Source organism: Pedobacter sp. AK013 (assembly GCF_014205835.1).
Classification (GTDB): Bacteria; Bacteroidota; Bacteroidia; order Sphingobacteriales; family Sphingobacteriaceae; genus Pedobacter.
The window spans coordinates 57,672-103,670 of sequence record NZ_JACHCQ010000026.1 but is presented as its reverse complement, the minus strand read 5'-3'; the positions used below and the strand labels follow the sequence as shown (position 1 = coordinate 103,670).

Sequence of the window (45,999 nt, the reverse complement as noted above, 5' to 3'; positions counted from 1 at the left end):
AAATATAACACTACAAAGGGTAGACTTAAAGCTACCCTTTTTTATAAACAAAAAAATATTTCTCCGGACAACAGTGAATTTATTTCAGCATCTTTCCAGCTATAAAAAGGCATTTATTTCGAAAACATTAATTAAGCAAGCATTGTTTTTTCCGCTCTATGCCGCGGTGGCATGGTACTTTGGAGCGCCAAAGTACCCAAAGCGCTCTGTCAATCCAGCAATGGGCCTTTTACACAATCCTATACACATCAAAAAAACAGCGGCACTTCGTTTAATCAGTTTTTGTTGTGTTTTCTGTGGGCTGATTGAGCCCTTCGGGGTTTGTGTTCAATACTTCTTTAAAACTTTAAATTAGCGTTTATGAACACAAAACCACTGCGTTTTAGGTTTGGCAATACTATTTGTTCTATTCTGCACCTGTTTTTTTGATTTCTCCGGCCCTTGGGATTGACGGCGTTCTTCGGTTAAAACAATGTGTTATTTAAGGAAGCTAGCAAAACGCCTAAAAAATTAAACTCAAAAAGATGTGTCCACACGATGGGCCTGCGCGGGATCCGATAGCTATCGGATGACAACCGTATTAAAGTACAAAGATCTCTCCGCTACGGTCGAGATGACGATACTGCGCACCCTCCTCATAGTTTCAGAGTGATCAATTTACGGATGCCTGTCTCTGCACCATGCTATCGGCCTGGCAGATTTTCGCAGGAAAAAGCAGGGAAATCTGTGCACTTCCTATCATTACCCCACAGCCCAAGGCAGGATCAAGCGGGCGTGCAGGGGATAAGCCATGGTAAGAGCCTCGATACTCTCGCAATTAAGATTTCCGTAGGTTTTTACAAGAATTGCGCAGCAATCTTTTATACCTACAAAAACAATATTATCACATAAAAAACGGTGCAAGCCTTTCAGTTATGCCTTTGCGTTTGTTGTTTTTAACGGCTGGCGTGCTTTCGCTGCGCTCAGGTTTGTTACTTTTGGGCCAAGCCAACCTGCGAAGCAAGCTTGAAGGCCAATAAAATATATACATAACTGAAAAAAGTAAGAGCCCTTCGGCGGCGGCGAGCCGAGGCAAGACAGTGGCATGGACAAAGATTTCTCCTCCAAAGGAGTTCCTTTGGAACGCTACGGTCGATGACGAATTGATCGAGGTAGAACGACTTAATCGTAAAAACACTATTAATGAGATTGCTTCGGCTCGCCCAATTCCGGCTTGTATCCAATGGCTATCGGATTATTGCCATTAAGATTCCCGCCTGCGCGAGAATGACGCACGGTGTTAATGGTCCTACTCATAGCCAAAATCAGCATGTTGGAAGCGAAGTGCCTATAACCTGGCATCCACTAAATTTCTGTCGATAAAAGATTTGGTATCAAAAATGAGTGTCCCTTTTTCTTTCATACTGCGATAATCAATGTCTAAAAACTGCTGGTGCGCCACGGCAAGGATAACAGCATCGTAATATTTAAACTGACCATCATCAATCATTTCGATGCCATACTCCGTTTTCACTTCATCCCTATTAGCCCATGGATCATATACATCAACATCCATACTAAAAGCTTTCAGTTCTTTATAAATGTCAATTACCCTGGTATTACGTGTATCGGGACAATTTTCTTTAAAGGCAAAACCTAGAATCAAAGCTTTAGCGCCATTGATCACTTTATCTTTGGCCACCAGCATTTTGATTACCTTATTGGCTACAAACATTCCCATATTATCATTCACCCGCCTGCCTGATAAAATAACTTCTGGTTTATAACCCAAAGCCTCCGATTTATGGGCTAAATAATAAGGATCTACCCCAATACAATGTCCACCTACTAAACCCGGTTTATAATTCAAGAAATTCCATTTGGTTGCGGCAGCGGCTAATACATCTGCAGTATCAATCTCCATCCGGTCGAAAATTAGGGCCAATTCGTTTACAAAAGAAATATTCACATCACGTTGCGCATTCTCAATGGCTTTTGAGGCTTCAGCAACTTTAATACTCGGGGCCAGATGGGTACCAGCGGTGATAATAGAAGCGTAAAGTTGGTCTATCTCCAGGGCTACCGCAGAGTTAGAACCGGAGGTAACTTTTTTAATTTTGGTAAGCGTATTCACTTTATCGCCAGGATTGATCCGCTCAGGTGAATAACCACAGAAAAAATCGATATTATATTTTAAACCTGATATTTTCTCCAAAACAGGTACACAATCTTCTTCGGTACAACCAGGATAAACGGTCGACTCGTAAATTACGATGTCGCCCTTTTTAAGCACAATGCCCAACATTTTACTGGCAGAAAGCAGAGGTTGCAGATCTGGTCTTTTAAGATGGTCTATAGGTGTCGGTACAGTAACGATATAAATGGTGCAGGTAGCCAAGTCAGCTAAATTGGCACTCAGGGTTAATCCCAACTCCGATGCAGCAATTACAGTTTTTAGATCTTCCAGATTGGCTTCATTTGTTCGGTCTTGTAGTTGATTTAATTCTACTACCCGCTCCTCATTCGTATCAAAACCAATTACTTTATATTTCTTAGCAAATTCGATAGCCAGGGGTAGCCCAACATAACCTAAACCAATAATGGCAATCTGCTTTTTTTTATTCATTTTTTCTTTTGGTAATTGGGCAAATATAAGATAAATGTAGAAAGCTTAATTTTTTTAACCACAAAGAACATAAAGAGAAAGCGCGAAGTACGCAACGTTGGATGGAGCGTAATGTTTAAATGAACTTATATCTCTTATGTGGTTAAAGTTGTACATATGTCCGCAGACATCATTTGCTTCACCATTAATGACAGATCTCAATAAAAGTATTGCCATCTCTACTAGACGTATTGGAATTGAGAAATCTATCTCGCTTAAAGGACCCTGAAACAAGTTCAGGGTGACGATATTCTGAATAGATTTATCTTCGCCGAACCTTCGCCTTCCCAACAATGTTGCACTCCGCTTGAGGTGACGATACTTCGATGAGAATTAAATTACCCCTAAGAACCGGTGATGCACTTAAAAAAGATCACCATTCAAAACAAGCGGCAGTGAATGGTGATTTATTATTAAATTAAAATCGAACTTATTATTTAATCTGCTTCAGCAAATAACTACCATAGCCACTTTTAACTAAAGGTGTAGCAATAGCCCTAAGCTGCTCTGCATTGATAAAGCCCATGCGGTAGGCAATCTCTTCGATACAGCCAATTTTTAAACCTTGCCTTTCTTCAATAATTTGTACAAACTGCCCCGCCTGCATTAACGAGGTAAAAGTTCCCGTATCTAACCAGGCGGTTCCACGGCTTAATACGCCAACCTTCAATTTACCACGCTCCAGATAAACACGGTTTACATCCGTAATTTCGTACTCACCGCGAGGAGAAGGTTTAATATTTTTAGCAATTTCAACAACCTCATTATCATAAAAATATAATCCTGGCACTGCGTAGTCTGATTTTGGCTGAACAGGTTTTTCTTCTATTGAAATGGCTTTTTTATCAGCGTCAAACTCAACCACGCCATAACGTTCAGGATCTGACACCTGGTAAGCGAACACTACACCGCCATCTGGATCAGCGCTGGCCTGTAGTAATTTGGCCATCCCATCACCATGAAAAATGTTATCACCCAATACTAAAGCTACCTTATCTTGACCGATAAATTCTTCACCAATCACGAAAGCCTGTGCTAGGCCATTGGGTTCGGCTTGTACCGCATAGCTAAATTTGCACCCTAATGAAGAACCATCACCTAACAGTTTTTCGAAATTTGGCAGATCATGTGGGGTAGAAATAATCAGAATTTCTTTTATCCCAGCCAACATCAGTGTAGACAACGGATAATAGATCATCGGTTTATCGTAAACCGGCATCATCTGTTTACTGCAAGCAAGCGTTAAGGGGTGCAAACGGGTTCCGCTGCCACCAGCTAAGATTATACCTTTCATATTTTAGTCATTGGTTCATTGGTCATTGGTTCATTGGTCATGATAGTCCTAAATGAAATATGACGGCTATTTATTGTATTTTAATTTGTTTTATACATTCCACCAAACTATCTCTCCAATACGGAATTTGGACATTAAAAGTATTCTTGATTTTGCTTTTATCCATTACTGAAAATGCCGGTCTTGTAGCTTTTGTTGGATAGGCCGAACCTGGAATCGGATTCGCTTTTACCTGTGTATTGCTAATATCGAAAATCGCTTTGGCAAAGTCGAACCAGCTGGTTACACCTTCGTTGCTATAATGATATACACCATAAGCGGTAGATGAAGAACTTACAATATCAAAAATGGCATTTGCCAGATCGATCGCATAAGTGGGTGTGCCCACCTGATCGGCAATGATATTCAGTTCATCACGCTCGGAACCAAGTTTAAGCATGGTTTTTACAAAGTTGTTAGCGTACTCAGAATACAACCAACTGGTGCGGATAATGAAATGAGCAGGCAGTGTTGAAACAACTACTTTTTCTCCATCCAGTTTGGTTACACCATAAACATTAATTGGTTTTGCTTCATCATCTTCTTTTAGCAATTTAACCTCATTTCCTTCGAAAACAAAATCGGTAGATACATGTATAAGTGTTGCCCCATTTGCCAAACAAGCCGAAGCCAGATAGGCTGCACCTGTCTCATTAATGGCTTTTGCCAGGTCAACCTCATCTTCTGCTTTATCAACAGCCGTATAGGCAGCACAGTTGATCACATAAGCAGGTTTTTCTTTCGCTAAGAGTTCATTTAAACCACTTTGGTTCAAAATGTTGGCATCTTGCTCGGCTGGAAAAATTATTTCAGTAATTCCTCTTTGCTCCGCAACCACCTTCAAACACTGGCCTAACTGTCCGCCAGCACCAATTACTAATATTTTACTCATATATGCTTTAGTTCGGCAAATGGTTTTAAAAGCAGGTCTTTATCAGAAACAGCCTGATCTTTTTCCGGGATCAACCAATCGATATTCAGATCTTTATCATTATAGATCACACCTGTTTCTGAGGCTTTATTGAAAAAATTATCGCATTTGTATAAGAATTCTGCGGTTTCACTCAATACAGAAAAGCCATGAACAAAACCTCTAGGGATATATAATTGCAGTTTATTCTCTGCACTTAAACGTACAGCGATGTGTTTGCCATAAGTTGGTGAACTTGGTCGAACATCTACCGCAACATCCAATACTTCACCTTTCGTTACACGAACCAATTTAGCCTGTGCAAATTCTCCGGTCTGGGCATGTAGACCACGGATTACACCATATGAAGAATAAGACTGATTATCCTGAACAAATCTGCCAGATAAACCCGTTTTCTCTTCAAAGGTATTCTGATTAAAACTTTCAAAAAAATAACCCCTTGGATCTTCAAATACCCTTGGTTTAATAATCAGACAGTCTTTTAATCCCGTTTGTTCAATTTCCATTATTTACTGCTGTACTGTTGTTCGTAATAAGATTGATAATTGCCTGAGGTTACATTGTTTAACCAGTCTTCATTTTGTAAATACCAGTCTACCGTTTTGGCTAAACCTTCTTCAAACTGCAAACTTGGTACCCAGTCCAGTTGGTTCTGCAGCTTGCTTGAATCAATAGCATAACGCAAATCATGCCCTGCGCGGTCGGTTACATAGGTGATCAGTTTAGCTGATTCTCCAGCTTCACGACCTAACTTTTGATCCATAATGGTGCAAAGCAAATTGATCAGATCAATATTTTTCCACTCGTTATGCCCGCCAATGTTGTAAGTATCTCCTGTTTTCGAATTGTGGAAAATCACGTCAATTGCTCTGGCATGGTCTTCTACCCATAACCAGTCGCGTACATTTTCACCCTTACCATACACGGGTACAGGTTTGTTATTTTTGATATTATTAATGGCCAATGGAATCAATTTCTCAGGAAAATGATGAGAGCCATAATTATTAGAACAATTAGAAATGACACAGTCCATACCATAGGTATCGTGATAAGCACGTACAAAGTGATCTGAACTCGCTTTTGATGCCGAATAAGGGCTATGCGGATCGTAAGCAGTGGTTTCTGTAAACATTCCTGTTTCACCTAAAGCGCCATAAACCTCATCGGTACTTACATGATAGAAACGTTTTTTATCGTAATCACCTTTCCAATATTCGCGAGCCGCATTCAATAAATTTACAGTACCAATTACATTGGTAAAGACGAAAGCTGTCGGATCCGAAATAGAACGGTCTACATGGCTTTCTGCTGCCAGGTGAATAACCGCATCGAAGTTTTCGGTTTTAAACAAATCGAACATCGCAGTCGCATCTGTGATGTCTTCCTTTACAAATCTATAATTTGGTTTATTTTCAATATCGGTTAAGTTAGCCAGATTACCTGCATAGGTCAATTTATCTAAGTTGACGATCTCGTATTGAGGATAGTTGTTAACAAAACGGCGAACTACATGAGAGCCAATAAAGCCCGCACCACCAGTGATTAAGATTTTTTTCACAGTTATTAAATGATTTTCAATTTTGCTAAAGTAAGCTAGATTTAAGCAAAAAACAACTTAATTTTGACATTCTTAATATCTGAATTGCTACACATCAAATTTAACAGGGCGAATTCATAATGATATTGCTCGGGGGGTTATTTATTTTCTAAGTTTTAGTCGATCATCTCATTCGATCAGTAGATATTACTGGTTTTAATCGCTTTTGATCTCTTCATCAACATTAATAGTTTACAATTATGCTTTTTAACTTCTTACCTGAATAAAATGATGAGATTATCTTATTTATAAAGCTTTAAACTGTAATGAACTTATCCTGGGCAATTTGGTGCCGCGGATCTTTTTAATATTACTCTTATTGCCTTGAAATAAAACCCTGGTTTAGCACCCAAGACAACAACTTGTACATCTCAGTTGCTTTCATACCATTTTATACAGGCGATGTGTTTATAAAATTATAAATGGCAGTTGTAACCACTCAAAAAAATAAACTATTTAATTAGTTTTCAACAATAAAACAAATTATGTTAGTAATTAACATAAAATAAATACATCATCATATACAATTTAAGATAACTTAACGTTATAATTACACTAACCAAATAACTATTAGTATGAGCACATTCCTTTTAATTATCGCAGCATTTTATATTATTTCCTTTGGATTAATGTTGTACTGCTATTTCTCCGCTGAGCAGATTCCCAGCGATGACGAAAAATTTTAACCAGTTTTTTACTTCATCAAAATTAACGTCTCTCCATAAGGTGGTAATGCATTGAACTTTTCACGGAAAGCCAATGATCGATATTGCCAAAATCAGTCTTTTTATTTTTTGTACAATCTTTATTTGTTGGCAATCCACTTAATTAAGTAGGGTGTAGCCCCTGTATACCATAAAATTGCAGAAATTAAAAATATGACGATTAAGATCCACAAAATAGGCCATCCTTCGAATTTGTGTTTTGAAACAGGCGTGTAAGACTCTTCCAATTTATTATGGTCACTGCCCATCCTTTTACCCTTTTTCACCGGTTTCGGATCAGAGATATTGCTCATAAAATATTCAGTTAGAAATACAAAGGTAAACTATAAACCTATAAATTGAAAATTAGTTTCAAGAGATTCTTATTGCCTAAGTTTAATAGTAAAATACTACTTCAAAAGAAGGATTCAGTAAAAAATCCAATGAAGTATTTGCTCAAATTGAATAGATCGTCAACAAAAGAAATACCGCATTCCAGTATACGCTGGCATATGCGATATATATTCCTAGTATAAGTATAGATCAAGCATTACTTTACTATCGCAATGCTTACTAACATTTTGCAAGAAATATTACATCGCCACTACCGAACTTTCCAGCTCCTTATACCACCCTTCTCCATACTTACGGATGAGTGGTCCTTTTAAAAAGCTGTATACTGGAACCTTAAGTTCGCGACCAAAGGTACAGGCATCGTGGCAGATATGCCAGCGATCGTAATTTAGCACTTCAAATTCCGGATATTTGGTTATCCGAATAGGGTACAAATGGCAGGAAATCGGTTTCTGCCAATCTACGATACCCTGCTCATATGCTTTTTCAATGGCACACTTGGTAATACCGCCTTCGAACAACACATAAGCACATTCTTTATTTTTATCGACACATGGCGTAGTTAAATCGCCATCTTCATCAACAACATAAACCCCTTGCTCTTCAATGGCTTTAATACCTTTTTCATTTAACAGGTGTTTAATTTTGGGATAAATATCCTCCAAAACTGCTTTTTCGTCATTATCCAATGGTGCCCCCGAATCGCCTTCCACACAGCAAATGCCTTTACATTTGCTTAAATTACAAACAAAGTTTTCTTTCAATACATCTTCGTGCACCAGCACCTGTTCAACTTCTATCATCATTATTCTTTTGCTAAAGCATATTTCAGCCCATCGGCCGATTTTAATTCCATGGTTACCGCGCCAACCAATATCTCTACCTGAGCCTTTACCGGTACACGGTTTCCATCATCAGTTACCCAAAGGTATAAGCGACTATCTTTTTTAAATATCCTGCCCGGTTTTATCGATGGGCTAAATTTTAAACAACGGATATTCCCTAATTTACTTTTTATTGTTTCTTTTCCAATATATTCAACTTCTAAGGCTGAGATTTCATCACCCAGAAAATAGTTCAGTTTAAACTTATCGCCAATTTTGATTTTACTGATATCAAGACTTCTGGCAAAATAATAGGCCGATACCAGATCAAATGTTTGATTGGTTGGCGCTGTAAAAGTCCCCCTGTTTGATACCACTTTCTTTGCATCCTGCGTAAAACGTGCTTTATCCTGTCGCCTGTAACTGGCCTCACGGATATTCTCCTGATAGAAATAAGGCAAAAGATCTGTTTTATCAATATACGAATCGTAATGGTCTCTTATTTTATAAAATATATCAAAAGTACCCGAAGTCTGTGCATCAACCGTAAGTTTATAGGTAGGTTTGTTATCAAATTTTAAGTCAGAATTAGTGACCTTAATAGTAGCTTCTGCCGCCGTAATAAATCCATATCTTAATTTATACTGTAAAACTTCACCTTCCTGAAATACAGGTTCTTTTTTCAGGGGAAGTTCTTGAGCCATTGTGAAAAGACTGCATAGGCCAGCCGTGACGGTTATAAATAATTTCTTCATTGCTTTTGTACTCATTTGTGTGTTGTTGATAATCAGCATAATGGATCCTGAAATAAATTCAGGATGACGGACTGAATAAGGAAAAGATTTTCTTTCATAAGAAATTAAACCGTTCCTCCCATGAAGATATACAAAAAGCAAACCAAAATTTAATCTTTTCTTTTATATACAGGAACAGTAGAGCAGGGTTCGCCAAACATAATGCTTTTAACTACAGGGGTAAGTAAGTTGGTTACCTCCACATAAGCTGAAACCGGGACATCGATATCTCCACATCCTTTTACCACCACACGCTCGTTGGCATAATCTTGCGGATTAATTTTAGCCAGCGCCTTAGTAAATAAAACAGCTTCTAATGTGTTTAGGTCTCCAAATACCACTTCATTAGCATAGGGTTTTAACCTATTGGCCAATAACATATATGCCCAGGTAGGTACAATTGCATCAGCTGAACAGATAATGGCTACATTCTTATCTTGGTATTGTGTCCAATCGTGATTTTTAATAAACTCCCTAAAATCTTTTTCCCTTAGCATTAAACCATGAAATAGATTATCTACAATATCATAAACCACTCTTTCGCCTTTATGATAAAAATCTTCGAGGTTTAAAGTAATTAAGCCACTGTTGGCTACTTTATTAACGATGTTTTCTTGAATTTCCATGGCCTTAAATAAAAAAACCGTTCCGACTAATGATCGGAACGGTTACAAAATTACGGAATTTCTAATTAATAGAATTTCACACGATTGTCTTTTATCTTCGCATTTTCCTGTAAAGCCTGGAAAGCCGATCCCAATGAACGCTGTCCTAAACTTAACATCATGCTTTCTTTTTGTTTGAACATATTGGCAATGGGTGCAGGGTTTGTAAATCCATCAACTGAAAATACATAAACACCGCGTTCGCCCTGAACAGGGGGCGACACTTTACCTGGCTGTGAACCGAAAACGCTTCCTACCAAAGCATTTTCCTGCGCCACCCCTGGGATTACCGGATTAGCAAATACAACATTCTGTACTGGATTAACCGGACGTGCAACTTTAGCTGCAACCTGATCAATACTTCCCTTACCGGCATTAGCCAATTTTTCTTTCAATTGTTTTGCTTTAACGGCATTAATTACCATTGGCTCAATTTCTTTCTTCACATCAGCTAATGATAAAATACCTTTCGGGCTGATGGTAGTTAAACGGGCCACAACATAAGCATTGCTCATGGTGTAAATTTCTGGCAATACATCACCTTTATCGGCGGCATAAGCATCCTGGATTAATTTACGTGGATTATCCAATCCAGCTGCAAATCCTTGGGTTGATGCAACCTTATCAGCAACAGCCACTTTTAATCCTTTTTGTGCAGCAAATTTGTTAAAATCGTTACCTTTTACTTCTGTTAAGAAATTACTTGCAGCTTTATAAGCAGCTGCCTGAGTTTTGCTACTGGCTGCCAATGCTTTTTCTACATAAGCCAATTTAGCTACTTTAGAAGAACCGATCTGTTTTTCGATTTTAAGAATATGGTAGCCAAACTGAGATTTTACTACTTTGATATCGCCCGCTTTACCATCAAAAGCGGCATTTTCAAATTCAGGAACCATTGCACCACGTGCAAAAGTACCCAATTCGCCACCTTTATCTTTTGAACCATCTACACTGTAGTTTTTAGCCAGTTCGGCAAAATTGCCACCTTTTAAAATTAATCCTTTTAATGAATCTGCTAATTTAACAGCCTTATCATCGCCGCCCACTTTAGCAGGATCGATTAAAATATGGCTTGCTTTTACTGAATCAGGTGAAATACGGGTAGATACTACTTTTACGATTTTGTACGAGTTACCGCTTAATTTAGGGCCATAAAAGCTGCCTGCAGGTAAAGCAAATACTGCTGAATCAACAGCCGGATCCAATTTACCTTTTGTGATATAAGTAAAGGGAACTTTTACGTCTGAATTGATGGCTGCAAAAAGTGAATCGTTTTTAGCTACCTGGAAATCAGCGGCAATTTTATCTACCTGTGTTTTGATTGCCAATGAATCTGCTTTGGTTGGGCTGATACTGAAAGTAACGTATTCGAAAGCACGTGTTTCTTGTGGATTGTTGAAACGTGCTTTGTTCTGATCATAATATTCCGAATAATCAGCATCGGTTAATTTAACTGACTTATCTGGAATTGAAGCATAATCCAAACTTACATATTTAAAGTTGGCCAGTTTGTTACGGTTATTATACTCATCTGTAGCTTCTAAAGAGGTTACATAAACCGAGTTACGGATTAAGTTAGAATATTTGGTTTGTAATGCCTGGTTTTTAATTTCTTCCTGTAACATATTAGATTGCTGCAAAGCCTGAGGTTCTTTCGATTTTAGAAAGTTCATTAAAGTAGCACGGTCTAGCTGTCCTGTTTGCGGGTTAGAGAAATATTGTTTAATAAGGGGACTAGGATTTTGACCTTGTAATAAATCTACCAATTCGTCTTCCGAAACGGTTAAACCTAAACGATCATATTCTTTAGTTAACAAAACTTTTGCTAACTCTGCATTCCATGCCTGATCAACAGCCATAGCAGTCATCTGTGCATTTGCACTACCGCCATATTGCTGCTTCATTTGATTTACACCTTGATCAACCTTTGGTCCGAATTCGTCAATACTGATATCCTTACCATCAATAGATCCTACAACTTTTTGATTTGCTGACCAAAAAGGTTTACCCACGTTAATTGCATCACCTACTAAAAATGCAACAATTGCAAAACCGATAGCAAAAACTAAAATATAGCCTGCACGGTTACGCAAAAATGTCATTAATCCCATATTGTAATTATAAATTTATTTAGTTCTTTTTTAAGAGGGCGCAAGATACAAATTTGCCTCAAAAAAGAAAACACAAAATTTTATTTATCAAGTGTTTAATTTTTAAGGTAATAGAAGCCCATTTTTAGTGATTGATGACAGAATTTTGAGTGATTGAAGGACAACAAAAATTTAGTCAGCTCAACATACGCGCATTCAAAATTCCATTATTCACTCATTTCGCCTACGGCGCCACACCTTCCTTCATATTCAATTCACCGTTTCCGCTATCCATTTCATAAGTGCTAAAATCTTGCGGGGCTTTAAAGTTAATACCTTCGCCAATACTACCATCTACACCTTTCACATATACCCGCTGATTGGAATAAAAAATCTTCTTCGATTCGTCCCAAATTAATTCTTGTGATGAAAAGGTATCGCCCTTACTATTTTTCACTACCACATTTTTCCTGAATTCGGTTTTAAGCTCATTGTCTCTCCTAATGGCGTAATCGCACACTAAGTTTCCATCTACAGTTCCGTTCGGATTATAAAAGTCTATGCTCACCCCTTTAATCATTTCTTGATAGGAACTTCCGTTGCTAGGTGTAACTTTATCCAATATCGGCGCGTAGCCTTTAGCCTTAATCCTGGCCGAATCGCTATAGGTAATATCGACACCGATGGTCCGGTCTCTGCTTAGAATAACTTTATTTGGTGAAACTGAATTGGCATTTTTTAGATCATCGTCTCCACAGGAAGCCAGAAAAAAAGGCAACACCAGAAACAGACCATATAAAAATGTCCTTAAATTCATTAGTCTACGCGATACTTACGGAACCAGGTATCATTCAAGGTAAAGCCTAAGTGGAAGTTGATATATTTCTCTTTAACAAGATTATTGTTTAAAGTTCCTCTTTGTCCGAGTTCTGTTGTAAAATTGATTTTATAAAATGCAGTACCGCCATTAGCAGTAGGTAGCGGGAAGCCAAAACCCAGCGATGCCCCCATTTGTTTGATATCCTGATTACCGATCTTGATATAGGTTTTATCGTAGTTAAAACCTACACGGTAATCTACACGTTTCATGTAACTGTTGTAAGAAAATGCATCTGGTGTCCACTGGCCACCTAACGAGGCTCCCCAGCTATCTTGCAAACCTTGGTTTACATTATTGATACTGGTTGCAGACCATTTACTCATTCTAAAATCAGCACCGATCATCCACTTATCATTTTGCTGGATAGAGATACCAAAATTGTGGTTTAATGGTAAAGTAAGATTCGATTTTCCACCATTCACAATATTTAAAGTATCAGCGGCAGTATTTTCGTTACCGCTCTGATCTCTTGTGTATAAGGTAGCAAAAGAAGTTTGTGTTGAATTTATTTTGCCAGAGGTACTTCCCGAATAGCCCAAGGTCATAATTGTTTTCTTACCGATATTAAAATCGTACTGGATACCATAAGAATAGTTGATACCAGCAACGCTGTTTTTATTTTGAAGTTTAGCATTATAGGCGCCTACGGATTGAAATTCGGTAGCCCTTGTAGTTTGGAGGTTACCAAAAATATATTCTAGGTTACCGCCAATTCTTAAATGATCGCCAAAACGATAGCCATAACCCAAGTAAGCTTTTGACAAGCCGCCTTCACCTTCATAAAGCTGATCAACGGTAGTCGTATCAACTTTAGCTGTGTTTCTGTAAGAATAACCTAGATCTGAGTAAGGTAAAATACCAAAACTCAAAGCTGATCTCCTGGTAACGGGAGCAGCAAATGCCAAATGACTAAAAGTAGCGTTAAAACTCGTTTCGCTTAAATTGCTTCTCGTAAGATTAGTTAAACCTGCACTCATGCCCACATCAATGGTGGTCAAATTTATTCCAGCATAAGAAGCTGGGTTTTGCATATTAATATAATTGAACCCTGTTACTTTTCCTACTGCGGTAGAAATTCCACCCATTGCTCTCAGCTGAGGCAACAAAGATCCTTTTATATTTCCAAGTCCATATCTTGAGTATGGCGATGAAGTGGTAACCTGTGCCTGAGCACTTAAACCACAAACTAGAACGAATATGGCTGCAATATAATTTATTCCTTTGTACATTTTAATCTGCAATAGCTTCATTTAATCCTTTTAATACTAAGTAAGGATCTTTTATAATTTGAGGCGCAAAGATGCTGTTTTGTAATTGTTTATACAAAAAATTAGCATCCCCTCCTGTTATAATTACCTTCAGAGCACTTTCTTTTTTATTATTTAGGGCAATAAAGCCTTCAATTTCGTTTATTATTCCTTGTAAAATACCGTTCTTAATTGCCGATTGTGTATCAGTACCTTCCACAATATCTTCGTTTGCATCCCACTCCACCAATGGCAAACGGCCGGTAAATTCATGTACAGCCTTAAAACGCATTTTAATACCCGGACTTATACTTCCACCAAAATATTCCTTCGAGCTACTTAAAACATCGTAGGTAATACAGGTACCCGCATCAACCACTAAACTTGCATTTGCCGGATGCAGGCCATTTGCCCCCAGAATAGCAGCCCACCTGTCTAATCCCAAAGTAACCGGCGTTTTATATCTATTTTGTACTCCATTCGTTAACATGGTTGAAAAACGGATATATTCGGTATGCTTTTTTAAAAATACTTCTAGTGGCCCAATTTCCTGGTTAACACTACTGATGATAGATTTTGCAGGCGAAAACTTCTCAATCAATTGAGCCAGATCAAGTATCCCAATTTTATTGAAACGCTGATGATGAACAATTTCTCTATTTGCAAAAACAGCAACCTTAACAGCAGAATTTCCAATATCAATGCTTAACCTACGCATTTAAAATCTCCCGCTGCAAATAATATGTTCTTAGAAATTCCAGTGACTCCATTTTTATCCATCTTGATTAAAACTAAAAAAGCTTTAATTCTAAAATCATGCACAAAGCTATTAATCTTTGTCAAGTTTCGTTCTAGTTATTTGTTAAAAAAGGTTAAACAAACAGAAAATACTGTATCGAAAGCACAAATAAAACGAACAATGTTTCGTAAAACCAACGTTTTTTGGCATTACTAAAATAGTACGCCAACAGTACCGATCCTGGTGGTACACAGAGCAAAAAATGCCAGGTCCTGAAATCGGGTTTAAGGTAAAAACTAGCTGCAGAAATAATAAACATGAAAAACAACAGCTGAAAACTCTTCCTTGTACTGATAAAACTCCTGAAGAAATTTTCGCGGAGCTGTAGTGATGCCAATATGATAATTACCGTTACCGGGATGAGCACCAGGTAATCGTTATAGTTGATTTTAAACACTGAAGGAAACTTATTGCTCAATGGCTTCCATATCTGATAAAATGAGCTTAAATTATCTTTCCAATAATAAAATACAGCCAAAAAAAAGAAAACTGTTATAAAGCCAATTAAACCTGCTACCCATTCGCGCCAATTAAACGATCTAAAAAGCAATAGCGCTAAAAAGATCATGAGCAACATGGCCATAAACGGAAAGTAGATCAATGTTCCAACCCCTATAATCATCCCGATATCGAAAACAGTGGTAATGGAGTTAGCACTTTTACCCAGTTTTAAAAACTTATCTATAATCCAGATCAGCAGAAAGTTGCATAATAATGCCGGACTTAGGATCATAAAAGGCATAAACAGGCTTGTTCCTGTTATAAACATCAGCCCAGGTAGGAAACTGGGTTTGGCCAATAAATTATGGTTGTTTACTATCCGGTTAAAAATTAAAGCCTGTACATAAACCAGAAGTGTGGCGATAAAAATATTAGTGTATGGCGTAAAGGCGTCGTCTAAATTGATATTGATCAGCAGTCGGGCAAATGGCTCCAAAAAATCAAAGTTCAGCTTATCGTGCGTTTCATGAAAGATAGCAATACGCAGAAAGAACGTGTACGCCAGCAAGAATACGAGGTTAATTGGATTTAGCTTTCTAAACTGATTAATCATGCCTTTTTAAAGAGTAGGCAAAGTAAAGAAAATAATTTAACAGTAAAGCTAAAATCCAATGATGAAAAACCGCTCCACTTTAGTAATAGTCAAATTATAATAACGGTCTATTACTTTTTCTTTACCGAATCCTATTTTACCATAAACTGAAAAGTTCCAGAATCTGACGAATTACCATTAGAATCCTTTGTAATTACTTTCCAGTAATAGGTGTTTTTCGATTTCACATCTAAATCTTTCAATGTGGTTTCTTTGAGGTTACTTTTGATCAGACTAAGCGTCGAGTTAGACGAAAAATAGACATCGTAGCCCAAAATGTCATTATCCACATCTTCTCCTTTCCATTCGAGAGATATTTTATTATTAATCGCCTCCATAGTTGAGGCCATTAAAGGGCTAATAATTTCAGCTGGGAAAGGAGCATATGAAACAGTCCCTGGACCGGCGTTATAAAATTTCCAAACATCACTTTGTGTTAAATCTGTAATCGTTTGAGATTTAGACACCACGTACCAGGAGTAAGGAGTATTTCGATCAAGGATCATCTCTTGTTCTAAGCCGGAGGTGCTTTTTTTGGCAATCTGATTAGTTAAAAGATTTTTAACAAAAAGTTCATAACTATCAGCATTAGCTGCTTTCTGCCACTTAAATACAATGGCACTTTGGGCAATGGAAACAATTGTACCCGACGTGCAGGCCTCGTTTTGCGCAGGAAACGATAACACAGGTTTTTCAATTATTATTGGGTTGTCTTCTCCATCAGGATTTTTTTTACAATTGGCCAAAAACATTGCCAAAGCCAAAAAACAGACTAATTTTCTCATTTTTTAATAACTTTATAAATCGATTTGTCACCGTTGTCTGTCACTACTTTCAACAGATAAATCCCAGATGTTAATTTGTCTACATTCATTGATATAAATCCACCGTCGGAGACGTATTTCCCCTTTAATACAATTTGACCAATTATATCCGAAATCTCAATATCTGCCGTTTTAATCTTCAGGTTTGGAAGTTTCATCGTCAGCAGATTGATAAATGGATTGGGATAAACAACATTATTATCGGCCGCTTGAGAAATCGTTTTGCTGTAAAGTCCCTGGCAGAGCTTATCAGTTGTAACCTGAAGATGATTTTCTCCCGACTTTAACTGCAGCTCAATCTGGCTACTACTGGTTTGATAAGATTTTCCATTGAGTAAAATGGAATAGTTTGTGCCTCCAGCAAGCTGAAGCAGTAACTTCCCATCATTTCCTACAGTACTGTAAACCGCTAAATCTTTTGGTTCCGTAATCACTAAATCATAACACTGATTAAATGTGGGTTCGCTAGCCAAAGTAATACATAAATTATAGGTTCCGGCTACAAGGTTTCTAATATCTAATTTATTATTAAAGGTATAAGTATTGTTTACGGGTCCCCTAAGCGTAACTGTATAATTTAATTCTTTTGCTGACGCAATGCTGATTGCCCCATCATTACTTATTCTGCAGCTTTCGCCTGTAATTTTCAAAGAGAAGTTATTGGCGGGAAGAGAAAATATTACATTTACCGCAATACTTCCCGAACTAATATTTACCGATTTATAGGTAGCCACTACCGCATATAGTCCAGTTTCTTTTGCCTCAAAACTGGTATTAATTGCGCCAGATATTGCAATTCCATTCTTCGTCCACTGATAACTATATTCGGCCATTGGTGTTATCCTAAGCTCTACCTTCCCACCTGCTGCAAAAGTTGTGGTACCTACTGCATTAATAATTGGCTTGGCAATGTGCACAAAACCTTGATAAATAGCAGTTCCTCCTTCGGTAGTTAATGATATATCTCCACTCTGACCTGCGCTAACAGTTGCTACTACTTTAGTATCGGAATACCTTACAACAGATGCGGCGGGTACACCACCAAAGCTTACCGAAGGAACATAAAACCCAAAATTCTTTCCCGTTATGGTAATAGGTGTGCCTGTTATTGCTGTATTTTGACTTAATGAGATAATGGTTGGAGGGGGAGCATAGGTAAATGTCCCTAAAGTACTATTTCCATTTGGGCTTTGAACCACAACATCGCCACCACTCATGTTTGAACTCAGTACTGCTGTAATGGTTGTGGGGGAAACTATTTTAAACGAACTAACCGGTTGATTTCCAAAAGTTATTCTGGTTACTCCATCCAGGTTTTTACCTGTAATGGTGACTATGCTTCCTGCGTATCCGAATTTTGGGAAGAACGAACTTATTTTAGGAAGCGGTATAATATTAAACCCTTCTAAGCTGACAGCTCCTCCAGTTGCCTTAATGAACACTAATCCCGAGCCGGCGTCTGAACCTACTACTGCCTCGATATAATCACTATTATTAACCTTAAAAGAGCTTACCGGAACATTACCAATACTGACCTCCTTGACCAGATAGAAATTTGAGCCTCTTATTACTACAGTAGTTCCAGGTTTGGCAGTTGATGGCGTAAATGACGTAATGGTAGGTGGACCTATAACGGTAAAATACGGATACCATGATGCCTGTCCTTTAGCGGTAGACACCACCACTGGGCCACTGGTTCCTTTTCCAACAACAAAATTAATTACTGTTGAAGAGACTACCGTATATGAAGCTACATTTTGACCGGCAACAGTAACAGCAGTTACATTTGTAAAACCACTACCATTTATTGTTATCACCTCGCCCTCACCTCCATACATTGGAGAAAAACTGTACATTTCAGGGGCTGCTTCGTTATAAGTAAAGCCAGGTAAACTTGCTGAGCCCAAAGGACTCACAACCTTTACTTCTCCCGTTGCACCCAAGCCAACACTTGCCTTAATAGATTGAGGAGATACTACCGTAAATTTTTCTGCTTCTACGCCTCCAAAGCTTACACTTGTGGTTCCAGTAAAATCTAATCCCTGTATAAAAACTTCTGTATTGGCAGAAGCTGTTTTTGGTGAAAATGAAGCAATGCCAACTGGATCGACCTTTGTATTTTTATAAACTGAAATAGAATTTACTTTATAATTTATATGGGCAATATCGGCTCTACCATCTCCATCAAAATCTGCAGTAACTATTCCTCTTGGTCCCCCGTTAGTTTTATAATCAACATTGCCCGCAATCCTGAATTTATCAGGTGTTGAAAAATTCCTATGGATACTAAACATATCGCTTTCATCAATGCTAGCCATATAATCTACTTTGCCGTCACCATCCAAATCGCCAACAGCGTGGCTTATGGCCGGGTTATATAGGGAATAACCACCATCATTCTCAAATTTAATATTCCCTTCTGTGCTTTTATTTAATAAGAGCCGAAAATATCTGCCTTGGGTGATTACCAAATCCATTTTTTCGTCACCATTAATATCTACAATTGATACTACATCAGGTATCACTGTCGTACCAGGATAGTTAGGCAGGTTGGTCGGTATTTTAAAGGTAATTCCTCCACTATTGGTCGTATTTAGAAATACGTAATAACTTGGATAACCTGCATTATTGCCGATGGCAATATCAACTTTGCCATCGCCATCCAAATCTCCAACGGCAAGCCCCTTGGCAATATTGGGAATTGGTAGTGCTTGTTCTACTTTTAAAGCCAATTCTGTATCATTCCCTATATTTTTTAGTATTGTAACTGACTTATCATCTTTATTACTAAGGGCAAGATCTGGTTTTCCGTCATGATCAAAATCTCCAAATGCAAGGCTTAGCGGCACATGTGGAGTAGCAATATCTAATCTGTTTAGAAAAGATATATTTCCCATTGTGCTGTTGTTCCTTAAAACAGAGATGGAATTGTTACTATTTGCTATTACGATATCCTGTTTCCCATCACCATCAAGATCAACATCCATAAAGTGATTGGCTCCGCTTAAAATTGAAAAATCCGACTTGGTAAAAGAAACCGTACCATTGGTAGTAGTATTCATAAACACTGAAATAGAAGTATTATTTAGAGTAACCAGATCAATTCTCCCATCTCCATCTATATCTGCCACAAAACTATCAGTATTTTTTTCAGAAGCTGGAAAATCCGTTTTTTGGGCAAATGAGCTCGGCATAAATCTAAAATCAGCATTACTTCCATCAAAGGTATAGATGAATGGCTTAGCAGAATAAGCAACCAGTTTGTTTTTGATCACTGATATTGGACGATAAACGCTTCCGGCAGGAGCCTTTACAGTGATGCTTGTAGAAGATGCAGAGATGATTTCTGCCTTTACACTACCAAAATACACCTGATTATCGACTGCTGTACTACCAAAGTTATTACCATTTATTATTACAGTAGCCCCTATAGCACCTGAAGTCGGACTAAATGATTTTATTTCTGGAGGAGCTTGCCCCGGCTGATCGTATAGGTAAACAAATCCATCCAATGTACCAGCCCCTTCAGGACCTGTAACCGTTATAGTGCCCGATCCGCCTGCAGCAATTTTAGCAACAATAGTTGTAGCAGAAGTTACGGTGAAAGAGCTGCATACAATGCCGCCAAACCGGACATCGGTTACGCCAGTAAAGTTCTTTCCTGTTATGGCTACTTCTGCCCCCAACCTAACATTATTGGGTGAGAAAGAGGAAACAACAGGTAAGTTTCCAATTACCCTTTTGTTAATAACTTTTACTATACAGCCAGTTTGAGCAGAAGTTAAAACTGCAATATCTGTCAACCCATCTTTGTCAATATCTCCTACAGAAATACCAATGGCGTGTGAGTTAATATTAATTGCTACCGGAGGCATAAAAGAGCCAATATTGATCACACCACGCTCGGAACTATTTCTCAAAATGGAAATCGTATTCTCACCCCAGTTACTTACTATGAGATCTGGTTTGCCATCACCATCCAGATCTCCGCTTTCCATATAACTTGCCCCATTGGTAACAGGGATAGTTACCCTTCCAGCGAGCGAAGATGCATTTATAGCTCCAACGGTACTCTTATTATAAAATAGCGCAACACCCTCATTGTTGCTGGCTGCAATATCCGGCTTGCCATCGCCGTCAAAATCATCGACAACAATACAGTCAACTCCCGCTACATCGAATAAAATCTTTGGAGCAAAAGAATTCTCATCTATAGTATTGTTTTTTATTGTATTTCGTAGGATGGATATACTTCCACTTACATTACCCACAACCAGGTCTTGTTTCCCATCTCCATCGATATCAGCTATCCGCACAAAAGCCGGACTATTACCAACTTCAAAGTATTGAGCGGTAGCGAAAGAGTATCGGTTAATCGTCCCCTTCATACTTTTATTCCATAAAACATTGATAAATCTTCCTCCATCGCCATAAGGATTTTGAGGACTGAGACTATTCTCTGCTACTATAATTTCTGGTTTACCGTCACCATCCAGATCTCCGATGGCCAGCACCCTGGGTCCGGGGGCACTACCAAATTCTACTTGATCCATAAAACTACCGCCCGCAGAAAGATTATTTCTGTATACTGATAATGATTTGCCATAGTTATTACCTACCACAATATCCAGATAACCATCAGCATCGAGGTCGCCTATTGATACACCTTCAGGTTCATAATCAGTGGCTTTTGTATAAGTAGGTTCATTAATAGCTCCATTCATATAAATACTAACCGTATGATTTCCGCGATTAGAGAGTACATAATCCATGATGCCATTATTATCTAAATCTGCCATAGCCATCGACTTAGAATCTCTGCTATTTCCAAAAGAGGAAAGGATACTAAAATCAGCTTTTGTAATGCTCTTCTTTGTCGGAAAGATAGGTATAAAAGGTTTTGGAGAATATCCAATAAGGCTTGTATTGATATTTAAAACAGAAATCGGCTGGTGCGAAGCTCCTGCCGGAACAACCGCTTTTATCTGCGTTTCAGATGCAGCAGTAATTTGTGCTTTAACGCCTCCAAAAAATACAATGTTGCTTGTAGCATCTCCAAAATTTTTTCCGGAGATCGTTACGGTCGAACCCGTCTCGGCCGCAATAGGTGAGACAGACTGAACTGAAGGCGGCAGCGCTACCCGGTTAATAAGCAAGCTTAAATTATTATTTTCTATATTCTGGATAAAAATATCAGGGTAAGGATCAAAACTAAATTTACCCATTACTAATAATTTTGGGGTTCCGGTAACCGATAGATTTACATGTTCAGCCATCCTGATCTTGTTTTCATCCGGATTAAATAAATTCCGTTTTACTCCTATGTATTTTCCGCCATAGGCAAAAACAATATCCGACTTGCCATCACCATCGATATCTGCGATTTTTACAGAAGTAATGTACTCAGTGAAAGTATTTCCAACGATATTCAGCCGATCTTTAAAGAAAATATCACCCGAAGAAATATTTTCAAAAACCCACAACTTGTTTTCAGTATAGCTATTTGTAGCATCGCCAAGGATAATCTCAGGTTTACCATCCTGATTGAGATCGCCTACTGCGGCAACAGCGTCATCTCTCGATCCATCGAGTGTAATTCTTTGTTGAGAAAATACGACATTGTCTGGTACAGACTTGTTTTGAAAAATAAAAATTTGAGATGATTTCCCGCCAAGAATGAGATCTGGTTTACCATCGTTGTTCAGATCTTCAGCAAGAATATAGTCGGCAGTCAGGTTTTGATAGAAATCCCTTTTAGGAAGGAAAGCGTTGGCATCAAAAACAGTACCTGTATATTGATTCTTTAAAATAGTAAGAAAACCTTCTGCACTTCCGGTAACAATATCTGGCTTACCATCTCCATCTGCATCAAATACTACTAGTGAAATTGGCATGGATGCAGTCGAAAAATCCACCTTGGGAGCAAAAGACAATGTGCTAAGATTGGCTCCGGGCACAGATTGATTGATCAGAATTGAAATTGTACCTGCTGTTTTATTTACTGTGATCAGATCTGGCTTGCCATCCATATTGATATCAGCGACTCGCACCATTTGCGGACCCGTACCAGTTGCTAAGGCAACACGGGCATTGTATGCAAAACCATTTGGTGTGGGTGTTTTGTTATTATAGATAAAAATAGCGTTGAGGTCGCTGTAACAGGAAACCAGCTCAGGTTTGCCATCTCCATCCAGGTCACCCGCATCTATGCTTGCCATAACAGAGGGTGTGACCACACCTTTATCAATAGCTATTGTGGGATCAAAAAAATCGGAAGAATTAAATTTATTGTTTGAATTAAACGACGGGATGAAGGCGATACTTGAACTACCCTGGAGACCTGTTTTTGTATTTAAAACGGTGATTTTGTTTAGCTCCGCTGTTTTTGGTACGAGCACGGTAAGCTGCGATCTGCTGGCTGAAGTTACGGTTGCCTTTATAGTGCCAAAAAATACGAGATTGAGGGATGTCTGGTCAGAGAAATTATCTCCAGTAATCGTTATAGTTTCGTCTTCCTTTCCCGATAATGGAGCAAAACTAGAAATTAAGGGAGCCTGAACGATGCCTTGGGCAAAAATATAAGTTGCAGAAAATAAAAATATAACAAAAAACAGGAGTGTTAATTTTTTAATCATTGAGAGCCAGAATGTAATGTTTGCTCAAAAATAATTTTTTAAATCAAATTATCGCCTATTTATAAAAATAAATCCTGGATGACTAAATTACCTCCTAAAGAAATTAATTTTGTTGTTAGACGTTATTTTCTCGCGTATTTCTTCACCATATCGTCAATAATCTGCGCCGTTTCGTCAGGAAAATTAAACTCATGCTGTTGAGGATTTTCAACCCAGTTTTTGATAATCGGCAACCAGTTTCTGGTGCTTCCCCAAATTACAGGTAAACCAAACTGTTTTAAGGCGTAGGCATTACATTGCTGCTCAAACTGAAAGCGCATAGGTGCAACCAAAAGTTTTTTCTTTAAGTAAAGTGCTTCAGCAGGTCCTTCAAAACCGCCGCCTGTAAACAGCCCTGCGCAGGTAGCCAGGCTTTTATTAAATTTTTCGTTGTTAACCGGCTCCACAAAAACATTTCCTTCCCGGTAGGCTACTTTATTGTGTTTAGAAAAAACCTGCCACGTAACTTCAGGGAGCTGTGTAAAAAGCTTGACCAACCGTTTATCGTCAACGGCTGGAAGATAAACGGTATAATGGCCTAAATTTTCACTTTTCAGGTTCCGGATCTCAGCCCTGATTACCGGGGTATGGATAAAAGTATCGTAACGATCGAAGTGAAAGCCAATGTGGTATTTGGTGGGTGCGTAACGACTCAGGATCAGTTTTCCCCAATCTAAAGTTCTCGGACGGGGTACTTTTTTAGATTTAAAAGCAGCCTGATGACTCAGTGATACACATTCTATGCCCTGCAACTTACAGGCCCAGGCGCTTACGGGTTCAAAATCGTTAACGATAAGGTTGTAATCTTTCAACGGCAGCTGCTTCATATCTTTCCGAAAACGGAAAAGATTCATGTTCAGCCAGGTTTTAAAATGGTCTACACCGCCTTTTTTCCCAAAGATAAAACTGAAGCCATGTAATTGGTATTTTACAGGCTGACTGAGTTTCACATCGGCCTGTGTGCCACTGACTAAAATATCCAGTTCGCCATATTGTTGTAACAAAGGAATTATTTCCCTCGCCCTGCTGATATGACCGTTACCAGTTCCCTGTATTGCGTAAAGTATCTTCATTTATGCCCGAATATCTTAAATTATTGGGCAATTTCGTATTTTATATTCTGTAAAAGAATATTTATATCGAGTTTACTTTTTAAATCTTCGGCATCAGAAAGGATTCCTTCATCCAATTGATCTTTAGTAAAATGTTGGTACTCATATTTAAAAACCGTCCACTTGCTGTTTTCATATTCTAAAGCAGTGAGGCTTTCTACCCAATCGCCGCTGTTCAGATAAAGCACTTTACCTTCTTCGGTGGCAATTTCACGTTGCTCAGCCTGATGAATGTGTCCACAAACCACATACTGATAACCTTTTTCGATGGCCAGTTCTGCAGCTGTTTGCTCAAAACTATTGATGAACTTAACGGCATCCTTAAATTTAGCTTTGATTTTTTTCGAAAAGCTCATCTTTTCCCGCCCAAACGCGGTAAGTACCCAGTTTACAAAACTATTAATAAGAATCAGCGTATCGTATCCAACTGCACCCAGTTTAGCCAGCCATTTGGAATGCTGCATGGTGACATCAAAAACATCACCATGAAAAAACCATGCTTTTTTTCCATCCAGTTCTAAGATTAACTTATTCTGAAGATGGAAAGTCCCCATTTCCATGCCGTCGAATTTGCGGAGCATCTCATCATGATTCCCCGTCAGGTAGTGAACCTGAACGCCTTCCGACACGAATTTCATCAGTTTACGGATCACCTTCATGTGTGATTCGGGCCAATAACTTTTGCTGAACTGCCAGATATCGATGATATCACCGTTTAAAATTAACCTTTTAGGCTTGATGCTCTTCAGATATTTCAGCAGCTCTTTCGCATGGCAACCGTAGGTGCCCAAATGTACATCGGATATTACGACTACATCGACATTTCTTTTATCCATAAACGGGAAATTTAGGGGGGAAGGGTATTGTTACCGCTCTATTCAAGCAGTTCAGAGATAAATTAGCTGTGTTACCACTCTTCTTCCTCATCGAGTTTTACCTCAAAGGGGCTAAAGAAATAAAGTACCACAATTAATAAACATACGGCAAAGAATGATTCTAACATATCACCTGATTTACATTACAAAGGTAAGACGCTGTATATCAAACAAATGTTACGACATTGTTAAATTATTATTCTATTTGATAAAGATTGTTAAAATGAATAACGGTAGTTAATTGGTCAACCTCTTCGGTTTGTCTATATAACTAGAGGAATCGGGTTCAGGTTATTTGGAAATGAGCGGTTTGTGGTTCTTGGCAGCTTCAGTCCTGCTTTCGCTCATAGTCCTCGCTGAGCTCCGGGCTATTCCGCTCTATCCGGTTTAGGAACAAAGGTTTGTGCACCCTGCAACCCCAAAAATGTAGTACAGGCTCTGCTAATTAGCCCCGATTGAAGCGTTACCCTACAGCAACGAGGTACGAGGAAGCGAAGCGTATAAGCAAAAAACGGGAAGAAACTTTATGTCTTGCACAGGCTTTGCGCTCCAAAATGAAAAAATATTTAGCATTGAACAAAAACAAGTTCAGGATAACGAATGAGGGGGAGGGACAATGATGGGCAACAAAAAACCCCATAAGATTAATATCTTACGGGGTGTAAATCTATTTAAAAGAAATATTAAGCTTTAGTTGCTTTCTTTTTCTTCTTTTCTTCTGAATAAAATCCAAAGCCCAATCCGGCCAATAATAAGATCGATCCTGCCAATGAGATTTTCTCTCCGGTATAATACGATGTTGGGTGGAAAATAAACTCGAGTTTATGGTTACCTGCCTCTAATTGCGCTGCACGTAAAACGTAATCGGCCCTGAAGTATGGCTTTTCAACACCATCGATATACATTTTCCAGCCTTTATCATAGTAAATTTCTGAAAATACTGCAATTACATCTTTAGCGGTTGAATATTCGTAGGTTAAGTGATCAGGGTTATAGTTGGTTAATTTAATAAAACCTTCCTGACCGGTTCCTAATCGTTTGGTATCAATCGAATTTTTGAAGCTTTCATCAACAATGGCTTCTTTTTTAGCGTCAAAACTGCTAATTGCCTTCATTTCTTCATCAGCATTTTTGGCAAACTGAACACTTTGTACAAACCAGGCATTACCGGCGGCAGTTGCGTTACGCTGCATTTTATACGATCCGTTTTGCTGATCCTGCGTAATGATATATTTGGTATTTAACATATCAAGAACATCCTGGTTAATACTTTTAGCAAATTGATGTTGAATGAGTTCATCAAAACGTTTCAGTTTAGCTGCATGATAACCACCTATAGTTTTGTGAAAATTAGAGGTACTGGCATCGCTAAAAGTATTTATCGAAGCATCAAATACCCTAAAATTCGGGTCTTTGTCCGCCATGATAAAATTATCAACGTCCCTTGGTTTAAAGAAATCTGAAGCCGTTTTTTTGTATTCAAAATTTTGGTTATTTAAATACCTACGATCTATTTGCCACATATCTACCAAAACCGCCAGCGCTAACAAACCTAAAGCTAATTGCGTATTTAATTTTTTGGTAATAAATGCCCAAACTATTCCGAAACCGATAACCACGAAAAAGAAAGAACGCAAAGCATCTGCACGACCTATTGCAATTCTATCTTCCACTAATCCATTTGCTATCTTTTGGGCAACAGAAGTATTATTTTGCAAAGTTTGGGTTAAAGCCTGTACAATTTGCATATGGTTTGATGCTTTAAAACTGAAAAAGAGTGTAGGCACAATTGCTACAATTAAAGCAAAACCACCAGTAATAGCAGCAGACCAGGTTAATTTCTTGATCAACACCTTTTGATCTAAATCACCATCCTGAATTTCTTTGATTGATAAAATGGCCAATATCGGAACCATTAAACCAACTACTGCCAAAATGGATTCAACTGCTCTGAATTTATTATAAAGTGGAAAATAATCGAAGAATAAATCACTTACAAGAGGGAAGTGGCGACCAAAAGAAAGCAAAATGAATAAAACAGTTGTTGCCAATATCCACCACTTTAATTGGCTGCGAACGATGAATAAACCAAAAACAAATAAGAAACAGATAATTGCACCGAAATAATAGCCACCTTGTGTAAATGGTTTCTCGCCCCAGTACTGTTGCATATTTAATTGCCCTCCCAATTGCTGGATAGCCTGTGCAGTTTGATTAGGATCGCCTCCTGTAATTTCGGCAACGGCTTTATACATATTCCCATCAGGGTTTACCAACTTATCTACTCCTGAAGCACCTCCATATAAATCTGGAATTAAAAAGGTAAAGCTCTCGCCAACACCCTGGCTCCATTGGTAAGCATACTCTTTTGGCATACCTGAACCTTTTTCTGCCGGTGCTGCTTCTGTAGCGGTTAAATTAGATTTACCCCGGTTTGTTTCTTTCGCATATTCTGCTGTAGACCATAATAAACTGGCATTAATCATTACCGCAATAGCCACAGAAAAAGCAAGAAAAGCAAGCGATTTTAATAGATTTGAAACGGTTTTATTCTTAAATGCCTGGTAAAATTCTACAATAACGAATATAAAAATAGCCAACATTAAATAATACGTCATTTGAACGTGGTTGGTTCTTATTTCGAGGGCTAAAAACAATGCTGTTAAACTCGCTCCGTACCAATATCTGCCCCTTAGGGTTAACAAAATACTGGCTATTATTGGTGCAAAAAAACCAATTGCTAATGCCTTGCTACTATGCCCGCTTGCAATTAAAACAAAGTTATACATGGTAAAGGTAAATGCAATTGCGCCTGCTGCAGCAAGCCATGGATTAACCTTTAATACAATAAACAAGAAATAAGCACCTAAAAGCAACAGTAGAACTGTACCTGTTGGATTTGGCAGGGCTTTAGTAATTAAGGCAATTCCATAAGTAGCGCCATTATAGGCATAAGGTACCCAAATTTGATAGGCTGGCATACCACCAAACATCTGGTTGGTCCAAAGTGGTGCCTTACCATCTTTCTCTTTAAAGTCCATAATTTCCTTTTGCATAGCTTGCGATTGGATTACATCGCTTTGCGCAGGCGCTTTACCTACCAAAACAGGACTGAAGTAGGCAAAAGTGATGACTACAAAAAATGCAATAATGGCTAAGTGAATGCCATTTTTATTAAACCAGTTATTCATTAAGGTTTGTTTAAGTTTAAACGAACGTCAAAAATAAAAAATTGGGCGGTATAAAAAAGTAATAAATTAAATGCATGCTGAATAAAAAATTAGATTTGTAACAAAGAATAAAAATTCAACCTATTTATTATGAGAAAGTTTGTTGTTGCAACCGCCCTTGCTTTATTATCTTTTTCTTCGTTTTCGCAGATTGTGAGTTTAAATAATGATGAAATCAAAAAGTTAAAAACGCAGATTAAAAATGATGGAGAAACTAAAAAACTATACCTGGGCTTTGAAAAATCGGCATTAAATTATCTAAGCGAACAACCCAACCCAATTGATACGATCAGAACTGAAGGATTATTAAAGGGAAATCCAAAAAAAGAGAAAACCAGATTAGCCCTGGCAGATATGAATAAAATGTTTGCACTGGCCTTACAATACAGAATTACCAATGATCAAAAATATTTAAACAAATGTGTAGAATTTCTTGGTGCATGGGCCAAAATCAACAAACCAAATGGCGATCCTATTGACGATACCAATCTGGATAAAGCCATTGAAGCTTACGATCTGATTAAAAAAGATATCTTAATAACCGATAAAAAACAGATTGAACAATGGCTTACCGAAACGGCCTGGGCTGAAATTAACAGCAAACGGATGAAAGCGGGGAGAGCCACTGCCATTAATAACTGGAATGCACACCGCTTAAAAGAAGTTGGCGAAATTGGTTACACTTTAAATAATCAGGAATTTATTAAATGGACCATCGACAATTTAAAAAGCCACATTAATATCAATTTGTATCCTGATGGAACCAGTTTGGATTTTAAAGAGCGTGATGCCATGCATTACCACATTTACGACCTTGAACCGATGCTAAAGTTGGCCATTATGATCGACAGAGCGAAAGGCACTAACTTTTATACCTACGAGTCGCCTAAAGGATCTTCGATCAAAAAATCTGTAGAGTGGTTGATCCCATACATTAATGGAGAAAAACAGCACGAAGAATATGTACATACTACCGTTAAATTCGACCGTGACCGGGCCAAAAACAATGAGCCTGGATTTGCTCCAGGGACGATGTTTAAACCAGATTTGGCTTTGCCCGTATTAAAACTGTCTGTTTATTTCGATAAGGCACAGGCTGAACTGTTAAAAAAGGTAAATAACAATGAGGCCAACTGGCAGATGGTGTTGGATGAAATACAACGCGAAAGTAAATAACTTCCAAAACAAATAAAGTTTCAATAATTATTGAAACTTTAAAAATAAGTTTATATTTGTGTATGGAATTAGCAGCAGCGAAATTAAAATTTATAGAAGCTTGGGGCAAATTAGGCTCCGAATGGGGAATTAACCGCACTATGGCCCAGGTACATGCGTTATTACTTATCTCTCCTGAAGCGCTTACTACTGAAGAAATTATGGAAGCACTCAGTATCTCGAGAGGAAATGCCAACATGACACTCCGCGATTTAATTGGATGGGGCTTAATTGAAAAACAACATAAAGCTGGCGAGCGCAAAGAGTACTTTTTTGCCGATAAGGATGTTTGGAATATTTCCCGCCAGGTAGCTAAAGAACGTAAAAAAAGAGAGTTAGAGCCTGTTTTAAAAGTTTTGAATGAACTATCAACGGTAACGGGTGATGAAAAAGACCCAGCGTTTAAAACCTTCAAAAAATCGGTAAGCGATATTAACAAACTTGCCCTCAACGTGGATAAAACGCTAGAAACCATGCTTAAAGCTGAAGAGAATTGGTTCTGGGGCTCGGTTTTGAAAGTGTTTAAATAGATTTGAGCGGGGAGATGTGAGAAGGAGGGGTTGAGTATCAAGTAATAAGTATTTAGTAGCAAGTAGTAAATATCGAGTACCAAGACATATTCACACTAAAAGCCAAGTGCTAAAGCCTATCCACTAAATCCTAACCATTAAAACGCCTTACCCTTAAGTTCGGCTTTATTTTTTAACCAAAACTTTCATTTTTTACTGAAAGTATTAAAATTTAAATAAAATGAAAACACTTAAAAACCACGTGATTTTATTTGACAATGAGTGCCCAATGTGTTATGCCTATACCAAAGCTTTTGTAAAAACAGGTATGTTGACTCAAGATGGTCGTGAGGCCTACCAGGAAATGCCACAAAACATTTGCCCGCTGGTAGATAAGCAAAGGGCTGCCAATGAAATTGCACTTGTTAATACCGAAACAGGCGAAGTTACTTATGGCATCCAGAGTCTGTTCAAAATTATTGCAAACGCTATGCCCTTTTTTAAGCCTTTATTTTTGTTTAGTCCATTTGTTTACCTGATGCGTAAATTTTATGCATTTGTTTCTTACAACCGTAAGGTGATTATTCCAGCTCCGGTTAAAGAAAATACGATACAGCCCACTTTTAAACTCCATTACCGCATTACTTTTCTACTTTTAACCTGGGTTATTACTGCTTATATATTAACAGATTATGCGCATCTGCTTACCGATTTTGTTCCACTGGGCAGTAGATACCGTGAATACTTAATCTGTGGTGGCCAGCTATTTTTCCAAGGCGCAATTATTAGCTTTTATAAAAAAGAAAAGCTTTGGGATTACCTTGGGAATATGATGACCATTTCTTTCGCAGGTTCGCTTTTACTCTTGCCCATTATAATCCTGGAAAAATACGTCAGCCTTCTACCTTTATTTTTTCTGCTGTATTTTCTAATGGTTGCGGGACTGATGTTTTTAGAACATATCCGTAGGAGTAAATTATTAAAGCTAGGTTGGTTGATGAGTATTACCTGGGCACTTTACCGCTTAATTGTTTTGGGTTTAATCTTAATTTTATAATGATCATGAAATACGGAAAAATTGTACTGGCAGGAGGAAATGGTTATTTGGGCAGTGTGTTGGCGAAATATTTTAGCAGCCTGGCTGATCAAGTGATCATTCTGGCCAGAAAACCACAAGCCACAACGGGCAATATTAAAGCATTGGTATGGGATGGCAAAACCATAGGTGAGTGGACCCGCAGCTTGCTGGGGGCCGATCTATTGGTTAACCTTTGTGGTAAAAATGTAAACTGCAGGTACACCGAAAAAAACAAAAAAGAAATTTTTGATTCAAGATTGATCCCCACCCATTTATTGGGCAAAGCGATCGAGGAAATGGAAAATCCGCCAAAACTTTGGGTCAACATTACTTCTGCTACTATATATCGTCATGCAGAGGACCATCCTCAAGACGAGTTAACAGGCGAAATCGGTGAGGGTTTCTCTATTGAAGTTTGCAAAGCCTGGGAAAATAGCTTTTTTGAAGCCAATACGCCCAATACCCGAAAAATAGCCCTTAGAATGGGCATTGTTTTAGGCATAAAAGATGGTGCTTTTCCCCGCTTACTTAACCTGGTAAAATTGGGTATGGGCGGTAAACAGGGCGATGGCGAACAATATATGAGCTGGATATACGAAGAGGATGCAGCAGCTAGTATAGTTTGGCTACTTAACCATCCGGAAATTGAAGGAATTGTAAACTGCACGGCACCGGAAGTAATTAAAAACCATGTTTTTATGCGCAGCATAAGAATGGCCTTTGATCGCAATTTTGGCTTGCCTACCCCAGCCTGGTTATTGGCCATTGGTGCAAAAATTATCGGAACGGAAACAGAACTGATTTTAAAAAGCAGGTGGGTTAAACCAGCAGTACTCCTAAATAGTGGATTTAATTTTAAATACGGAAAGATTGATGAGGCGATGAGCGCGCTAAGTGCAAAGCCAAAAGACTTAAAGTAATAAGCATATGTCTAAAATCATATTAAAAACATTGATTAATGCGCCCATCGAGCATTGCTTTGATCTATCTAGAAATATCGATCTTCACTTACAATCGATGAAAGCTTCTGGAGAAAATGCAATAGCTGGAAAAAAGAGTGGTTTGATCAATTTACATGAATCGGTTACCTGGCGGGCCAGGCATTTTGGCATTACGTTCGAAATGACAAACAAGATTAGTTCAATGGAATACCCAACAAGCTTTGTAGATGAGATGATTAAAGGTCCCTTTAAAAAACTCCATCATCGCCACCAGTTTAAAATAATGGATTCTCAGACAGAAATGACAGATATTTTTGAATTTCAGGCACCTTTTGGCCTATTAGGCCGCCTTGTAGAAAAAATATTTCTTGAAAATTATATGTTAAAACTAATTGAGAAAAGAAATAAGGTAATCAAGTTTCAAGCTGAATGGTAAGATGTGCTATTTATGCCTAGCACTATCATTAAATTGCCAAAGCACGTTAATAATCTTCCAGGCACCATTTAATTTAACAAGGTGCATATAATCTATCCATTCATCTGCAATTAGCTTAACCGAAGCAGTTTTCTCTGAAATATCAAGCATTTTAATTTCCTTCTTAGGAACGACAGGGAATTTATCTTTTTTACGGTTATAGCTTTCGGCCAAAATAACCATCGATTCTGCAGAGGTTTCTCGAACATAATCTTTGTTGGTTTCCTTATCCGTCCAAAATGTACGTTTAACTAGCCTTGGATGCAGAGTTTGCTCCATTTGCTTGGGATTTGGGCTATGTTGCGATTCTATATAGTCAAGGGCTGCACGTTTAATTTCTAAACTATCCTGTTTTGTCTGGCCGAAACATTTCGCACTTAGCATCCACACGGAGATAAAAACAATAAAATATTTCATAGTTGTCGGTATATTTTGGTTATCCAGTTGAGCGTTAAAAGCATTAAACTTAAACTATATATTTTAAATTATTGCTTTTTTAATTTTAAAAACAAAAAACCCTGAAACAAGTTCAGGGTTCAGTTTTATTTGACTTCTTCGTAGTCTACGAAGTCGCCGAGCTTATCTGTTTTACTTTGATCGGGTTTTGGAGGCATATAATCTATCGAAATAGAGCCTTCAGGTTTTGACCGTCTTTGTTGTTGCTGGCCTGTAGCCTGACTTTGCATTTTGCTGGCCAGGTTATTAAACAGCATTGGCAGAATTAACCTAATCAACATTCTGATCAGCCAAAGTACCAATATTGTGATGAAAATGAATTTTATTAATGCCATTCTTTAAATTACTGTGGTTACAAATATAGACGTCATAAAATTTATTTTGTTACTTATTTAGCCTTTAATTGCATTTTGATTACAAATATAATACACAAATAAGCCTATAAAGGTTTTAATAACACCATTAATCTTCAATAATTTCAGCTACACGGCCTACCTGTCCATCTTCGAGCCTCACTTTTATCCCCCTGGAATGAAATGCAGATGAAGTAAGCAGATCTTTTACTACCCCATAGGTAATATTTCCCGACCGCTGATCTTTCTTCAAAATAATTCCAACTTCTAATCCTGGGTAAATGTCTTTTCTGTTTTGTCCGTCCATTTGCGATGTAATATGATTAAAGCCTCAAAATTCCATAATTATTTTGATTGTTATGGTAATTTACTGAAATCTATTTCAGGTTTCTTACCAGTAGTGCTTCTGGTGAAAATTTTCCTTGGTGTGGTATAATCGTTAAAAAAGCCACCATTGTTTAAATAAAAAGCACCCTTATCTACTCCTCCCTGATAATCCATCCGATATCCTTTTGCTCCTGTATTGTCGGTGGTAAAGCGCGCAGATTTTAATTCGGTCCATGTTCCTTTATCATCACAGATCCATTGGTTATCAAACAAAACTTTCCTCGATAGGTCTCCCTGAACAGGTGAGAAATTTTCCAAAAAAGAATGGAAGCGTTTTAAATAGGTTTTAGTCTGCGGCCTGGTAAAACTGGCTATCAATTGCCATTTATTGATTTCAGGAGCAAAGAAATAAGCAGTATACGTGGTTAAGCTGTCTTTTCCGGGTACACCATGCAATAGGAATTTATAGGTGTTTCCTGCTTTCCACATGTAGTTCAGGTAGCTCTGGCCTCCAGCGCCTTCATTGCCAAATTCTCCAGTGTGTACGCCTTCGCCTTTCTTAAGCATTTTGATCTTATGCGATTCTGGGATACTTTTAGGATCGTCGGTATTAAAAGGGCTCCATACCGAAAACAAGATATGTCGCTCCGTTGGGCTATTTACCTGCATACCAAAATAACCTTCACCAAATCCATTCGCCATGAAGTAAGAGCCTAAAATATCTTCACCTTTTGGCACGGTTACCTCGTTATAGTACCATGCTGCATTTACGTTTTCAGGCTGTTGGTAGTTCAGGTGAACTGATGGTCCACGTCGGCCCCAATGAAAAAAGTTGCCTTCGTTGTTTTTAACGTAAGCGGTTTTGCCTTCGGTAGCTGTTCCACCTATGGATAAGGTTTGTATTGAAGGAAATCTACCTGCACTTTTGCTTATTCCTTTAATGGTTAAGGCTACATAACCTGTATCTTTAATGTCCCATTCGCCAATTTTACCGTCAAAGGGTTTGGTTTCATCGAAACTTACCTTTTTAGATTGATTGTTGATGGTAAACTCCAGAACCGATTGCCCATCGATCAGCGGTTTATCGCTTAACGATACTATTATGGTACCCGGTTTAGAAACTCTAAAATAAGCTGTAAAATATTCTTTTGGATTAGACCAATTTACAATTCCCCTGTTGGATAGTGTTCTCTCCGAATCCTGATGTAAAGAGCTGTAGGCATTGCCTCCAAGTGGAAGGGAAATTGCTGTAACATTTTGGGCATGACTTTTTAGCCCCATTACGCCGAGTACGATCAGCGCGACTAATTTTAAGGATTTCATTTGATAATTTTTAGATAACTTATTGAACTGCAATTCTAACTCAAATTATCTAAAAATCAATCTTTAAAACTAAATCGTTACCTATTGAATATTTTTATTAAGGGCAAATAAAAATTAAAGTATATCTTAGTATTCGCCTCAAAGTTGTTCAAATGAAAAAAAATCTAATTATCGCTGTTGTTCTCGGTTTAACGTTCGCTTTTTACAGTTTCCAGTATATCAGATATCTGATTGAACTTTATTCAGTCATCAAAAGGAGTGATGGTACAATAAATTTTAGTTGGGCAGAGTATGTTTCTCCGATTCTACTTATCTTGAATCTGGTAGGCCTTATGCAGTTTGTGCTAAGCAAATATGAACGTTCGGGTATATTAAGGACGTTTTTACAGTTTAATATTCTTTTAGCGCTTATTTTTCACATTTTTAACGCCTACCGGAAAATATTTCCTAATCTTGAACCGTTGGAACATGCAAATGGCCCGTTAGGGATCTTAGATTTTATTGGCTATGCCTATCTGATTTTTGAAATTTATGCCTTAATTACACTTCAAAATAGCTTAATCCCTGTTTTGCGGTCACAAGAAGACGGCAGTTTTACATTTGACGATGTAAATAAACCTAATCGCTTTCTTCACAGGCTATTCGATCTTTTATCAATTATGATGATTTATTATTTCTATCTCAAAATCGGGTCTTATTATAGGATCCGTTTTGATGAGAATAGAAATTATCTTGTTTTTTTTGAAACTAAAGCTTATTTACCCTTAACATTATTTGGTTTTCTTTATTATTTGATCTTTGAAGGTATTTTTAACACATCAATTGGAAAAACCATTATGGGTAATATGGTTGTTAATAATGTTGCGGAAAAACCATCCATCATACAAAGAATCGGTCGGACTTTCGCTCGGATAATTCCTTTTGATGCACTTTCTTATTTATTTGGAGAAAGAGGATGGCACGACCGTATTGCAAATACTTATGTAGTAAAGGCGATGAAAAAATCACCGAACAATACCCCTAAAGAATTAGGTTAATCCGTTACTTACCGAATTTTTCATTGAACATTTTCTCTAGTGCAAACATTTCATCACGCAGCTTTGCAGCTTGTAAAAAGTCCATATCTTTTGCTGCTTTCTGCATATCCTTACGGGTAGTATCAATTGCCCTTTGCAGTTCGGCTTTACCCATATACTGAACAATCGGATCTGCTGCAATACTGATTTCTGCATTTTCGACGTAAGCCCTTGCTTTATTATCGCTCGCTTTTTGCGAGAAATCGAGCACTGAGGTTTGCTCTAGTATGGCTTCTCTTGATTTACCGACCGTTTTTGGTGTAATGCCATTTTCAAGGTTATAAGCAATCTGTATCTCTCTACGTCTGTTTGTTTCTGAAATGGTTTTTTCCATACTTTCCGTAATGCCGTCGGCGTACATAATTACCCGGCCACGATCATTACGGGCGGCACGGCCAATGGTTTGGATCAACGATTTTTCTGAACGTAAAAAACCTTCTTTATCCGCATCTAAAATAGCAACCAAAGTAACCTCAGGTAAATCCAAACCTTCACGCAAAAGGTTAATGCCTACCAAAACATCAAATTCTCCCAAACGTAAACCACGGAGAATTTCTACCCGTTCCAGGGTTTTTATTTCAGAATGGATATACCTGGTCTTGATATTTAAGCGGTCAAGGTATTTTGTCAGTTCTTCAGCCATACGTTTGGTTAATGTGGTAACCAGAACACGTCCGCCATCTTTTATGGTTAGGTCTATTTCATCTAAAAGATCATCAACCTGGTTAATGGCAGGCCTAATTTCTATAACAGGATCCAATAATCCGGTTGGCCTGATTACCTGCTCCACCACCACACCTTCCGATTTTTCTAATTCATATTCGGCCGGAGTTGCACTTACGTAAATCGTTTGTGGTGCAAGGGCTTCAAATTCGTTAAAGTTTAAAGGCCGGTTATCAAGTGCGGCCGGTAAACGGAAACCATATTCAACCAAAGATAATTTCCTCGATCTATCTCCACCATACATGGCCCTGATCTGCGGAACGGTAACGTGGCTTTCGTCAATTACCATTAAATAATCATCAGGAAAATAATCCAGCAAACAGAAAGGGCGCATACCTGGCTGCCTTCCATCAAAGAAACGGGAATAGTTTTCGATACCTGAGCAGTAACCCAATTCTTTCATCATTTCGATATCAAAATTGGTCCGTTCTTCCAGCCTTTTTGCTTCCAGTAAATGCCTGTCTGCAATTAACTGGTTCTTACGGATTTCCAATTCTTCCTGTATTCCCCAGATCGAAGAGTTGAACCTATCTTTCGGGGTGACGAAAAGGTTGGCCGGATAAATGGCCATATCTTCTAATTTTTCTATGGTTTTTCCAGAAACCGGGTCAATCGAAGAAAGTTCTTCAATATCATCGCCGAAAAAAGAAATACGGTAAGCATGATCAAGATAGGCCGGAAAAATATCCACTGTATCGCCTTTAACCCTAAAGGTTCCTCGTTTAAAATCTGTTGTGGTTCTGGAATATAAAATCTCGACCAGGCTATGCAAAAATGCATTCCTCGAAATCCTTAAGCCCACGCCAAAACGGAAAACCATCCGGGAAAAATCTTCCGGATTACCCATACCATAAATACAGGAGATGGATGATACCACAATAATATCGCGCCTACCGCTCATTAACGAAGAGGTAGTACGTAAACGGAGTTTTTCAATTTCCTCGTTTATGCTCAGGTCTTTTTCGATATAAGTATTGCTTGATGCAATAAAAGCTTCGGGTTGATAATAATCGTAATAAGAAACAAAATAATTCACCGAGTTTTCAGGAAAGAAATTTTTGAACTCGCCGTAAAGCTGCGCTGCCAAAGTTTTATTGTGGCTCAAAATCAGGGTAGGCTTCTGTGTCTGCTCAATCACATTGGCTATCGTAAATGTTTTTCCCGATCCTGTAACCCCTAATAAAGTTTGATAATGTTCGTTGGCATTTACGCCATCTACCAATTGTTTTATCGCATTTGGCTGATCTCCGGTAGGTTGATATTCTGAGGTGATTTTAAATTTCATGGGTATACCAAATATACGATTTAAGGACTAAAGAGTAAAACAGGCGAAAGTCAGGAAAGTTGGGGTAAGAGAAGATTTATTCTGTCGGTATCTTATAACCGTCCATACTCAAATGTTATTTTTTTTCATGAATAAAGGCTTACAAACCTAGTAAATCAAAAGTTTAACTTTTGATTTACTAGGTTAATGCGTATATTTGTTTATGTTGATTATCAGAAACCTTGCTTCCCAATTACGAAATCGGCTTAAAAAATCTCCAGCTATTGCTATTCTCGGGCCGAGACAAGTTGGAAAAACTACGCTGGCAAAAGATTTAAGCAGCGACTATATATATCTTGATATGGAAAATCCCAGGGATGTTGCTAAACTACAAGACGCCTATACTTTTCTCGAAAGCCTTCAAGATCATACTGTAATTATTGATGAGGTACAATTATTTCCGTCATTGTTTTCTTTATTACGGCCATTAATAGATGCTAAAAGAACACCAGGAAGATTTATATTGTTAGTATCCGCTTCACCAGAACTGGTAAAAGGAGTTTCTGAAACACTGGCTGGCAGAATTTCCTATAATGAATTATGTCCCATCAGACTAACTGAACTCCCTGATACAATAGGTTTTGAACAACATTGGTTTCGTGGCGGATTTCCAGAGTCTTTACTATCAGCAAACGACTTGCTTAGCAAAGAATGGATTGATGATTTTATCGTAAGTTATGTAGAAAGAGACTTAGCCAAGATGTTTGGCGTTGATTTAGCACCGATGCTGCTAAGAAATTTCTGGAGCATGCTTTCTCATTTAAATGGAAATGTATTTAATGGGGAATCCTTTGCAAGATCTTTAGGAGTGAGTGCGCCTACTGTAAATCGGTATTTAGATTTTTTAGAGGGCGGCTTTTTGATTAGGCGATTACAACCATGGTTTGTTAATGCCAAAAAGCGCTTAATTAAGTCGCCAAAAACATATATCAGAGATACAGGTATTTTACACCGTTTATTAAACATCTCAAGTTATAGTGATTTGTTTGGCCATCCAGGTGTCGGTGCATCCTGGGAAGGTTATGTAATTGAGCAGATTTATCAAATAAAGAATAAGCAAACAGACCTTTTTTTTTACCGCACACAAACTGGGGCAGAATGTGATTTAATCCTTGTGCAGGGAATTACCCCAATTACATGTATTGAAATCAAACTATCAAATGCACCCACCATATCTAAAGGATTTATCAGTTGTATAAAGGATCTGGAACCAAAATATAAATATATTATTACACCAAATAGCGAAACTTACCTGTCATCAAACGACATCACGGTAACCAATATCAAATATTTCTTATCAAACATTTTACCTCAGATACAATAAAGATCCCCGTGAAAAATTCAACGGGGATCTTCTCGTGTGTCGTCACTCTGAATTCATTTCAGGGTCTTTATCACATATGAACTTACACAATCCTTCGACACAAGCTACGATTGACAGATTCTAAAATCGGCGTTATCTCGACCGGAGCAACGCGGAGTGGAGAGATCTTTGGACGATATTAAAAGATCTCTCCACTGCGTTCGAGATGACGATTTTTCTTAGCCAAGCGTCATTCTCGCGAAAGCAGGAATCTTAATGCCACAAGCTTGAAGATTTCTCCCCTACGGTCGAAATGACGATCGCTCAGGATAATAATGCGGCTATTTACCCGCAGCGGCCTGCATTGGATTTTTACCAACCGATTGACCTCTTACTGTCCCACCAGCTTTGGTTTTATATACTTTAAACTTACTTTCCTTTGCTTTGCCGCCCCAGCTATTATTCGAGGTATCAATATCGGCAGTTTCGCGAAACGGATCCACTAAAATAGAAGCTACTTCTTTATTTTTAACATAAAATTTAGCTGTTTTCAATTCATTATGTCTCCAGATCTGAGCAGGGATACGGTCTATTTCCTTTGTTCCATCTTTATAGGTAAACTCAACAATGATAGGCATTACTAAACCTCCTTTATTGCTAAAGCTCAGTTCATAAAGAAATTTTCCATCATATTTACCCTGCTCTGCCGGGGGAACAGTTTCTAGTGTTGCAGGGATTTCTGTTTTAGTGGCAACAGTGGTATCAACAGTAACCATTCCTCTATCGTATTTATAGTAGAAATCTTGTGCTGCTGGGGTTTTATCTACGTAAAAATTAATTTTCTTATCCTCTCGGTTCCTGATTTTTGAAATATCTTCAAAGGCATTAACAGTGGGTTTATCAATTTTAACCATTTTCGATTTGGCATCTGGTAAATCTTTAGGGAAATCGGCTTTTGCAAATTTCACGCTATCTAAAGATATATCACAAGGGTCGGTTCCGTAAAACCAACCTCTCCAAAACCAATCTAAGTCTTCGCCGCTGGCATCTTCCATGGTACGGAAAAGATCAGCAGGCTCTGGATGCTTAAAAGCCCATCTTCTCGAATATTCCTTAAATGCATAATCGAAAAGTTCTCTTCCCATGATGGTTTCACGGAGAATATTTAAGCCTGTGGCTGGCTTAGAATAGGCATTTGGACCAAAACGAGCGATATTTTCAGAGTTGGTCATAATTGGCTCCAGCTCATCTTTAGGCAACTTCATGTAATCAACAATGGTATAGGCCGGCCCTTTTTTGCTTGGAAATTTGTTATCCCAAAGCTCTTCGGTTAAATACTCAACAAAAGAATTTAGTCCTTCATCCATCCAGGTCCATTGGCGTTCATCACTATTTACAATCATTGGGAAGAAGTTATGCCCAACCTCGTGAATAATTACGCCTAACATGCCATTTTTTGTGCTTTCACTATATGTTCCGTCGGTGTCTGTACGGCCATAGTTAAAACAGATCATTGGGTATTCCATTCCATTTGCAGCTTCGATACTTTGTGCAACCGGATAAGGATAAGGGATAGTGAAATCTGAATAGGTTTTAATGGTATGTGCCACCGCACGGGTAGAAAACTTACTGTAGAGATTGTATGCTTCTTTTCCATAAAAACTCATACACATTACGGTATTGTTATTGGCCTGAATTTTTTGAGGCATGGCATCCCAGATAAATTTACGGGAAGATGTCCAGGCAAAATCGCGGACATTATTCGCATTAAAAACCCAGGTTTTTTTTGCTGTCGATTTTTTGGTTTCTGCCAGTTTGGCTTCAGCCAAGGTTTGGATTTCTACAGGTGCAGCAGCAGTTTTAGCAGCATTATACCTACTTAACTGCGTTGGATTTAAAACCGCGCTATAATTAATACACTCTCCTGTTGAACCCACCAGGTGATCTGCCGGAACGGTCATTTGAACTTTAAAATCGCCAAAGGTTAAGGCAAACTCACCTCTACCTGTAAACTGATGGTTCTGCCATCCCTGAAAATCGCTATATACGCATAAACGTGGGTACCATTGCGTCATCGTAAACAGGTAGTTCCCATCGGTCGGAAAAAACTCGTAACCTCCACGGCCACCAACACTCATCCGGTCAGAAATTTTATAGTTCCAATCAATATTGAAGATAAATTTTTGTCCCGTTCTTAGCGCTACCGGTAAATCTATCCTCATCATGGTTTTGTTAACCGTATATGGTAAGTTTTTACCTGCTGCATCGGTTAATTTGGTAATATTTATTCCATAGCCGTTGTTTCCTGCTGCAATTAACTGATCTAAATTTTTAGTTGTTCCGGTGGCAGGCATTTTAGTCGCATCCTGATAATTGGCATTTCTATCGGTACTATGCTCGTTTTCATCAAGCTGCAACCAGATATAAGTTAAAGGATCTGGAGAATTATTGGTGTAAGTAATCGTTTCGGACCCCGTTAACAACAGATTTTTTTCATCCAACTCACATTTGATGTTATAATCGGCCCGTTGCTGCCAATATTTAACACCAGGTGCTCCGCTGGCTGTACGTTGTTCGTTGGGTGTTGGTAAAATGGTGCCCAACTGTTCAAACTTATTCCCGTGGTTACTCCCTGGGTTATTCTGAATATTTTGGGCCATAGCCAAACTACCAGAAAAGAATAGCAGGCCGGTTAAAGTAAATAGTTTATTCATTATACGGTTTATTAAAAAGGAATTCGTTCTAAAGCCATTTTTAAAGCCAGGCTAAATACGGCTGCTGATATAAATAAAACCCAACTCATGCGTTTGATGCGGGTATAATTAAAAATTAAAAAGGTAATCAAGAGAATAATAATCACCATAAAAACCTGCCCGGCCTCTAAGCCTATATTAAAGCCAAATAAGCTCCAGCCAATGTTCTGATCTTTGGCCAGCATGATCCGGATGGAGTTTGCAAAGCCCATTCCATGAATAAGACCGAAGCCAAGCGCCAAAAAATAATTGATCTTGATTGATTTTAAGGAGAAATTCTTTCTAAACAAATTGCTGACTGCCGTAATTACAATGGTACATGGAATTAAAAACTCTACCCATTTACTATCAAACCTGATGATATCCAATACACTTAAAAGTAAGGTAAATGAATGGCCGATGGTAAACGCGGTAACCAATATTAGCACCTGTTTTAAGTTGACATAGCTATAAATAGCAACCAGGGCCAAAACAAACAGCTGGTGATCTAAAGCATCGGCACTGATAATGTGCTCCCATCCCAACTTAAAATAAAAGATAAAATCCTGTAACGGCATGAATTAATAAGCTAACTATTGAGCATAAAATAGTTTACAATAGCTAAAATTATATTTTTAATTATAAAAACCCCCAAACATCACTCAAACAAAAGCTTAAATACCAAATTTGTTACTAATTTTTAACTTACCTAATGCTTTTTGATGGAATTTCATCAAAAACAACAGGGTTTACAGCTGTAAACAAAATTGTTGTTTCATGTACATGGCCAATACGGTAACTTGGTGTAACTATTGGTCTTCTATTCAATACTATGCTTTGGCTTAAATATTACTTACAAAAACCAGAAAAAGGTTTCGATCCGGTTTCAAAAGCTTTTGCAGAAAAATATGCAACAAGCGAATACAAAAAGATTGACAGCAAAATAATAGAGGCCATAAAAAGCCATTTGGGCAATTTCGAAAATAAAACTCTACTTGATCTAGGTGCTGGGCCTGGGCAATATAGTATCGAATTTGCCAGAAGGGGAGCAAAAGTTACCTGGCACGACATTAGCCAGAATTATTTAACAATAGCAAAAGCTAAAGCCCATGAAGAAAATATAACAGTAAATTTTTCGCTGGGCTATTTAGAAGAAGCCCATGGCAAGTTCGATATTATTTTTAGTCGCATATGCTGGTATTACTGCATCAATGATTATCGATTTGCAAAATGCATTTACAACTTGATCAAAAAAAACGGCTACGGTTTTATTGTGGTTAACAATGAGAAATTTCTTCAGGAAGAACTTTTAAAAGAATCAGGTTTCAGGAAATTGGTCATTAAAATGAGCTATTGGCTCAATGAAAATTTTAATATTAAGTTTACACATGTGCATCCATCACATAAAAAACTCAGCAAAATATTTGCCAGCTTAAATTTGCAACGTTTATATTTAGAAAAATGTGGGCATAACACCTTAATTACATTTAACAAGTAGACTGATTATCTGTTAACTTTGTCTATTTAAGGAAAGATTTAATATGTTGATGCGTAAATTAAAATATAGCTTTTTGCTTTTGTGTTTTGCTTTTTTTTCTGTTGGAGCAGGGATAAAACACCCCTTACATGTAAGTACAACCGAAGTAAACTTTAATGCGAAGGATAAAACCTTAGAAATAAGTTGTAAAATCTTTTCAGATGATTTTGAGGCAATTTTAGCCAAATTATACAAACAGAAAACCGACTTGAGCAATCAGAATATGAAGAACGCAATGGATGAATTGGTAAAAAAATACCTGCTTTCTCATTTACAGATAAAAGCCAATGGCAAAGCTGTTGCTATGAACTATATTGGATTTGAGATCGATCATGAGGCTACAAATATTTACCTTGAGATAGAGAAAATTCCGTCCATAAAATCGGTTGAGGTGAGCAATACTATCTTATACGATATGTTTGATGATCAGATGAGCATTGTACATATTGTAAAAGGTGCTATCCGTAAAAGCACCAAAATTCTTTACCCTGAAAAAAAGTTTGCAGCAAACTTTTAATTGTAATTTTTGTATTAGTTAACGGTTCAATGTTAAATTACCGTTAATTTTAGAAGGCAATATTATTTAGGTTAATATTTGCTGAGAAATATTTCTTGTAATCTTTTTTTAAATACCGTGTTGTTAAAATAAGTTATGCATCTAATCATCTTCTCCAACATATTAACGCCTCGGTTAAAATATATCTTTAACTTTATCTTTAAAGATATTCTTAAAGCAGAATTAGAATTTACAAGCAACAGCCAATATTTTCTAAAGAGCGAGCACATCAAAATCAGTTATGGCGAAGAGCCATTAGCTGAGGAGCTTTTCTTTAAGCGTACCACTTTACTCTTCTCTAACAAATTAGAAGAAATCAAGCCAAAAACTATTCCTTTTGGCGAATACCAGGCTCCTTTTCCGGTTGTACAATCTGCCCTGCCATTTGATGTTTTTGCTGCCTCTTTTTTTATATTAAGCCGATATGAGGAATATTTTTACCCCAAAAAAAACGAAGAGGAATTTAAGCCATCAAAAAGCTACCAGTATAAATGGAAGATTTTAGACAAACCCGTTATTGATGAATGGGCATTGATTATTAAGAGTTTGATCAAAAAAAAACATCCACATGTTAAGTTCCACGAAAAGAGATTCCAACATCAACCAACCATTCATTTCAATATTTTGCCCAACTTACCCGAGGGATTATTAAATAAAACAAAATTTATTTTCAGTGCTATCTTTAAAAAAGAAAACAATTACCTGAGTTCGAAATTTGACAGGTTAACAGGAATAGAAATCGATAATGAGCAGGTTCTGGGGGAGGCAAACCAGCTATTTTCATCCAAAAAAAGTACCCCCCTTTATTTTATCAATTTCCCTGATGTACCCATAAATTACATTAAGATAAACGGTGTTTCAAAAACACTTACCAATCAATCAGTTGGATTATTAAGACCCTGCGCCAGTGACAAGCAAAAAATGCTCGAGATTAAGGAAGGCCTCGTTAAACTCAAAAAGATCCATCCAAGCCCCGCTCCAGTAAGTAGCCAGCAATTAGAAGTCTTAAAATTTCCAATTTGTTATTTAAACATTCTTAATTCTGGCATTACTTCCGATTATTCTATGGGCTATAGCAATGTGCCAGGGTTTAGGGCCGGAACTTGTACGCCATTTAACTGGTACGATCTTCAGCTTGAAAAAGTAACGCCTTTAATTGTTAATTCTTATTGCCTCACCGATTATATTCTGCAGTTTTTAACACGCGATGCGGCCACCGAAACAGTACGACGATACATTGATGCTGTAAAGGTGGTAAACGGTACCTTTTATAGCAGCTGGAATTTAAAAAGCCTGTCTGCAAATGCCAAATACAAAAAATTAAAATCGCTGTTCGGAGAAATGCTCAATTACGCCGGAAATTGATTTTTGTTTAAATTATCCAGCTTAAAATTGCTAATT

At 37.8% G+C, this 45,999-nt stretch carries 36 protein-coding genes; 10 read left to right on the top strand and 26 right to left on the bottom strand.

The window, feature by feature from the left end; all coding sequences use genetic code 11:
- Positions 1-1,327: 1,327 nt before the first annotated feature.
- The 19 genes from HDC90_RS17365 to HDC90_RS17275 form a co-directional block, all read right to left on the bottom strand.
- Positions 1,328-2,605, bottom strand: coding sequence for a nucleotide sugar dehydrogenase (locus HDC90_RS17365; RefSeq protein ID WP_184468625.1), 1,278 nt, complete (start codon positions 2,603-2,605; stop codon positions 1,328-1,330).
- A gap of 472 nt (positions 2,606-3,077) precedes the next feature.
- The gene (gene rfbA / locus HDC90_RS17360) at positions 3,078-3,938 is read right to left on the bottom strand and encodes a glucose-1-phosphate thymidylyltransferase RfbA (protein ID WP_184468623.1); all 861 of its coding nucleotides are present in this window, start codon (positions 3,936-3,938) and stop codon (positions 3,078-3,080) included.
- A 70-nt stretch (positions 3,939-4,008) separates the two neighbouring features.
- Positions 4,009-4,869 carry a dTDP-4-dehydrorhamnose reductase gene (gene rfbD / locus HDC90_RS17355; RefSeq protein ID WP_184468621.1) on the bottom strand — a complete coding sequence of 287 codons (861 nt, stop codon included), beginning with the start codon at positions 4,867-4,869 and terminating at the stop codon, positions 4,009-4,011.
- Positions 4,866-5,414 (bottom strand): dTDP-4-dehydrorhamnose 3,5-epimerase, encoded by a 549-nt coding sequence (gene rfbC / locus HDC90_RS17350; RefSeq protein WP_184468619.1) that lies wholly within the window; start codon positions 5,412-5,414, stop codon positions 4,866-4,868. The genes rfbD and rfbC overlap by 4 nt, the downstream gene beginning before the upstream one ends.
- Positions 5,414-6,466, bottom strand: coding sequence for a dTDP-glucose 4,6-dehydratase (gene rfbB / locus HDC90_RS17345; protein WP_184468617.1), 1,053 nt, complete (start codon positions 6,464-6,466; stop codon positions 5,414-5,416). The genes rfbC and rfbB overlap by 1 nt, the downstream gene beginning before the upstream one ends.
- 844 nt (positions 6,467-7,310) lie before the next feature.
- Positions 7,311-7,523 carry a hypothetical protein gene (locus tag HDC90_RS17340; RefSeq protein ID WP_184468615.1) on the bottom strand — a complete coding sequence of 71 codons (213 nt, stop codon included), beginning with the start codon at positions 7,521-7,523 and terminating at the stop codon, positions 7,311-7,313.
- Between the two features lie 279 nt (positions 7,524-7,802).
- The gene (locus HDC90_RS17335; protein ID WP_184468633.1) at positions 7,803-8,366 is read right to left on the bottom strand and encodes a DUF3109 family protein; all 564 of its coding nucleotides are present in this window, start codon (positions 8,364-8,366) and stop codon (positions 7,803-7,805) included.
- Between the two features lie 2 nt (positions 8,367-8,368).
- Entirely contained in the window at positions 8,369-9,142 is a 774-nt protein-coding gene (locus tag HDC90_RS17330) for a DUF3108 domain-containing protein (RefSeq protein ID WP_184468631.1), read from the bottom strand.
- Positions 9,143-9,291: 149 nt separating this feature from the next.
- On the bottom strand, positions 9,292-9,807 hold the full coding sequence (locus HDC90_RS17325; protein WP_184468613.1) for a DUF2480 family protein: 516 nt from the start codon (positions 9,805-9,807) through the stop codon (positions 9,292-9,294).
- Between the two features lie 65 nt (positions 9,808-9,872).
- Positions 9,873-11,957 carry a SurA N-terminal domain-containing protein gene (locus tag HDC90_RS17320; protein WP_184468612.1) on the bottom strand — a complete coding sequence of 695 codons (2,085 nt, stop codon included), beginning with the start codon at positions 11,955-11,957 and terminating at the stop codon, positions 9,873-9,875.
- Between the two features lie 223 nt (positions 11,958-12,180).
- On the bottom strand, positions 12,181-12,753 hold the full coding sequence (locus HDC90_RS17315; protein ID WP_184468611.1) for a hypothetical protein: 573 nt from the start codon (positions 12,751-12,753) through the stop codon (positions 12,181-12,183).
- The gene (locus HDC90_RS17310; protein ID WP_184468609.1) at positions 12,753-14,066 is read right to left on the bottom strand and encodes an OmpP1/FadL family transporter; all 1,314 of its coding nucleotides are present in this window, start codon (positions 14,064-14,066) and stop codon (positions 12,753-12,755) included. The genes HDC90_RS17315 and HDC90_RS17310 overlap by 1 nt, the downstream gene beginning before the upstream one ends.
- Complete coding sequence (locus HDC90_RS17305) at positions 14,047-14,781, bottom strand: type III pantothenate kinase (RefSeq protein WP_184468607.1); 735 nt, start codon at positions 14,779-14,781, stop codon at positions 14,047-14,049. Before HDC90_RS17305 ends, HDC90_RS17310 begins: the two co-directional genes overlap by 20 nt.
- A gap of 154 nt (positions 14,782-14,935) precedes the next feature.
- On the bottom strand, positions 14,936-15,916 hold the full coding sequence (locus HDC90_RS17300; RefSeq protein ID WP_184468605.1) for a DUF6427 family protein: 981 nt from the start codon (positions 15,914-15,916) through the stop codon (positions 14,936-14,938).
- 131 nt (positions 15,917-16,047) lie between these two features.
- Complete coding sequence (locus tag HDC90_RS17295; protein WP_184468603.1) at positions 16,048-16,740, bottom strand: hypothetical protein; 693 nt, start codon at positions 16,738-16,740, stop codon at positions 16,048-16,050.
- Positions 16,737-23,414: an FG-GAP-like repeat-containing protein gene (locus tag HDC90_RS17290; protein ID WP_184468601.1), complete on the bottom strand. Its 6,678-nt coding sequence runs from the start codon at positions 23,412-23,414 to the stop codon at positions 16,737-16,739. The genes HDC90_RS17295 and HDC90_RS17290 overlap by 4 nt, the downstream gene beginning before the upstream one ends.
- A gap of 122 nt (positions 23,415-23,536) precedes the next feature.
- Complete coding sequence (locus HDC90_RS17285) at positions 23,537-24,526, bottom strand: glycosyltransferase family protein (RefSeq protein WP_184468599.1); 990 nt, start codon at positions 24,524-24,526, stop codon at positions 23,537-23,539.
- Positions 24,527-24,546: 20 nt separating this feature from the next.
- On the bottom strand, positions 24,547-25,401 hold the full coding sequence (locus HDC90_RS17280) for a UDP-2,3-diacylglucosamine diphosphatase (protein WP_184468597.1): 855 nt from the start codon (positions 25,399-25,401) through the stop codon (positions 24,547-24,549).
- A gap of 722 nt (positions 25,402-26,123) precedes the next feature.
- Entirely contained in the window at positions 26,124-28,631 is a 2,508-nt protein-coding gene (locus HDC90_RS17275; protein ID WP_184468595.1) for a YfhO family protein, read from the bottom strand.
- 129 nt (positions 28,632-28,760) lie between these two features.
- On the opposite strand from HDC90_RS17275, the gene HDC90_RS17270 reads away from it, so the two are divergent.
- From HDC90_RS17270 to HDC90_RS17250, 5 genes are all read left to right on the top strand, one after another.
- Positions 28,761-29,846, top strand: a complete 1,086-nt coding sequence (locus HDC90_RS17270) for an alginate lyase family protein (RefSeq protein ID WP_184468592.1) — start codon at positions 28,761-28,763, stop codon at positions 29,844-29,846.
- Positions 29,847-29,908: 62 nt separating this feature from the next.
- Positions 29,909-30,415 carry a GbsR/MarR family transcriptional regulator gene (locus HDC90_RS17265; RefSeq protein ID WP_184468590.1) on the top strand — a complete coding sequence of 169 codons (507 nt, stop codon included), beginning with the start codon at positions 29,909-29,911 and terminating at the stop codon, positions 30,413-30,415.
- Positions 30,416-30,635: 220 nt separating this feature from the next.
- A complete protein-coding gene (locus HDC90_RS17260; protein WP_184468588.1) occupies positions 30,636-31,451 on the top strand; it encodes a DUF393 domain-containing protein in 816 nt (271 codons plus the stop codon).
- Between the two features lie 5 nt (positions 31,452-31,456).
- Positions 31,457-32,392 carry a TIGR01777 family oxidoreductase gene (locus HDC90_RS17255; protein WP_184468587.1) on the top strand — a complete coding sequence of 312 codons (936 nt, stop codon included), beginning with the start codon at positions 31,457-31,459 and terminating at the stop codon, positions 32,390-32,392.
- Positions 32,393-32,399: 7 nt separating this feature from the next.
- Positions 32,400-32,849: an SRPBCC family protein gene (locus tag HDC90_RS17250; protein WP_184468584.1), complete on the top strand. Its 450-nt coding sequence runs from the start codon at positions 32,400-32,402 to the stop codon at positions 32,847-32,849.
- Between the two features lie 6 nt (positions 32,850-32,855).
- On the opposite strand, the gene HDC90_RS17245 is transcribed toward HDC90_RS17250, so the two are convergent.
- The 4 genes from HDC90_RS17245 to HDC90_RS17230 form a co-directional block, all read right to left on the bottom strand.
- Positions 32,856-33,305, bottom strand: a complete 450-nt coding sequence (locus HDC90_RS17245) for a nuclear transport factor 2 family protein (protein ID WP_184468582.1) — start codon at positions 33,303-33,305, stop codon at positions 32,856-32,858.
- 125 nt (positions 33,306-33,430) lie between these two features.
- Positions 33,431-33,679 (bottom strand): DUF4834 family protein, encoded by a 249-nt coding sequence (locus HDC90_RS17240; protein WP_184468580.1) that lies wholly within the window; start codon positions 33,677-33,679, stop codon positions 33,431-33,433.
- A 127-nt stretch (positions 33,680-33,806) separates the two neighbouring features.
- Positions 33,807-34,004, bottom strand: a complete 198-nt coding sequence (locus tag HDC90_RS17235; RefSeq protein ID WP_086548157.1) for a YwbE family protein — start codon at positions 34,002-34,004, stop codon at positions 33,807-33,809.
- Positions 34,005-34,054: 50 nt separating this feature from the next.
- Positions 34,055-35,347 (bottom strand): DUF3472 domain-containing protein, encoded by a 1,293-nt coding sequence (locus tag HDC90_RS17230; RefSeq protein ID WP_184468578.1) that lies wholly within the window; start codon positions 35,345-35,347, stop codon positions 34,055-34,057.
- 152 nt (positions 35,348-35,499) lie between these two features.
- Here HDC90_RS17230 and HDC90_RS17225 point away from each other — a divergent pair, with 152 nt between their 5' ends.
- A complete protein-coding gene (locus tag HDC90_RS17225; RefSeq protein ID WP_184468576.1) occupies positions 35,500-36,384 on the top strand; it encodes an RDD family protein in 885 nt (294 codons plus the stop codon).
- Positions 36,385-36,388: 4 nt separating this feature from the next.
- Here the strand turns inward: HDC90_RS17225 and uvrB are convergent, their stop codons facing one another.
- Entirely contained in the window at positions 36,389-38,431 is a 2,043-nt protein-coding gene (gene uvrB / locus HDC90_RS17220) for an excinuclease ABC subunit UvrB (RefSeq protein WP_221451880.1), read from the bottom strand.
- Positions 38,432-38,633: 202 nt separating this feature from the next.
- Between uvrB and HDC90_RS17215 the strand changes: the two genes are divergently transcribed.
- A complete protein-coding gene (locus HDC90_RS17215; RefSeq protein ID WP_184468574.1) occupies positions 38,634-39,794 on the top strand; it encodes an ATP-binding protein in 1,161 nt (386 codons plus the stop codon).
- Between the two features lie 320 nt (positions 39,795-40,114).
- Here the strand turns inward: HDC90_RS17215 and HDC90_RS17210 are convergent, their stop codons facing one another.
- Positions 40,115-42,487 (bottom strand): M1 family metallopeptidase, encoded by a 2,373-nt coding sequence (locus HDC90_RS17210; RefSeq protein WP_184468572.1) that lies wholly within the window; start codon positions 42,485-42,487, stop codon positions 40,115-40,117.
- A gap of 11 nt (positions 42,488-42,498) precedes the next feature.
- The gene (locus HDC90_RS17205; protein ID WP_184468570.1) at positions 42,499-43,083 is read right to left on the bottom strand and encodes a HupE/UreJ family protein; all 585 of its coding nucleotides are present in this window, start codon (positions 43,081-43,083) and stop codon (positions 42,499-42,501) included.
- Positions 43,084-43,337: 254 nt separating this feature from the next.
- Between HDC90_RS17205 and HDC90_RS17200 the strand changes: the two genes are divergently transcribed.
- The 3 genes from HDC90_RS17200 (at position 43,338) to HDC90_RS17190 (ending at position 45,963) form a co-directional block, all read left to right on the top strand.
- Complete coding sequence (locus tag HDC90_RS17200) at positions 43,338-44,003, top strand: class I SAM-dependent methyltransferase (protein ID WP_184468568.1); 666 nt, start codon at positions 43,338-43,340, stop codon at positions 44,001-44,003.
- Positions 44,004-44,052: 49 nt separating this feature from the next.
- A complete protein-coding gene (locus HDC90_RS17195; RefSeq protein ID WP_184468566.1) occupies positions 44,053-44,559 on the top strand; it encodes a DUF6702 family protein in 507 nt (168 codons plus the stop codon).
- 135 nt (positions 44,560-44,694) lie between these two features.
- Positions 44,695-45,963, top strand: coding sequence for a hypothetical protein (locus tag HDC90_RS17190; protein WP_184468564.1), 1,269 nt, complete (start codon positions 44,695-44,697; stop codon positions 45,961-45,963).
- The last annotated feature ends 36 nt before the right edge of the window (positions 45,964-45,999 follow it).

Bases quoted from the DNA above. Each gene is read 5' to 3' on its own strand.
- HDC90_RS17365 (WP_184468625.1), bottom strand. From the start codon at position 2,605: ATGAATAAAAAAAAGCAGATTGCCATTATTGGTTTAGGTTATGTTGGG.
- rfbA (WP_184468623.1), bottom strand. From the start codon at position 3,938: ATGAAAGGTATAATCTTAGCTGGTGGCAGCGGAACCCGTTTGCACCCC.
- rfbD (WP_184468621.1), bottom strand. From the start codon at position 4,869: ATGAGTAAAATATTAGTAATTGGTGCTGGCGGACAGTTAGGCCAGTGT.
- rfbC (WP_184468619.1), bottom strand. From the start codon at position 5,414: ATGGAAATTGAACAAACGGGATTAAAAGACTGTCTGATTATTAAACCA.
- HDC90_RS17340 (WP_184468615.1), bottom strand. From the start codon at position 7,523: ATGAGCAATATCTCTGATCCGAAACCGGTGAAAAAGGGTAAAAGGATG.
- HDC90_RS17335 (WP_184468633.1), bottom strand. From the start codon at position 8,366: ATGATAGAAGTTGAACAGGTGCTGGTGCACGAAGATGTATTGAAAGAA.
- HDC90_RS17330 (WP_184468631.1), bottom strand. From the start codon at position 9,142: ATGAAGAAATTATTTATAACCGTCACGGCTGGCCTATGCAGTCTTTTC.
- HDC90_RS17325 (WP_184468613.1), bottom strand. From the start codon at position 9,807: ATGGAAATTCAAGAAAACATCGTTAATAAAGTAGCCAACAGTGGCTTA.
- HDC90_RS17320 (WP_184468612.1), bottom strand. From the start codon at position 11,957: ATGGGATTAATGACATTTTTGCGTAACCGTGCAGGCTATATTTTAGTT.
- HDC90_RS17315 (WP_184468611.1), bottom strand. From the start codon at position 12,753: ATGAATTTAAGGACATTTTTATATGGTCTGTTTCTGGTGTTGCCTTTT.
- HDC90_RS17310 (WP_184468609.1), bottom strand. From the start codon at position 14,066: ATGAAGCTATTGCAGATTAAAATGTACAAAGGAATAAATTATATTGCA.
- HDC90_RS17305 (WP_184468607.1), bottom strand. From the start codon at position 14,781: ATGCGTAGGTTAAGCATTGATATTGGAAATTCTGCTGTTAAGGTTGCT.
- HDC90_RS17300 (WP_184468605.1), bottom strand. From the start codon at position 15,916: ATGATTAATCAGTTTAGAAAGCTAAATCCAATTAACCTCGTATTCTTG.
- HDC90_RS17295 (WP_184468603.1), bottom strand. From the start codon at position 16,740: ATGAGAAAATTAGTCTGTTTTTTGGCTTTGGCAATGTTTTTGGCCAAT.
- HDC90_RS17290 (WP_184468601.1), bottom strand. From the start codon at position 23,414: ATGATTAAAAAATTAACACTCCTGTTTTTTGTTATATTTTTATTTTCT.
- HDC90_RS17285 (WP_184468599.1), bottom strand. From the start codon at position 24,526: ATGAAGATACTTTACGCAATACAGGGAACTGGTAACGGTCATATCAGC.
- HDC90_RS17280 (WP_184468597.1), bottom strand. From the start codon at position 25,401: ATGGATAAAAGAAATGTCGATGTAGTCGTAATATCCGATGTACATTTG.
- HDC90_RS17275 (WP_184468595.1), bottom strand. From the start codon at position 28,631: ATGAATAACTGGTTTAATAAAAATGGCATTCACTTAGCCATTATTGCA.
- HDC90_RS17270 (WP_184468592.1), top strand. From the start codon at position 28,761: ATGAGAAAGTTTGTTGTTGCAACCGCCCTTGCTTTATTATCTTTTTCT.
- HDC90_RS17265 (WP_184468590.1), top strand. From the start codon at position 29,909: ATGGAATTAGCAGCAGCGAAATTAAAATTTATAGAAGCTTGGGGCAAA.
- HDC90_RS17260 (WP_184468588.1), top strand. From the start codon at position 30,636: ATGAAAACACTTAAAAACCACGTGATTTTATTTGACAATGAGTGCCCA.
- HDC90_RS17255 (WP_184468587.1), top strand. From the start codon at position 31,457: ATGAAATACGGAAAAATTGTACTGGCAGGAGGAAATGGTTATTTGGGC.
- HDC90_RS17250 (WP_184468584.1), top strand. From the start codon at position 32,400: ATGTCTAAAATCATATTAAAAACATTGATTAATGCGCCCATCGAGCAT.
- HDC90_RS17245 (WP_184468582.1), bottom strand. From the start codon at position 33,305: ATGAAATATTTTATTGTTTTTATCTCCGTGTGGATGCTAAGTGCGAAA.
- HDC90_RS17240 (WP_184468580.1), bottom strand. From the start codon at position 33,679: ATGGCATTAATAAAATTCATTTTCATCACAATATTGGTACTTTGGCTG.
- HDC90_RS17235 (WP_086548157.1), bottom strand. From the start codon at position 34,004: ATGGACGGACAAAACAGAAAAGACATTTACCCAGGATTAGAAGTTGGA.
- HDC90_RS17230 (WP_184468578.1), bottom strand. From the start codon at position 35,347: ATGAAATCCTTAAAATTAGTCGCGCTGATCGTACTCGGCGTAATGGGG.
- HDC90_RS17225 (WP_184468576.1), top strand. From the start codon at position 35,500: ATGAAAAAAAATCTAATTATCGCTGTTGTTCTCGGTTTAACGTTCGCT.
- uvrB (WP_221451880.1), bottom strand. From the start codon at position 38,431: ATGAAATTTAAAATCACCTCAGAATATCAACCTACCGGAGATCAGCCA.
- HDC90_RS17215 (WP_184468574.1), top strand. From the start codon at position 38,634: ATGTTGATTATCAGAAACCTTGCTTCCCAATTACGAAATCGGCTTAAA.
- HDC90_RS17210 (WP_184468572.1), bottom strand. From the start codon at position 42,487: ATGAATAAACTATTTACTTTAACCGGCCTGCTATTCTTTTCTGGTAGT.
- HDC90_RS17205 (WP_184468570.1), bottom strand. From the start codon at position 43,083: ATGCCGTTACAGGATTTTATCTTTTATTTTAAGTTGGGATGGGAGCAC.
- HDC90_RS17200 (WP_184468568.1), top strand. From the start codon at position 43,338: ATGCTTTGGCTTAAATATTACTTACAAAAACCAGAAAAAGGTTTCGAT.
- HDC90_RS17195 (WP_184468566.1), top strand. From the start codon at position 44,053: ATGCGTAAATTAAAATATAGCTTTTTGCTTTTGTGTTTTGCTTTTTTT.
- HDC90_RS17190 (WP_184468564.1), top strand. From the start codon at position 44,695: ATGCATCTAATCATCTTCTCCAACATATTAACGCCTCGGTTAAAATAT.